The following is a 57,671-nucleotide window of genomic DNA, read 5'->3' on the forward strand; positions in this document are numbered from 1 at the left end:
GTAATAACTTCGTATAGCATACATTATACGAAGTTATACGAGCAGCGGGTGGTGGAGGGGAGAAAACCCCTCCGTCAGCCCTGCGGGCTGCCACCTCCCCATCGCTGCGCGACAGGGAGGAATGCCCCGCCGTACCATCGGTCCTGGAAAGTCTCGAAAAAGCAAAACGCCCGGTCGTGAGACCGGGCGTTTTTCGTGCGACCGTCGGATGATTCCGATCAGTTGAGAACCGGAAACTCCATGTCCGGCAGTTCGGTGCAGTTGATCTCCTCGGTGATCGCTGCCGCCGTCGCCTTGAGTTCCGCGAGGTGGCGTTCCACCGCCTCGCCCTGCTTCATGGCGGCGGCGAAGTAGATCATCGTCAGCGCCGCTTCGAACTGGCCGTCGCGGAAGATCGGCACCGCCACCGACGAGGTCTTGCCCGGCGTCAGGTTGTGCTGGCCCCAACCGATCGCCGCGTAGCCTTCTTCGCGGATCTTGTTGAGCGTGTTGACCGAGACGTAGGCAGTCAGGTCCTGCTCCGACGGCGAGCCGACGAGCGAAACCCAGTCCATGACGCGGTCGAGCTGTTCCGGCGTCATATGCGCAAGGCACACCCGGCCCGAAGCGCAGTCCATCAATGGCAGACGGAAGCCCGGATAATACCGCTCGAAAGTCAGCGAGGTGTCCGCGTGGGTCGAATCGCGCACGACCATGTGCGTGCCGATGCGAACCGTCAGCGAGACCGGCCAGCCGATCTTGTGCGTCAGCGCCCGAAGATGCCGGCGGCTGTGTTCCACCAGGAAGCTGTCCGCCTGAAAGCCCTGCGACAGCGACTGGACGAGCGCGGTAGGCCGGTAGAACTTGCGCGCCGGCTCCTGCTCGATGAGGCCCTCATGCATCAGCGTCTGCACGATGCGGCAGGCGGTGGGATAAGGGATGCGCCCACGCTTCGAGATCTGCATCATCGAAAGCGAGCCCATCTGATTTATTTCCTGAAGTATCGAAATAGCCCGGCAAACCGCCCGGATCGGTACACCTCGTTCCATAGCTTCACCCTAAACCCGTGTTCTTGATCGGACCCCTCCTCCGATGTTTGTGAAGCTATCGTTACGGCCCCGATTACCGCCTGGCGAATGCTTTTTTATCCGCAGGGTGAGCACAAAATCCGCACACCGACCAAAAAACGGCGGATGTGCGCGTTTATCCGCGCAGCGGATCGCGGTGAAATGCGCCTGTCATATGGTTGATCACGATCAATCCTTTGCTCGCGTCCGGAAGCAAGGCCCGGATTGGCTCCTTCACCAACGGCGAATCCGAATCACTCGGGGCTCGGACGCGAAGAAGTCCACGCTCTCAACTCCGCTCAGGCTGAGCTTGTCGAAGCCCCGGCGGCGAGGCGCTGGCCGCACGCGATGCAGCAGATGGCCCGGCGTTGCGGGCGGGCTTCGACAAGCTCAGCCTGAGCGGGGGATGGTTTTGGGATCAGAGGTACGGACCGCGACAGATTCGCTTCGCAATGACGATTCCAAGAAAGCGAGCCGGGCTGGCGCGCATCACCGGGCGCGACTATCCGTAGAACGGACATGCCGCGCCGATCGCTCGACGGCGCCTCTTGCCCATTCCAATGCGTGACGTGATGACCAGCCAATCTGCTCCGAGAACGCTCTACGACCGCCTCTGGGACGCGCACACGGTCGTGCGCGGGGAGGCTGGCAAGGACCTGATCTATATCGACCGCCACCTCCTGCACGAGGTGAGCACCCCGCAGTCCTTCGAGCTGCTGCGCGACAATGCCCTTACGGTGCGCCGCCCGGTGACGCAGCTGGCGGTGCCAGACCATGCCGTGCCGACCTCGGAGCGCGGCGGCGCGATCAAGGGCGAACTCGCGCGCAAGCAGGTCGCGCTGCTGGAGGCGAACTGCGCCGAGTTCGGCATCGAATACCTCGCGCTGGAAGGCGAGCGGCAGGGCATCGTCCATGTCATCTCGCCCGAGCAAGGCTTCACGATGCCCGGCATCTCGCTAGTCTGCGGCGACAGTCATACCGCCACACACGGCGCCTTCGGGGCCTTGGCCTTCGGCATCGGCGCCAGCGAGTGCGGCACGGTGATGGCCACGCAGACGCTCTGGCAGGCGCGCAACCGGAACCTGCGCGTCCACTACGCCGGGCAGCTGCAGCCGCATGTCACCACCAAGGACATGATCCTCGCCCTGATCGGCACGATCGGCGCGGGCGGCGGCATCGGCCATGCGATCGAGTTCACCGGCGAGGCGGTGCGCGCCGCGTCGATGGAAGCGCGCATGACGCTGTGCAACATGGGCATCGAGGCCGGGTCGCGGGTCGCCCTCGTGGCGCCGGACGAAACCACCTTCGCCTGGCTCAAGGGCCGCCCGCGCGCGCCGCAGGGCGCGATGTGGGATCAGGCCGTCGCCTGGTGGCGCACCCTGCGCTCCGACGACGACGCCGTGTTCGACCGCACCGTCGAGATCGACGCCGCCGCCATCGCCCCGCAGGTGACCTTCGGCACCTCGCCCGATCAGGTCATGGCTGTGGACGGCACCGTGCCCGCCGGCCCTGCCCGCGCGCTGGACTACATGGGCCTTGAAGCGGGCAAGCCGATCGCCGGGATCGGCATCGACTATGCCTTCATCGGCAGCTGCACCAACAGCCGCATCGAGGACTTGCGCGCCGCCGCGGGCGTGATCCGCGGCCGCCATGTCGCCGAGGGTGTCACCGCGATGGTCGTCCCCGGCTCCACCGTCACCAAGCACCAGGCCGAAGCCGAAGGGCTCGACAAGCTGTTCGAGGCGGCGGGATTTGCGTGGCATCACGCGGGCTGCTCGCTCTGCGTGGCGATGAACGGAGACTTCGTGCCCGAAGGCAAGCGCTCCATCTCCACTTCCAACCGCAACTTCGAGGGCCGTCAGGGCGCGGGTGCGCGCACGCACCTCGCCAGCCCGGCGATGGTCGCCGCCGCCGCGATTGCCGGCCACATCGTCGATGTCCGGAAGGAGTTCGCCTGATGCCCGGCTTCACCCCCTTCACCGCCCCCGCCTTCGTGCTGGCGGAGGATGACGTCGACACCGACATCATCTTCCCCGCGCGCTTCCTGCTGCACACCGAGCGCAAGGGCCTCGGCCGCTTCGCCTTTCATGACCGGCCGGCCCTGCTCGAAGCCTACGAGGCTGCGGGCAAGCCGCCGGTCCTGCTGGCGGGCGCCAACTTCGGCTGCGGATCGAGCCGCGAGCATGCCGTCTGGTCGCTCGACGGCATGGGCCTGACCGCCGTGTTCGCGCCCAGCTTCGGCGAGATCTTCCGCGGCAACTGCGCCAACAACGGCATGGTGGCAGGGATGATGGAGCCCGCGACGCTCGCCGCGCTGCAGGCGCTGGCGAAAACGGGCAACGACCTTGCCATCGACCTCGCCGCGCAGACCGTGACCTGCGCCGGGCAGGAATTCGCCTTCACCGTTCCCGACAGCGACCGCGAAATGCTGCTCGCCGGCTGGAACAACACCACCCGTATCCTCGCCCTGCACGGGCAGGACATCACCGCATTCGAAAAGGCCCAGCGCTCAGCCGCGCCGTGGCTCTGGACAGAGGAAACTGAAGCATGAGCGCAAACATCCTGAAGGCCAAGCTGGCCAAGGGCGAGTTCTTCCCGGTCCCCGGCGTGCACGACATGATAGCCGCGCTGATGGCGGAGCGCGCGGGCTTCGACGTCGTCTACGGCAGCGGCTACTGGACGACCGCCTCGGGCTACGGCCTGCCGGATGCGGGTATCGTCAGCTACACCCAGATGCTGGACCGCATGGCGACGATCAAGCGCACCATCGGCTCGGCCCTGATCGCGGACGCCGACACCGGCTTCGGCGGTCTTCTCAACGTCCACCATACCGTGAAGGGCTACGAGCAGGCGGGCATCGCCGCGATCCAGATCGAGGATCAGGAATTCCCCAAGAAGTGCGGCCACACCCCGGGCAAGCGCGTCGTCACCACCGAAGAGATGGTCGACAAGATCAAGGTCGCCGCCGAAGCGCGCGAGGACATGCTGATCATCGCCCGCACCGACGCCTACCAGAGCTTCGGCCTCGACGAGACGATGCGCCGCCTCGAAGCCTACGACAAGGCCGGCGCCGACATCCTCTTCCCCGAGGCCGTGACCACGGAGGAAGAGATGCGCAAGGTCTGCGAGACCTTCGGCAAGCCGGTCATGGTCAACATCGCCAACGGCGGCGTGACCCCGCCCTACCCGACCGACGTGCTGGCCGAACTCGGTTTCGCCTTCGCGATCTACCCCGCGCTCACCAGCCTCGTGTCGGCCCGCGCGATGGAGCTGGCGCTGAACCAGCTGCGTGACCACGGCACCGGCGAGCCGACCGAGCCCGGCCTGTTCGATTTCAAGGAATTCTGCTCGCTCGTCGGCTTCGAGGAGGTCTGGGCGTTCGACAAGAAGTGGGCGCGCTGATGGGCACCACGACGCGCGCGGCGGTGCTCGCCCAGTCGGGCGGGAATGCCAAGCCTTACGCCGAGAACGCACCGCTGCGCTTCGCGGAACTGGACCTCGACGCACCCGGACAGGGCGAAGTGCGCGTCGCCATCGACGCGGCGGGCCTGTGCCACTCCGACCTATCGGTGGTGAACGGCGACCGCGTGCGCCCGATGCCGATGGCACTGGGCCACGAAGGCACCGGCATCGTCGAGGCACTCGGCCCCGGCGTAACCGGCCTCGAGGTCGGCGACCGCGTGGTGCTGGTGTTCCTGCCTTCGTGCGGCCGCTGCACCCCGTGCCTCTCGGGCGAGGGCTACTTGTGCGAGACGGGCGCGGCGGCGAACGGGCGCGGCGAGCTGATCGGCGGCGGCTTCCGTCTGCACGACTGCGGCAGCGACGTGCACCACCACCTCGGAGTCTCGTGCTTCGCGACGCATGTGGTGGTCGATCAGCGCTCGACCGTGAAGGTGGACCGTGACATTCCCGCCGAAGTCGCCGCCGTGTTCGGCTGCGCGGTGCTGACGGGCGTGGGCGCGGCGATCAACAGCGCCGCGATCCGCGCCGGCGAGACAGTGGTGGTCTTCGGCCTCGGCGGCGTCGGCCTTGCGGCGCTGATGGGCGCCGTGGCGAGCGGGGCGGCGACGGTCATCGGCGTGGACCTTGCACCGAACAAGATCGCGCTGGCCGATGATCTCGGTGCGATCGGCACCACCCCGGACCAGCTTGAGGCCGTGATGGCCGAGCATCTGGGCGGGAAGGCCGACGTCGTGATCGAGACCGTGGGCAACGCCAAGGTGCTGGCCTCGGCCTATACCGCAGCGCGTCGCGGCGGCCGTGTCGTCACCGTGGGCCTGCCCTCCCCCGAGCAGCGGCTCGACCTGCAGGCCGTCTCGCTGGTGGCCGAGGGCAAGTCGCTGATCGGCTCCTACATGGGCTCGTCGATCCCGGCGCGCGACATTCCGCGCTACGTGGCGATGTGGAAAGCCGGCCGCCTGCCGGTGGACCGCCTCATCAGCTCCACGCACAAGCTGGACGACCTGAACGAAATGCTCGACGCGATGGATCGCGGCGAGGCGATCCGCCAGATCATCCGGTTCTGAGGCATGGCCTCACCTCCGTCATTGCGAGCGTAGCGAAGCAATGACGAGCGGGGGAAGTGGGGCAGGTGAACATGCACGTCGAAATCCAACAGGCGGGCAAGGCACTGCAGCCTCCTTGCCCGCAGCCGGCAGCTGGGATCGACTGATGCTTGCAGCGATAAGCTGCATCTATCAGGGATTCCTGCATGTCATTCAGGCTCGCTTTTCTGGCCGCGCTGAGCGCCGCCACCGCCATGCCGCTTGCGCCAGCCACCGCGCAGCAGCCGGTACAGCTTGATCCGTCCACTTGCGTCACACCGCCGTTCTATTCCGGCCCAGCCCCGTTCAAGTCGGTCGAACAGCTTCCCGACCAGCGCGTCACCTTCCGCATCTGCGCGCCTGATGCGAAAGAGGTGCTGCTCACCAGCACCGACATCGCGAAGATCATCCCGATGGGCTTCCCGCCAGGTACGCCGCAGGGCCTGACGATGGCGAAGGACAAGACCGGCCTGTGGACCGTCACCACGCCCCAGCCCGTCCCCGCCGACACCTCCCGCTTCGCCTTCCGCGTCGATGGCGTGAAGACGCCCGATCCGCTCGGCAAGACTTTCTCCGAGGAACTGAAGGGCATCAATTCCACCTTCGAGGTCATCGGCCCCGAAGGCGCGTTCCAGACGTGGGATGCCAAAGTCGCCCACGGCACCGTCTCGACCGTCGAGTATTGGTCCAATTCGCTCGGCATCAAGCGCCGCGCCCATGTCTACACGCCGCCCGGCTACACGAAGGACGCGCGCAAGTACCCGGTGCTCTATCTGGTCCACGGCGCGGGTGACAGCGACGACAGCTGGACCAGCGTCGGCCACGCCAACCTGATCCTCGACAACTTGATCGCCAGCGGCAAGGCCGTGCCGATGATCGTCGTCATGCCGGACGGCCATACACCGCTGCGCGAAGGCGTCATGACGCTCGACAACCCGGACTTCGGCAACGAACTGATCAAGGACCTGATCCCTTACGTCGACGCCAACTACCGCACCGACGCGCGCCCGGCAACGCGGGCGATGGCGGGACTGTCGATGGGCGGATCGCACACGCTGCGCAACGGGTTGACGCATCCCGACCTGTTCCGCTGGATCGGCGTGTTCTCGATGTCCCGACAAGGGCCGCGTGGACGAATACGCGAAGACTTATGATGCCGCGCTCAAGCAATCGGCGCGCGATCTCAGGCTGCTCTACTTCGCGATGGGCAAGGACGACTTCCTCTACGGCACCGTCGCGCCGACCCGCGCGCTGTTCGATCGCTACCACATCGCGTATCATTACAACGAGACCGGCGGCGGGCATGAATGGCCCAACTGGCGCCGCTACCTCGCGGACTTCGCGCCGAGGCTGTTCCGCTAGGCCGAGGGGCTTCGACAAGCTCAGCCTGAGCGGGGTGGAGAGGGCCGTGACTACTGGTCCCTGCACCACCCCCGCTCACCCTGAGCCTGTCGAAGGGTCGCAGCACCGCCCTCTCCATCTGGCGATCAATTTACTGTTGCACCCTAATAGATTTCCGATTCTCGATCATTCTCGCCTCGCCAGAAAGGCAGAGGGAAGACAGGGATGACACAGGACAGCCGGGCCACCGGCGAATTGACGGTAATCCAGCTCGAAGTCGAACCGGCTAGCGCCGAGGCGCTGGCGCCGTTCGGCGCGATCGTCGGCCGCGAGGCGCCGGTCACGCCGGTCTCGGTCGACTTCTACAAGGGCGCGGTGAAGATGAGCTACCCGGCGCGCTTTCTATGCGAGCATCCGGTGGAGATCACCCTCGCGCAGATGGACCGCCGCCAGGGCGAAGTGCGCTACATGGAGCGCCATTTCCAGCACACGCAGGCATTCCTGCCATTGGGCGGCAAGCCCTTCGTCGCAGTCATGGCCCCTCCCGGCGAGGACGACCTGCCCGACTTGTCGAAAGTCCGCGCTTTCCGCTTCGACGGCAGCGCCGGCTTCGCCATGCACATCGGCACCTGGCACGAATTTCCCTTCGCGGTGGAGGACGGCACTGACCTCGTCGTGATCCTCTCCAGCCAGACCGGCTACGACCTCAAGGCCAAGGACGCGCAGACCGAGGAAGCCCACGGGCCGGACCTCGACAAGAAGGACATCGTGGCGCGCACCGGCCACGTCTTCCGTTTCGATCTGGGAGTGAACTGACAGTGGCGGACCGCATCAACCTCGACCGCAAGGCGCACTCCAAGGGCAGCCAGCCGGTCATCTTCGAAAGCGAGACGACCGACGCCCTCGCCGGCATGGTGCTGGCGCTGCTGGGCGAAGTCGTGGTCCTCAAGGACCGCCTCGACGCGAACGAACGCCTGCTCGCGGCGGCGGGCTTGCACGGTCCGGCGGACATCGACATGTTCGCACCCGACGCGCAGACGAAGACGGAGCGCAGCGCCTATCGCCAGGCGATCTACGACCGCGTGCTCGGCTCCGCCCGCGACAAGCTGATGCCCGAGGCACTCGCACAGCAGAACGACTACGAAGGCGTCCTCGACGCCGTGACCCGCGACTGAGGCAGGAGGATCACCCATGGAACAGTACCGCCAGGAACACTTCGGCCACGCGGTCATGCCGCAGGCCACTCATGACGAGCAGGCGATGGAGGACCATTTCCTCGCGATGCGGGCGTGGACCAACCGCAACATGGACCCGCTCGACCGCCGCCTGCTGGACGAAGTGATCGTCCCCGGGATCGAGAAGAAGACCGGCACGAAGCCCACCTCCAGCGCGCAGGTCCGTCAGGCGCTGGAAGCGCATCCGCTGCACCAGTACTGGCTGACGCTCTCGCTCACCTACCAGGACCGCATCTGGCAGGCGCTGGACGGCGCGATCGACCGCCAGTACGACGAACTCGCAGGCAAGGTGAAGGCGCAGGTGGCCGAGCCCAAGGGCTCGCTGCGGCTGAACCCGGAGCTTGAGATCCCGCGTTACATCGCCGCCTTCGACCATCACCGGATGCCGGGCAGCTACGTGGTCGATACCGCGCAGGACGATTTTCGCGCCGGGGCGCTCTACGACCGCTTCGCCTCGACCTACCTGCGCAACCTCAACGGTGGATGGAAGAACGACGGGCGCGGGCACAGCCTCGCCAGCCACGTTCAGGACTTCTACCCGGACTTCAAGCCGAAGCGCATCCTCGACCTCGGCTGCTCGGTGGGCCATTCGACCGTCGCCATCGCGCAGGCTTTCCCGGACGCGGAGATCTTCGCGCTCGACGTCGGCGCGCCGATGCTGCGCTATGGCCATGCCCGCGCGGAATCGATGGGCGTGCCGATCCACTTCAGCCAGCAGGACGCCGAGCATACCGACTTCGCGGACGGCAGCTTCGATCTCGTCTGCTCGTCTGCCGTGATGCACGAGACTTCGGCCAAGGGAATGCGGCAGATCTTCAAGGAATGCCATCGCCTGCTGCGGGACGGCGGCGTGATGTGCCACGTGGACGTACCGCCGCGCCACGAGCACCTGTCGCTCTGGGACCAGATGCGCTGCGACTTCGAGAGCCACTACAACAACGAACCGTTCATGACCTCGCTGGCGCGGATCGACTGGCACAAGGTCGCCGTCGATGCCGGTTTTGCGGGTGACACGGTGCTGGTGGGCTACCGCAAGGGCACGTCTTACCTGAAGCCCGATCGCGAGGACTTCTTCACCGAAGGCCACCCGCAGGGCCAGGCGATGATCGGCAGCTGGTACGCCTGTTCGGCGATGAAGTGAGGCCTTAGCGTCGTCCCGGACTCGATCCGGGACGACGTCATTTCCCCGCCACGCGCTTCAGGAACGGCATCGCCGTGTCCACCGAGCGCGCGGGGCAGTCCATCGGCATCATGTGCCCGCACTGCGCCACCACCTCGAGGCGCTTGTCCTTCGCCCCGAGCAGGTCGAGCGCCTGCCGCCCGTCCTTCTCCAGCGGCACTTCATGGTCGTCAGAGGACCACAGCAACAGGCTCGGCACGGTGATCGCGCGCAAGTCATCCGGGGTGCGCGCGAACGCCAGCGAGCCCGTCGCCGCCTTCATCGCGCCCGCCGTGGTCGCCGGATCGCGCATCGCGCGGTTGTTGAGGTCGGTCCACTGATCCACCAGTCCGGGCGTGACCGCCTTCGCGTCCAGCATGTTCGCCAGCATGATCTGGCGCCAGAATTCAGGCTCGTGCCAGCCGGGATGCTTCGCATCCTGCGCCACCGCATCCTTGAGCGCCTGCGGCATCGCCGCGTAGTCGATCTTGAGCGGCCCGGCGGCTATGTTCGAGAGGATCACGCCCGAGACCCGCTCGGGCCGCGCGACGGCGTAGGCAGCGGTTTGCACACCCGCACTGGAGGTGCCGACGATGACGAAGCGGCGGACGCCGAGCTTGTCCATCAGCGCGTCGATCACGGCAATGCGCTGGCTCAGTTCATAATCGTTGCGCGGGTTCGGACCGGACAGGCCGAGCGGCGACTGGTCGAAGCGGATTACCCGGTAATGGCGCTTCAGCTTCGCCGCCCAGCCGTCCCACTGCCGCAAGTTCGCATAGGAGCCATGCAGCAGCAGGATCGCCGGACCGCGCCCTTCGTCGACGTAGTGCAACGGCTCCCCGGCAATGGTGTCGAAGTGCGAAGCCGGGAGGGCGTAGCGTTCGCGAAGCTGCGCGTCGGAGGGCACCTCGGGCGGCTGAGCGCCGGCCATGGAGGTAATCGCCAGCATGGCGGCTCCGAATACCCAGCGCATCGTCATCTCCTTAAAGGGCTTCCCCTGCGAGCAGGCGCGCACATTCACTGTCGCCGCGCAGCCGTGCCTTGCGGATGGCGCGAAGGGCCACGGCGTAGAGCCCGGTGCCCAGCAGCAGGAACGGCACGCAGACCAGCGCGATCGACCAGCCGACGCTTGCCGGATCGCCGAACACGCGCTCGGTCACGCTGGCGACCATGAGCGGGCCAAGGCTCGCCCCGAGGATGGTGTTGAGCACCAGCGTCAGCGCGATGGAGCTGCCCCGCATGCGCGGCGGCACCACCGACTGCAGCGTCGCGAACATCACCGTGCCGACGACCGAGAACACCGCATTGGCCGAGGCGACCAGCACGGTCGCGAAATGCAGCTCGTGCGCCAGCACCGAAAGCGTGAAGGGCAGCGCGAAAAGCGGCGCGACCGACAGGATGCGGAACCGCGCCAGCGTGTCGCCCGAACGCATCGAGCGATCCAGCAGCGTACCGCCGACCAACGGCCCGATCGCCGAAAACAGAATCGACAGCGGACCAAGCCACGCACCGAGATAGGCAGGCGTGGCGCCATAGGCGCGCAGCAGCATCGAAGGCGCCCACGACGCGCCGCCGTAAGCGACCGTGAAGCAGGTCGCGAAACCGAAGTAGAGTGGCAGCAGCACAGCGCGGTTGCGCCACAGGTAAGCCGCCTCGGCCGCGCCGGGTACTTGCGCCGCGCCCTTGGGGGCATCGCCCTGCCGGGGCGGCTCGCGCGTCAGCAGCAGCATGGCGAGCGCAATGACGAGCCCGCAGGCGCCGAAGATCACGAACACCGTACGCCACGCCGCCAGCCCGCCCAGCACCGGGAAGCCAAGGAATGCCCCCGCTCCCGCCGCCGCGAGGATAAGGCTGGTCAGCGAGATGGCGATGCCGTTCGCCAGCCCCTGCCCCATCATATAGACCGAGATCGGCCGCCCGCGCCGTGCGGGCGCGAAGAGGTCCGCGATCAGCGAGATCGCGGCGGGACCGAGCGCCGCCTCGCCCAGTCCGACCAGCAGGCGCGCCGCGAAGAGCGAGCCGAACGACTGCGCCAGGCCGCTCCCGATCGTCGCGAGGCTCCACAGGCCGATGCCTGCGACGATCAGGTTGCGCCGCGAAATGCGGTCGGCAGCAAGGCCCATGGGAATGCCCATGAAGGCATAGAACAGCCCGAAGGCGAGGCCCTGCAGCAGCCCGATCTGCTCGTCGCTGATGCCCAGCGTGCCGCGTACCGGGTCGACCAGGATGTTCAGCGCGGCCCGGTCGATCACCGACAGGATACCCGCAAGGAACAGCATGATCACCATGGTCCAGGCACCGCGCGTGTTCGGCCGCACGGCGTCGGTCGCGGAGACCTCAGGCATATCGAGAGCGATCGGGCCGGCCATCGTCAGAGCAGTCCGGCGGCGCGGGCGCGCGTCTTGATGTAGTCGCCCAGCCAGTCGAGATTGCGGAAGCGCAGCGTGCCGCGTCCCACCGCCGTCGAGCTATGCGCCATCCCTGCGACAAGGCGCAGACACTTGGCCATCAGGAACACTTCAATCGCATCCCTCTCTTCGGGCGTGAAGGGGCGCACAGATTCGTAGCCCGCCTCGAAAGCCTCGCCGATCTTGGGATCGAAGCCGTAGAAGAGGTTGCCCCACACGAAGTTCTGCACGTCCTGCATGAGGAAATCCTCACCCGCCGCGTCGAAATCCAGAAGCGTGATCTGGCCGTCTTCCGCCACGTGGACATTGCTCGGGTGGAAGTCGCGGTGGCACACACCGAGCGGAACCTTGCCCGAAGCGGCGTATTCGTCCAGCCGCTTGTCGAGATTGGCGGCGATGATCGGGTAATCGCGCAGGTCGTCCGGGCGATCGTAGACGAAGTCTATCAACGCGGGCATGCAGATGTTGTAGTCCTTGGCCGTCTCGGTCGAGAACGTGTGGTCCTTGCCTGCCTGCTCCTTGGCCCATGCGTCGCCATGAAGGTGCATTTCGGCCATCGCCGCGCCGATGCGGAAGGCGGTTTCCTCGGACAGCCGATCGCCGAACTTCACGCCCGGCGCCCAGTCGTAGAGCGCGAGCGCACGCTCGCCCTCGGGCGACAGAACCTTGAAGTAGAGCTTGCCGTCATGCTGCGGCACACCGACCGAGGCGGGGAAGCCCGCGCGGCGCAGGTAGTCGAGGAAATCCAGTTCATAGGACACGTCGTCGACATCGCGGTAGGTCTTGCGCCACACGCGCAGGGCGTACTTCGCCTCGGCGTCCTGCACGAGGTAGACGTCATTCATGCCGCGATAGAGCAGGAAGCAGGTGAGGTCGCCCTTCAGCGCGTAGCGGCGTGCCACTTCGCGAACGATGAAGTCCGGGTGGAGGACCGAGTGCGATACTTCGGCAACCGGAAGGTCAGAGGTGGTCAAGGAAGTCTCGCAATTCATCAGCTAGTCGCTCCGGTGCAATATCGAAAATGTCGCGGTCGAGGTCGGTAAGCTCGACCACTCGGCAGGAAGGCAGCCGCGCGGCCGCCTTGAGTGAAAGGTGCATGAGGTCTTCGGCGGGCTGCAGCAGCAGCGCGGGCTGGGAGACCTGTTCGAGACGGGCGAAGTCCCACGACCACACGCCCCGATAGGCCCAGGTGAAGCGGTCCATCGCACGCGCCTTGTCGGCGAAGTTCAGCGCCGCCTTTTCGAGCGGGACGCGGGCGTCGCGCTTACCCACGACATAGGCCCAGAGGCCCGCCGTCAGGTCGCGCACCACGGTGCCCTCCTCGTCGAGCGGGGGGTAATTCTCGGCATCGGCAAGGCGTTTGGCGAGGGCCTCGGCGTCATACATCGGGATGCCGGTAAGGCCCATCGCGCGCACCCGGTCGGGCCGGGCGATTGCAAGCTCGCAGGCCAGCAGCGAGCCGGTGTGGAAGCCGTAAAGATCGACCTTGCCCGCCAGCACGCCTTCCTCCGTCAGCGCATCGAGGGCATCGGAGAAGCCGGCCGCATAGCCCGCCATGCCCGGGGGCGCGGACGGCGAATCCGACATGCCGTAGCCCGGCGTATCGAAGGCCACGACCAGACGGTCAGCGGCGAGCGCGGCGATCAGCGGCTCGTACTCGAAGGACGATGACGGGTTCTGGTGGAGCAGCACGACGGGCGCGCGCTCCCCTGCCGTTCCGGCGATGCGGTAATGCATCTGGCCGTAGCGGCAGGTCGTATAGGCTCTTCTGATCACAGGGCGGTGTTCCCGAAGCCCTCTTCGCTGCGCAGGCGCGCGGCGGCGAACTTGTCTTCGTCGAGGTCGTAGGCCCACAGGAACAGCCCGTTGATCGTGAACATGATCGAGGGGATCACCGCGAAGCCGACCTTCAGCGCCAGCATCGCGCTCTCGGGCTGCTTGACGATCGCGCCGCCCGTCGTCGGCACGTAACCGAGCGCATGGAGAAACACGCCGAGCACCGCAACGCCGAGCGCGAAGCTGACCTTCTCGACCACGGCGATGGCGCTGGAGAGCAGGCCCTCGCGCGCCTCGCCGGTCAGCACGCGGTCATAGGCCTGCGTGTCGCCCAGCATCGAGATCGACATGAGGATGATCGCGCCCGAACCGAGGCCGCCGCCCACCGCACGCACCATGATGCCGACGGTGGTGATGGTGTTGTCGGCCAGCAGCCAGCTTAGCGTGGTCAGGCAGAAGATCACCACGCCGCAAAGGTACGTGCGGCGCTTGCCGATGGTCTTGCCGCTCCACACCCACAGCGGCATGGCGAGCGCGGTGACGACGTTCTGCGTCACGGCCATGATGATCTGGCCGGTATAGCCCACGCCCACGACGTTGAGCATGTAGAGCAGCATCGTCGATGCGACCGAGGCGAACGAAAGGAACTGGAAGACTTTCGCGCCCAGCAGCATCATGAACGGCCGGTTGCGGGCGATGGCGCGCATTTGCGCGAAGCCCGGCAAGTGCTTGCCCGTCGCGGGCTGCGTACCGTGCTGGACCGGCACCGAAAGCGCCGTCGCAGTCATGGCGCCGCCGATGATGAGCGCCATGACGAGGCCCATCGTCGCGAAGCCCGCGCGGCCCGCGCCGCCGCTCTGGATCAGCCACGCAGTGCCCGCCATCGCCAGCAGCTGGCCGATGGAGACGAACACGGTGCGGAAACCGATCAGGCGGGTGCGTTCGTGGAAGCCGTCGGTCAGCTCGGCGGGCAGCGCCATGTACGGCACGTTGAACAGCGAATAGGCAGTCGAATAGATCACCAGCGCGGCGATCATCCAGACCATCAGCGCGCCCTGCCCCATGACCGGCGGCGCGAACAGCATCACGAACGACACCGCCGAAAGCAGCGCCCCTGCGGCAAGGAACGGCTTGCGGCGGCCCCAGCGGGTGCGGGCCCGGTCGGACAGGCTGCCGATCACGACGTCGATCACCGCGTCGGCCAGCTTGGAGACCATCAGCAGGTAGCCCGCGATCTCCGGCGACTGCCCGAGCACGGTGGACATCAGCGCCGGGAAATAGGTGGTCACGGTATTGAGCATGATCGACACACCGACCGTGCCCACCCCGAAACCGAGGCAGATGCCGATGTCGAGGCGCTTGTGCGCACCCGCTGCGGTGGTAGCGTCCATCTTCATGCTCCGGCTGCGAGGAATTGCGCGATCACGTCCGCCTTGGCCTGCGCCGAGCCGCCAGTGGATGCCTCGTGCCCATCGGCCAGCAGGCCGAGCGCGGTCTTCACCGAGGCGTTGAGCAGGGCCAGTTCGGTTTCCGGCTTGAGCAGCAGCGTCGGCGCGGCGATCCGCGCCATGCGCTCGAACGCGCGGTAGCGGAACGCGGCGATATAGGGCTTGGGGTAGGTATCCAGCGCCTTGAGCACGTCGAGCGTGATCCGATGCAGGATCTGCGGCGGCGGCATCGGCACGGCGAGGCGGTGCTCGGCATCCTTCATGAAGTGCGGGAAGAACAACGCCTGGTCGCGGCAGAAGTTGAAGGCCCAGATCAGATGGCGGCCGTACTCGTCGGGCTCCACCACGGGCGCGTAATTGGCGACGACGGCGTCCCGCAGTTCGTCCTCATACTCGGTGATGCCGTCGAGGACGAGGCGGCGTACGCGGCCTTCATGGCCCGCCGCCAGCTCGCAGGCGATACGCGCGCCGGTGTGGGTGCCATAGGCATCCACCGCATCGAAGCCGAGCACCGTGCAAAGCCGGTCCATCGAATCGGCGAAGTAGGCAATGTCGGGCTCGGCCGGAGCGGGCGGCGGCGAATCGCCGTTGCCCAGCGTGTCGGGCGCGACGATCTCGCCCAGACGGCCTGCTGCGCGCAGGGCGAGCATGAAGTCCTGCAGGAACCAAGAAGAGGCAGGCGAGGCGTGGAACAGCAGCAGCGGCGTGTGCCCCGGCTCTGCGGCCGGAAGGCGCCGCAAGTGAAGCTGGCCCTCGTCGAGCCGCACGAAAGTGCGCTCGATCTGCGCAAATGGGTTCTTGTCAGTCGGGTTCATGAGAGGCAGGCTATCGCAGTCGCTCGCCAAGCCACGACATGAAGAGAAAGTTTATCGGCTAGCGAATAAAACTTTAGCACTGAGCGCGAACCGCGCCCGGTCGTGTTCATATTGCAGCATGGACACGACACTCCTCCCCGACGATGGCGCGTTACTCGCGGCGCTCGAGCGCGAAGGGCCGATGAACCTCGCCCGCGCTCTCGCCGTCATGGAGCGGCACGATCTGGCCGGGCTGGTGCTGGGCGATCCGATCAACGTGTTCCACGCGCTGGGCCACTGGCCGCAGATCGGGCGCACCCGCGCCGGGCAGCCGCCGGGGACTTTCGCCCTGATCGCGCGCGAAAGGCTGGAGATTCCGGGCCTCGTGACCAGTCGCTTCCTGCATCACTACAGCTGGGCGGACGGCCGCAGCCGCAGCGACGTGGCGGTCTGGCTCTATACGCACATGGGCGACGAGGGCGACGAGACCGCGCTCGAAGTGCCCTTCTCTCCTGTCCTTCCGGAACGGCACTCAGCGGCACTCAGCGGCACCGAACGGCACCGGGCGGCCGTCAGCACGACCCTCAGCGGCGCCATGACCGCACGCAGCGACGCGGGCGGCGCGATCGTCGCGGCCATGAAGGGCCTGGGACTCTGGCAGGGCCGGGTCGGCTTCGACCACACCGTCATCGCCGAAGTCGCCGAGCGTCACGACCACCCCGGCGCGATGGTCCAGGCCGACAACATCCTGCGCGAGATCCGCCTCGTGAAGTCGCCGCTGGAACATGCGCTGATGGCGCGCGCGGCGCGATCCAACGTCGATGCCCTCAATGCGGTCGGCCATGCGATCCGCGCTGGCGCCACGCACGTTGAGCTTCAGGCGCTCTATCGCATGGAGTGCGCGGCGCGGGGCAACACCGCGCTGTTCCTCAACGTCGACCGCGTCTCCTCCGACCTCTCGCGCCTTCAGGTCGAGGACGGGCAGACGCTGATGCTCGACGGGGTGAGCCAGTTCCTCGGCTACCATGGCGACTTCGCGCGCACCGTGTTCGTCGGCGAGCCCACGCGCGAGGCGCGCCGCGCCGCCGAGGCTGCCGCCTTCGGCTGGCAGGCGGTGCGCGAACAGTTGCGCCCGGGCCTGCGCTATTCCGAGATCGCCGCGATCGGCGAGGCCGCGATCCGCGCTGCCGGGTACGAGGCCGCGATCGGCTTCGGCCCGCACAGCGTCGGCCTTGCCCACACCGACGAGCCCGGCGAAGTCCACGGCGGTTTCTGGCGCAAGCCCGACATCGTCCTCGAGCCGGGCATGATCCTCTCGGTCGACTGCCCGACGCTGGACACCGGCATCGGCGGCTCGGCGCACTGCGAAGACCTCGTCCGCATTACCGAGACCGGCTGCGAACCCATCCATCCTCTCCACGACCCGGTGATCATCGTATGACCAGACCTTTCATCCTTTCCGCCTCCGTGGCCGAACCGGCCTTCGCCGTGCCCGGCCATGCCCGCGCCGTGCTGCAGGCCGCCGAAGCGGCCGGGTTCGACCTCCTCATGCTCGGCCGTTCGGGCGAGCGTCCGTTCGACGCGCAAGTGCTCGTCGCCTGGGCCGCACCGATGACCTCGACGCTGGGCGTGGTCGCCACCGTGCCCGCATCGAAGGCGCACCCCTTCCACGTCGCCCGCGCGCTGTCGGCAGTGGACTTTCTCGCCGCCGGGCGCACCGGCTGGTCGGTCGTCCCCGAAGGCGCGCCCGAGGGCATGGCCGAAGACATGGTCGGCGCCGCCCGCGCGTTGTGGGACGGCTGGGGCAGCGACACGCTGATCCTCGACAAGACAAGCGGCCGCTACCTCGACGCATCGAAGGTCAAGGCATCGAACTACAAGGGCGCGTTCTTCAAGGTCGCAGGTCCCGTCAACGCGATGCGCCCGCCGCTCGGCCATCCGCTGCTGGTGGTGGACGGCGACGATCCGATCGCCATCGACGATGCCGACATCGCACTCGTGTCCGACGGCACCGCCGCCCCGCAGGCGACCAAGCGGCTGATCAAGGTCGGCGCCGATGCCGACGCCGCCATGCTGGCCGAACGCTTCGAGGCGCGCGAGATCGACGGCGCGCACTTCACCTTGAGCGATGCCCTGACGCAGCTGCCGCAGATCGGCGCGCGTCTCGCCTCCCTGCTCGCGCCTCGCCCGGCTGGCGACCTGCGCGCACGGCTTGGCCTGCCCATCCCTTCCACCGCCTCCAACCAGCCCGGCGGCGCCGTGATCCCGGAGATCGCATGATGCAAAACCAGATTCATCTTTGGGCCTTCCTGCAAGGCATCGGCTTCTTCCCGACCGGCTGGAAGCATGAGCGCGCGCGCCCCGAGGGCGTGTTCCACATGGACTACTACACCCGCGTCGCGCAGTTGGCCGAACAGGGCCGCTTCGACGCGATCGTCTTCGGCGACCAGCTGCAGTCGCGCGGGGCTGGCGGCCGCGCGCCCGAGCGTCTGGCGATGCCGACGCTCGATCCCGTCACGCTGCTGACGGCGATGGCGGCGGTGACCAAGCATATCGGCCTCGTCGCCACCGTCTCCACCACGTACAACACGCCCGAGATGCTGGCCGAGCGCTTCGGCACGATGGAGCGCATCACCGGCGGCCGTTCGGGCTGGAACATCGTCACCACCGCGCACCCCGACACCGCGCCCAACTTCGGCGAGACCGAACTGCCGCCCAAGGACGCGCGCTATCGCAACGCCGTCGAAGTCGTCGCCCGCGCCTGCGAACTATGGGCCGAGATGGACCGCGAAGGGCCGCAGCTGCCGCAGGGCCGCCCGGTGCTGGTGCAGGCAGGCCAGTCGCCCGACGGCCGCGACTTCGCCGCGCGCACGGCCGAAGCGATCTTCTGCCCCGCCGCCACGATCCAGGCGGGTGTCGATTTCCGCACCGACCTGCGCAGCCGCGTGGCGGGCGTCGGCCGGAGCCCTGACGGCGTGCGCATCATGCCCGGCCTCTCCTGCGTGCTCGGCGGCACCGAGGAAGAGGCCCGCGCCGAGCATACCGCGATCCTCGACCTTGCCGACGATGCGCTGGCGATCGAGTATCTGTCGGAATCGCTGTGCTGCGACCTGACCGGCTTCGATCCGCTCGGCCAGATCCCGGTCGACGAGATTCTCGCGAAGACCCTGCTGCCGCAGGGCGACGTCGCCCGCTCGATCGTGCCGGGCGCCGAGAAGGGCACGCCGCTGGGCGAGTTCGCCGCCAACTTCATGCGCCACCCGCGCGGCCACAACGTCTTCATCGGCACGCCCGAGCAGATGGCCGACATGATGATCGAGTGGCGCGACGCGGGCGCCTGCGACGGCTTCACCCTGCAGCCCAGCTACATGCCGGGGGGCCTTGAAGACTTCGTCGGTCAGGTCGTGCCGATCCTGCAGGCGCGCGGCCGCCTGCGTACCGACTATCCGGGCGCCACCCTGCGCGAGACGCTGGGCCTGCCCGCGCGCGAAGCGGTGACGGCATGAAGATCGGCCGCATCGCACTCGCCACGCTGGGCGCAGTCGTCCTCGTCGGCGGCGGCACCGTTCTGGCCTTGCGCGCCGGAGCGGGCGAGTCCGACCGTGCGCAGCTGGAAAAGCGCTGGGCCGACGGCCCCTCGCGCTTCGTCACCATCGACGGCGTGCGCCTGCACGTGCGCGAGGAAGGCCCGGTCGGCGCCCCGGTGATCGTCCTGCTCCACGGCTCGATCGTCAACCTGCACGAGTGGGACGACGTCGCCGCGATCCTCAAGGACAAGTACCGCGTCGTGCGCTTCGACTGGTCGCCTTACGGCCTGACCGCGCCCGATCCTTCCGGGGTCTATTCGACGCCGCGCTCGGCACAGCTGATGAACGGCCTGCTGACGAAACTCGGCTACGACAAGTTCGCGCTCGTCGCGACGTCGAACGGCTCCAACGTCGGGCTGGAATACAACCGCGCCTATCCCGGCCACGTGACGGCGATGGCGTTCTCGATGCTGCCGCTGGAGCGCCCCAGCCAGACCCGCAAGGTCAACTGGCGCCTGAGCTGGAGCCTGCCGGTATTCAAGGCGGTGCTGCCGAACTGGCGCCCGCACTGGTTCTGGCGCGCGATGCTGGAAGATACCACCCCGCCCGGCTTCCAGCCGACCGACCGCATGGTCGACCAGATCACCGAGATGAACAACCTGCCCGGCGCGCTCGACCGGCAGGCGCAATACATCCAGGCGAACGTCAAGGCGTTCAAGACATCGGACGTCGGCGCCGTGGCCGAAACCGTCCACGTGCCCGTGCTGCTGCAATGGTGCAGCTACGATGACGTGATCTCGCAAAGCGCCGGTGCCTCGGTCAAGCGCTTCACCAACGCGCCGGTGACGCTGATCGAATACCCCGACCTCGGCCATTTCCCGATGTGGGAGAAGCCGCAGAAGTTCGCCCGCGACCTCGAAGCCTGGCTCACGAAAGTCGCTGTGCGGTGATGAATGCGCCTGTCGGACGCCGTTGCATCCGACAGGCGAACAAAGGGCACGAGCCTCTTCAATAGAGCGCGAGTTAAGGGAATTCTTACGGCGATAAAAATTTCTTGATTCACCGAAAATCGTAAATTGAAATTTTATCACGATCGGGCCGACAGGACGGCCAATGGCTTACTCGCTTCCGGTTCTGCACGTCAGTGCAGAACGTGCATAGTATCATTACAAAAACCAATGGCAGTGAAATTCGCAGATACGCAGGGAACGTGACAACAATTGGCGCCGCAAGTGCGCCTTTAACATTGAGGGACGAAATGACCGGCAAATATAAACTCCAGTTCGCCTCCACCTTGTCAGGCATTGCTATTGCAGCAAGCCTGACCGCGGCTCCCGCGATGGCGCAGGACACCGGCGGCGACATCATCGTCACCGCACGCAAGACCGGGGAAGACATCCTCAAGGTTCCGGTCACCGTTACCGCGATCACCTCCGAAACGCTCGACGCCAAGGGCATCGTCTCGGTCACCGACATGGCCGCCTCGACCCCGGGCATCAACATCAACAACAGCTCGTCAGGCCACGCCGACCGCTCGTTCCAGCAGGTCGTCATGCGCGGCATGACGCCGTCGACCACGCTCGCCACCACGACCTCGATGTTCATCGACGGCGTCGCGGTGTCCTCGCCCTCGCAGGTCAGCGCGATCAGCAACCCGGAGCGCGTCGAGATCATCAAGGGCCCGCAAAGCGCCTACTTCGGCCGCAACACGTTCGCGGGCGCGATCAACGTCGTGACCAAGATGCCCGGCAACGACTGGGGCGGCGAAGTGCTCGGCATGCTCGGCACGCGCAACAACTGGCGCCTGCGCGGATCGATCGAAGGTCCGATCATCCCCGATCTCCTCTCGTTCCGCATCAACGGCGAGCAGTATTCCCGGGACGGTTCGTGGAAGAACCAAGACGGCGTGACGCTGGGCGACCAGCAGACCAAGAGCGCTTCGCTGCTGCTTGCCATCACCCCGGCCTCGAACGTCACCATCAAGCTGTTCGGCATGCTGAGCGAGGACAAGGACGGTCCTTCCGCTCAGACCCGCCTCTATTCCTACGACGTCAAGGCGCCGAACGGCAGCACTGTCGTCCAGGGTCAGGCGAACTGCATCCTCACCGGCGATACCCGCGGCGTGCTCAACCCGGTCACCGGCCTGCCCGCCGGCGCTGCGGTGCAGAACCCCTACTTCTGCGGCACCATCCCGACGATGGCGAACCCGGTCACCGCGAACGTCACCAACACGGACTTCGTGCGCCAGTTCCTCAACATCGGCACCAATCGCATCGTCGATCCCTCGGAAGGCGTGCAGGGCTACGGCCTGCTGCGCCGTACCAAGCACGCTCATGCGACGTTCGACTGGGAAGCCACCGACAAACTGACCATCTCGGCGCTCGCAGGGTACAACCGTGAGGTCTGGACGACCTTCATCGACCTCGACAGCTACGACGGCAGCGCCCTGCCCAGCGGCTACGACTACAACGGCAACGGCAGGATCGACGCCACCGAGATCTTCGGCGAAGGGTACTTCAACTATCCGTACCTGATCGAACGCAAGATCGACGACTTCTCGCTCGAAGGTCGCCTGTCCTACGTCTCCGGCCGGTTCCACGGCGTAGCGGGCATCAGCTACCTCAGCGCCGACCAGCTCCAGGGCCTGGGTGGCGGCACCGGCGCGCTGACCGCGTCCAGCCTCTCGCCCGGCGGCCTCAGCCGGAACAAGACCACTGGCCTGTTCTTCGGCCTGACCTACGACGTGACCGACACGATCTCGGCCAGCTTCGAAGGCCGCTACCAGATCGACCAGTTGCAGGCATTCGCCCGCCCCTCCGGCGTGAGCGTCGCATCGAGCGCGTTCATCCCGGCTGGCTTCTACACCGGCGGCACCGTGCTCGCGAGCGCGAAGTACAAGAACTTCACCCCGCGCGCGATCGTCAACTGGCAGATCACGCCCGACACCATGGTCTATGTGTCGTGGGCCAAGGGCGTGAACCCGGCGCAGTTCAACACCAACATCCTGTCGCAGGTCGGATCCGTGCAGCAGGCGGCCTTCGATGCCGGCGGTGAACTGGCGATCAAGCCCGAGAAGATCACCAACTACGAGATCGGTCTGAAGGGTCGCATCGGATCGACCCTGCGCTACACCTTCGCGGCCTACTACGCCCAGTGGCGCAACCAGATCAACTCGACCATCATCGTCGCGCCCGACGCCACGCAGCCCACCGGCTACAGCTTCGTCACCGCATCGATGAACGCGGGTTCGGTAAACCTGCGCGGTATCGAGGGTGAAGCGTCCTGGCGCCCGACCGAGTTCCTGACCATCGACGCCGCCGGTGCGATCAACGACTCGGACATCAAGGCCTTCGCCAGTTCCACGGTCAGCGCCCTGACCGGGATCTACGACTATTCCGGCAAGGAGATGAAGAACACCTCGAAGTACTCGGCCAACGTCGGCGTCCAGGTCGGCACCGAGATTTCGGGCTGGGACAAGGGCAGTTGGTTCGTGCGCGGCGACTGGAACTTCAAGTCGGGCGTATGGTCGAACGAGGCGAACCTGGCACGCACGCCGGACCTGCACCTGTTCAACGCACGCGCGGGCATCACGCGGGGCAACCTCTCGCTCGAGGCGTTCGTGAACAACATCTTCAACAACAAGACGCCGCTGACGATCTCGGACAATTACACGCTGTCGCCGGGCTTCGTTTATGCGGCGCGGACCTCGGCGCTGATGCTGGGGCTTGGCGATCTGCGCACCGCAGGCGTGCAGGCGAAGATCAAGTTCTGATCCGGCGCTGCTGCGAGACAAGGAAAGGCCGGGGGAAACCCCGGCCTTTTTTATTCCTCCCCGAGCTTGTCTCGGGGAGGGGGCGCCGACGCAGTCGGTGACGGAGGGGGAATTGCCCGGCCTCTCCCCCTCCACCACCGCTTCGCGGCGGTCCCCCTCCCCGAGACAAGCTCGGGGAGGAACAAAAAAAAGGGAGGCACAGCCTGCGCCGTGCCTCCCCTTCATCTCGCTTGTGGGAGCGACCTCATCCCATCAGGGCGATGGCCTGCTCCTCGCTGAGCACTTCGGCGTACTTCTTCGACAGGTCGAACAGGTTCGCCTCGTGCGGGCGCTCGTCGCGGTCGCCGCAGGCGTCCGCCACGACCAGCGGAACGAAGCCGTTCTGCAGCGCATCGAGCGCCGAAGCGCGCACGCAGCCCGAGGTGGAGAAGCCGGTGATGAACAGGCTGTCCACGCCCATGCTGGTCAGCGTCGCCGCCAGCGAGGTGCCGAAGAACGACGAGGCGTACTGCTTCGTCACCACAACTTCGTCGGCACGCGGCTGCAGCGTATCCGGGAAGGCGCCGAGCGGCGAGCCCTCCAGGAAAGCCTCCAGCGCGGGCACCTTCCTGTAGAACAGCCCGCCGTCCTTGCCGCCCGCGCGGTAGACGACGTTGGTGAAGATCACCGGCACCCCCGCCTTGCGCGCCGCTTCCGTCAGGCGCTCGCACGAGGCGAGAGCCGTCTCGAAGCGCGGCGAGTAGAGCGGCTGGCCGGGCGTGAGATACGCCACGACCACGTCCACCAGCAACAGCGCCGGCTTCTTGCCGGGCTGCAGAGCCCCGCCGAAGCCGCCACGGTTGTAGTCGTCGAGAAGGTCGCTCACTCGGCGGCCTCCGCGAATTCGACGGTAGCCCACTTGGGCGCGGTCGGCGCAGGCAGGCCGGTTTCGGCGAGGCAGTTCGCGCGCAGCGTCTCGATGTCGGGGCCGAAGTCGAACACGCCGATTGCACCGCGCTCGGTACGCAGCTTCTCGCGCAGCGCCGAGGTGGCGGCTTCATCGACCGCGCCGTCCGTGATGACGACGCCGTAGTCCTTCGCGCCCTCGGCGGTGACGAGGCCCTGGCCGATTTCCTTCAGCACCAGCGCGGGGTCACGGTCGAGCGGGTCGCCCCAGCCGCCGCCGCCCCAGGTGATGAAGTGCAGCACGTCACCGGCCTCGACCGGGTAGTCCTCCAGCTTGTTGCCGACGACGATCTCGGTGCCGTCGGCCTTCACCAGCAGCTTGCGCGCGCGCTTGCCCGGGTGGCCGCCGTTGACGCCCCAGGGCGGCACGAACCAGCGGTCGTCGTGGATGGCGATCACGCCCGGCTCAAGGAAGCGGTAGACCATGTTGATGCCGTTGCCGCCGCGATGCAGGCCCGCGCCGCCCGAATCCGGCACCGTCTCGTACTTCTCAATGACGAGCGGGAAGTAGCGCTCCAGGAACTCGTTGGGCACGTTGGTGAATCCGGGGAACAGCGAGTGCCCGTCCGGCCCGTCGCCCAGCGGACGGCCGGGAATGCCGCCGAAGCCGATCTGGAACAGCTGGAACCACTTTCCGGCCTTGTCGGTGCCTGCGTAGAACAGGTGCGGGCTGGACGAGAAGCCGGCGGCGTTGAGGAATTCCGGGGTCTTCTGGCCCAGCAGGCCGCCCAGGATGTCGAACAGGCGGCCCAGCACGTGGGTGCGGCCCGAAAGCGCGGCCGGGAACTTCGGCTTGAGCAGCGAGCCTTCCGGAATGCGCACGTCGATCAGCGGATAGTAGCCGTCGTTGAACAGGATCTGCGGATCGAAGACCATGATCATGTAGATTCCGAAGAACATGCGCATCATGTTCTCGTTCAGGAACATGTTGATCGAGGCCTGGCTCTGCGGATCGGTGCCGTCGAAGTCGAGGACGACGCGGCCGTTCTCGCGCCACATCGTGCACTTGATCTTGTACGGGCCGAAACCCATGCCGTCGTCGCAAATGTAGTCCTCGAACGAGACCTTCTCCTCGCCGATCGAGCTGGCGATCAGCTGCTGCATCGCGCGGAAGTTGCGGTCAAGCAGCAGGTCGGTCGCCGAGACGAAGACGTCGTCGCCGAAGCGCTCGGCCATTTCCACCACGCGGTGGGCGGCGACGCGGCACGAGGCGATCAGCGCGTTGAGGTCCGCCTTGCACCACGCCGGGGTGCGCGACTGGTGCATGACCAGCTTGATCAGGTCCTCGTTGTATTCACCCTTCTTCCAGATCTTGACGGGCGGGATGCGCACGCCTTCCTGGAAGATCTCGGTGGCGTGGATCGGCATCGATCCGGGCACCATGCCGCCAATGTCGCTCTGGTGGCCGAACATCGAGGTATAGGCGATCAGGCGCCCGTCCTTGAACACGGGCAGCAGCACGAGCCAGTCGTTGCAGTGGCTGATCGCGCCGCCGACCGAGTAGGGGTCGGACAGGAAGATCATGTCGCCGTCTTCCACGGTGCCGTCGAAGCCGTCGAGGAATGGGCCGATGTAGGAGCCGAACTGGCCCACGATCATGCGGCCCTGATGGTCGGCGATCAGCGGGAAGGCGTCGCCCTGTTCGCGGATGCCGGGCGACATGGCGGTGCGCACCAGCGTCGCGTCCATCTCGACGCGGGCATTGCGCAGCGCGTTCTCGATGACTTCGAGGGTGACGGGGTCGATATCGACCTTGTTGAAGGGCGTTTCGTTAGCCTGGATGATACGTGCGGGCATTGGTTCTCTCCCCTCAGGCCAGGTTGATCAGGATGTTGCCGACGGCATCGACGGTGCCGACGCAGTCGCCTTCGATGAGCGTGGTCGAGTCCATCTCGGTGACGATCGCCGGGCCCTTGATCACGTCTCCGGCGCGCAGCTTGGCGCGGTCGTAGATCGCGGCCGGGGCCATGGCGCCGTTGAACCACAGTTCGTGATCGCGCACCTTGGCGTCGATCGGGTCGCCGTTGCCTTCGGGCAGGCGCAGCGCCTCCAGTTCGAGCAGCGGCCCGAGCGCCACGGCGCGCAGGTTCACCAGCTCGTGCTCGGTGTCCATGTTGAACGTGAACAGGCGCTCGTGCTCGGCATCGAAGCGCGCCTTGACGCCTGCGAGACCATCGGCCTTGAGCACGTCGGGGCTGATCGAGAGCGGCACTTCGAAGGCCTGCCCTTCATAACGCACGTCGAGTTCGAACTGCACGGTGACGTCGGCGTCGGCGATGCCTTCGGCGGTCAGTTCCTTCGTGGTCTGCGCGGCCATCTCTTCCAGCAGCGTGATCACCTCGGCTTCCTCGGTTTCCGAGAAGCGCTTGGAGAACGAGCGCGCCGTCTCGGTGCGCATGCGCGTGGTGGCATCGCCCAGCGCGCAGAGCACGCCCGGCGAGACCGGCGAGACTGCGGGCCACGAACCCATCAGCTTGGCCACGGCGTTGACGTGGAGCGGACCGGCGCCGCCGAAGCCCATCACCGCGAAGTGGCGCGGATCGTAGCCCTGCTGCACCGAGATCATGCGCAGCGCGCCGAACATGTTCTCGTTGACGATGTCGATGATGCCGCGCGCGGCTTCCATCAGGCCGATGCCCAGCTTGTCGGCGATGGTCTGCACCGCCGCCTTGGCGCCTTCGCGGTCGAGCTTGAAGGTGCCGCCCAGCAGGTTCTCGGGCAAGTAGCCGAGCACCACGTTGGCGTCGGTCACGGTCGGCAGCTTGCCCCCCTTGCCGTAGGCCACCGGGCCCGGCACCGCGCCCGCCGACTGCGGGCCGACGCGCAGCGCGCCGGTCAGTTCGGGCACGTAGGCGATCGAACCGCCGCCCGCGCCCACCGTCTTCACGTCCAGCGCCGAGGCGCGGACCGAGAGGTGGCCGACTTCGGTGGTGCGAACGCGGCGCGCCTCGAGGTTCTCGATCAGCGCCACGTCGGTGGAAGTACCCCCGACGTCGAGCGTCAGGATGTTGCGGATGCCGGAGTTCTTGCCGACCCACAGCGCGCCCGTGACGCCGCCTGCGGGACCGGACATCAGCAGCGCGACCGGATGCTCCTCCGACTTCTCGGAGGACATGAGCCCGCCATCGGAGCGCAGCAGCGAGAGCGAGCCCGCCATGCCGCCGGAGCGCAGGTTGTCGCGCAGGTTGCGCACGTACTTGCCCACGACCGGGCGCACCGCCGCGTTGGCGACGGTGGTGAGGGTGCGCTCGTATTCCTGCATCTCGGGCAGGACAAGGTGGCTGAGCGAGATCGGCACGTCGGGCATGATCTCGGCCGCCAGCTGCGCCACGCGCTTCTCGTGCGCGCCGTTGAGGTAGCCGTTCATCAGGCTGACCGTCAGCGCCTCGACGCCCTGCGCCTTCAGCTTCTCCAACGCGGCGCGGATACCGGCTTCGTCGATCGGGCGGATCTCGCGCCCTTGCGCATCCATGCGCCCGGCGATCTCCACGGTGTCCTCAAGCGCGGCGAGCGGTTCGGGCTTGGGCCACACGATCCAGCCGGCGAGGCCGCCGGGCACGAACGAGCGTGCGATCTGCATGACCTGGCCATAGCCCTCGGTGACGACGAGGCCGACGCGCGAACCCTTGCCTTCGAGCACCGCGTTGGTCGCAACGGTCGTGCCGTGGAGGAAGTACTCGATGTCCGCAGGCGTGATTCCTGCCTTCTCGCAGATCGCGCCGAGACCGTTGAGGATGCCTTCCGAGCTGTCATGCGGGGTGGAAGGCGTCTTGTGGCGCCAGAACGAGCCGTTCTTCTGATCGAGCAGCAAAAGGTCGGTAAACGTCCCACCGACGTCCACCCCCAGGCGATAAGTCATGAACCCAATCTCCGTTAGATTGGTATCTAGCAAGCATCGCGGGGGCTGCAATGACAGGGTTGTGCCCCCAACTGACCGGCAGGTGGAGAAGCCTGATCACGCTGCGGAACGATTGCAGCGCCATGCCGATCCGCGCGACTCCAAAGTCTTGTTGAGATTACCGCTCAATACACTTTCGGACAGCTTGATGCAGGCGCGGCAAAGTCCTGCGACACCGCCCCGTCATACCGGCCCAATCGAAACCCGACGATGGACGCCGCCAGATGACCCGCCTGCTCCCCGCCTTCGCAGCCCTTGCCGTATCCTCGGCCATCCTGACGAGCGTGGCCGCCGTCGCAACGCCGCCGAGCGTGCCGATCATCGGCGCCGAAAAGCCGGTGTTCCTGGGCCGCATGGTGGTGACCGCGACGCCGCTCTGACACGGCAACATCCAATACCGCAATTCCCCACCAGTCGATAAATCCTCGATTGGTGACCAGAGGCACCAGCCTCGATTTGCCGCGCGCCCGGTGTGAGGCAGCCTCGACGTCGAACCCCGCAAATGGACCCGGCCCCAACAATTCGGGCCGTCCATCCGGATCGACAGAGAGGTAGACCGAATGCCGCTTACCCGTACCACCGGCAGCTACGTGATGGGCCCCAGCGACGACCGCTCCAAGTGGGTCGAGTGGGAGAACTTCATCGTCTCCACCAACCCCGACGGCACCCATACCGCGCAGTCGATGACGCGCTTCCCCGGCACTTCGCTGGTGCGCCACGTCACCCAGACCGTGAACACCGAATTCATGCCGATGGACGGGCACCTCCGCCTGTTCGTCGGCAGCGAGTTCCAGGGCGTTCTGGTGCGCCGCGTGGTCGGTGACGAGGTGACGTCGCTCCTCATCGCGCCCGACGGCAGCCCGATCGAGCAGGCCCAGCTTCCCGGCGGCGCCGACCTCGTCCTCGGCTACCACCCCACCGTCGTCGAGGGCTGGAAATTCACCCAGTGCGACCGCGCGGTCGAAGGCACGCAGCACGTGCGCATCCTCACCACCTCGGCCACCTGGAACGGCGGCCAGATGACGCACGGCAAGGAAGTGACGCTGGCCATCGAGTACATCGGCGAGGAGGAGATCGAAGTCCCCGCCGGCAAGTTCGTCTGCGACCACTACCTCTGGCACACCGGCGCGATCGACGCCGACATCGAGGTCTGGACCACCGGGCAGGACCGCATCTGCGCCCGCGTGATCGGCCATGCCAAGGGCGTGACCTACGAACTGGCCGAATTCGACCAGAAGAGCTTCGGCGACACCCTCGAATTCGACTTCTGATCCGAAAGGCGCGCACGATGCTACGGGTAGCTACAGCACAGTTCGAAACCGGCAAGGACACCGACCGCGTTCTTGCCGACATCCTTCGCCTTGCCGACGAGGCGGCGGCGGGCGGGGCCAGGCTGGTGCACTTCCAGGAGTGCTGCAACTACCCCACCTCCTACACCGACCGCGAACACGCATGGCGCGAGGCCGTTACCCTCGAAGGTCCGCTGGTCTCGGCGATCCGTGCCAAGGCGCGCGAGCATGGCCTGTTCATCGGCTTCAACGCCGCCGTGCGCGGGCCATTCCCCAAGGCATGGATGGTCAACCACCTGATCGGCCCAGACGGGGAATACATCGGCTCCAACAAGAAGCAGGTGCTGATGTGGATCGAGCGCGACGCGTTCTTCCCCTCGGACGAGGACGGGCGCGTCTACGACACCGAAATCGGGCGCATCGGCATGATATCCTGCATGGACGGGCTGGTGCCGGAAACCTCGCGCACGATGGCGTGCCTGGGGGCGGACATCGTGCTCAACTCGCTGTGCTCGAACGGGGTGGATGAGGCGAACCTGCACATCCCGGCGCGCGCGGCCGAAAACGGCTATTTCATGATCTCCGCCAACCGGGTGGGGGACATGGTCAAGGGGCAGGACCTGCAGGACCTGATCGACGCCGCAGGCATGACCCGCGACTTCGTGAAGGGCGCAGGGGAAAGCCAGGTGGTCGGCCCGGACGGCATGCCGCTGGCCCGCGCGACGCATGACGACATCGGGCTGGTGTTCGCCGACATCGACCTGTCGACGCTGGAACGCGAAGACCGCATGGCGCGGCGGCGGCCCGAACTCTACACGCTGATGGGCGAGGACAACGCCGCGCTGGCGGCGCTCGCCGAAGACCGCGCGCCAGCGGGGAAAGTCGCGCTGACGACCATCGTGCCCGGCGGCGCGACGTTCGACGAACGGCTGGCGCAAGCCCGCGAAATGATCGCCTCGGCCCCGGCCGGACTAGCGGTGCTCCCCGAATTCTTCGCGTGGGATCTCGGGGACGACACCCGCCTGGACGAAGCAACCGCAGCCCTCATCAAAGCCGCCGCCGAAGCCCGGACCTACCTCGTCGCCGGTCTGCCGGGGCGCGAGCATGGCAAGCGCGTCAACCGCGCCGTCCTCTTCGGCCCCGAAGGCGTGATCGGCGAATACGGCCAGATCCACGCCGATCCCGGCTCGAACGACATGGCGCTGGGTGACGATCTGCCGGTCTTCGACCTCCCGTTCGGCCGCCTCGGCCTGCTGCTGGGCGAGGACCTGCTGTTCCCCGAGGCTGCCCGCGTGCTCGCCCGCAAGGGCACGGACCTCATCGCCTGTCCGACGGCATGGCGCGAGGACTGGCATCACGAACTCATGCTTACCGCGCGTTCGGCGGAGAACCACGTCACCATCGTCAGCGCAGGGCGCTCCGACAGCCTTTGCGCGAAGCCCGGCACCGTCTGCACGACCCCGCCGGAATACCGCTTCCCGCAGACCAAGGAAGTCAACGCGCCGGACCGCCACATGGCGCCCTCGCTCACCGGCGCGTTCACCGTGGAGGTCGACCTCGCCCCCAACCGCGACAAGCGGCTGATGGGCGCGACCGACCTCATCATGGACACGCGCCCGGAACTCTACGGCGCGATCCTGGCGCTGCGCGAAAGCGTCCCGGCGTGAGCCGCCCGTCCATCGGCACCCTGCGCGGCGCGGCCAGCCTCGACGATGAGAGCTACGTCGATTTCGTCGAGGGAATGCGCGCCTTCAACCTTTCGCGCATGGTCCCGCGCCTCGTCCAGTCGGGCGATGCGATCGGCGCCGGGATGGCCGCGCAGTCGCCCCGGCCGCGCGTGCAGGACCTGTTCACCGCGCTCGACCACGTGCCCGCCGCACAGATGGCGCGGCGGATGATGCGCTCGACCCAGATGATGATGTGGCGCGGCACCGGCGACACCTATCGCCGCATCGCGGGCGAACTGGAGGACTGGCTGAAGCAGGCCGAGGCCGCCGCCCCCCACCTGCTGCGCATCGACCCGGCCTTCGCCTATCCCGACTACTTCCGGGCGCAGGACATCCACCTGCAGCCGGGCAACTACCACGACGACGCGCTCGCCGGGTTCGTGTTCCACTACGGCTCCAAGGTGTTCTTCACCGGCGGCAACGACGACGACCGCCTGCACAACGTCATGGCCGCATGGTGCCCGATCGACGGCTCTCCGCAGCGCATCGTCGATCTTGGCTGCGGCGTCGGCCAGTCCACCACCGCCTTCAAGCTGCGCTTCCCCGAAGCCGAGGTCCACGGCATCGACCTTGCTGCGCCGATGCTGCGCTACGGCCATGCCCGGGCGCGGGAACTGGGGATCGAGGTCCACTTCACGCAGGGCGACGCCGCCGCGCTCGATTTCGCCGACAACAGCGTCGACGCGGCGCTGGCGATGATCCTGTTCCACGAACTGCCGCCCGAAGTGGCCGAAGGCGTCGTGAAAGAGGCCGCGCGCATCCTGAAGCCGGGCGGCACCTTCACCATCATCGACTTCCCGCACATCGCGGCCGAAGAACTCAGCGGCCGCCACTGCATGCGCCTGTTCGACAGCTGGTACAACGGCGAGCCCTACGCCCCCGCCTTCGTCCATTCCGACTTCACCGCGCTGCTGAAAGCGCACTTCGGCGACGTCGATCCCGACTACCGCCCTGCCGCCACCTCCACCGGAGCGCTGCAGATCCGCGTCTGCAGGAAAACCGCATGACACCCGACGAAGTCACCGACCTGCGCCGCTGGCTGGACAAGAGCGAGGGCCTTGCCGACGGCCGCCCCTTCCTCGGCGACCGCCGCCTCGACGCGATGATGGACGTCATGCTCGAAATGGCGGCGCAAGTCTGGGTGCTCAAGCGCCGCAACGCCGTTCTGGAAGGCGTCCTCGCCGCACAGGGCGCGCTCGATCCCGAGGCGATCGAGAGCTTCACCTTCACCCCCGACGAAACCGCCGCGATGCGCGAAAGCCGCGCCGCCTTCGTCTCCACCATCTTCCGAAGCCTCGCCGAGCTGCCGCTCGCGCCCGAGGCCAGCCAACAGGAGCCGTCATGATCCCGACCATCGATACCGCGCCCGTCAACTTCAAGCGCGGCTATTCCAGCTGCTTCCTCGGCCAGCTCCACTACCGCGAGCATGGCGAGGGCGAGCCGGTCCTGTGTCTCCACCAGGCCCCGCAGTCGAGCGGCATGTTCGACACCGTGCTGCCGATGCTGGGCGAGCACTTCCGCGCGATCTGCATGGACACCATCGGCTACGGCATGTCCGACCTGCCCGGCCGCCTCGTCGAGCCCGAGGAATATGCCCGCACCATCGTCGAATTCCTCGACGACTTGGGACTGACCGATCCGATCTCGGTAATCGGCGTCCACACCGGCGCCTACTTCGCCACCCAGCTGGCGGCGCAGTATCCGGAGCGCGTCAAGAAGTTCGTCCTCTCCGGCCCGGTGCTGCTCCACCCGGACGAGGGCGTGGTGCCGATGCGCGCGCCCGCGACCATCGCCGAGGAGGACGGCAGCCACCTGACCCGCCTGTGGCAGCTGCGCTGGAAGAACGTTTCGCCGGTGAACAACCTCAAGGCGTTCGAGAAGCTCTACGTCGCCGCCCTCACCGCCGGGGAGAACGCGCAGGCATCGTATTACGCGGCCAGCAAGCTCGACACGCTCAAGCAGTTGCGCTTCGACGTGACGGTGCCGGGCTTCATCGTCTGGGGCGACAAGGACCTCTCCGCGCCGGGCATCATGAAGTGCCTGCATTTCCTGGAAGGCAAGGTGCCCGACTACCGGATCGAGGGCGGCACGCTCGACACCATAGAGGAGTTCCCGGAGGAGTGGACCGAAGCCTGCGTCCGCTTCCTCAAGGAAGGCTGACGGAGTTGGCCCCGCATTCGCAGACCGGCCATCCGAAGCTGGGGGACTTCGCCGCGTCGAGCATGGCGGACGCGCAGGGCAAGTGGCTGCTGCGCGAGAACCCCGCCCGGCCTGACGAACTGGCCGGGCGCATCCGCCGCGACAGTCCCGCCGACGTCCTCGCCGCCGCCTCTGCCGCAGCGGCCGCACAGAGGGAATGGGCCGCGCTCGACTTCGAGACGCGCGCGGATACGCTGCGCATGGCCTTCGGCGCGGTGGAGGGCATGGACGCCCTCGCCCGCACGATGGCGAGCGAGATGGGGAAGCCGGTGGGCGAATGCGCCGGGGAAATCCGCTTCGCGCTAGCCTTCGCCGCCGACATGGAGGGCCGCGCCCGCCGTCTCCTTGCCGACGACGTTCGCGGCGAAGGACCGGGGCGGCGCGTGGTGCGGCGCGCGCCATATGGCGTCATCGCGGCGATCGTGCCGTGGAACGCGCCGATCATCCTCGCCATGACCAAGATCGCGCCCGCCCTGCTATCGGGCAACGCGGTGCTGGTGAAGCCCTCCCCCTTCGCGCCGCTGACCTTGAGCGCCATCGTCGCCATGATCGCCGCGCACCTGCCGCCCGGCCTGCTGCGCGCCGTCAACGGCGGCGCCGAGACCGGCGAGGCACTGATCGGCGCTCCCGAAGTGGCGAAAGTCGCCTTCACCGGCGGCGGCACGGTGGGCCGCGCAGTGCTGGAACAGGCCAGCCGCCGCTTCATCCCCAGCGTGATGGAACTGGGCGGCAACGACCCGCTGATCGTGCTGGAAGACTTCGAGCCGACCACCGCGCGCATGGAAGCGCTCGTCTGGGCCAGCTTCCTCAACGCCGGGCAGGTCTGCATGGCGGCCAAGCGCCTCTACGTCCACGAAGCCGTGGCCGACCGCTTCGTGGACGCCTACGTCGAGACGGCGCGGCGCCTGCTCCACATGGGCGACCCGCTCGACCCGCGCACCAACATCGGCCCGGTCATCAGCGCGCAGGCGCAAGGCCGCATCAGCCGCGTCGCGGCGCAGGCGCGCTGCGACGGGGGCATGGTCGTGCCGCTCCTGAACGACTTCTCCGACTACCCGGAGCAGGGCTATTTCGTGGCCCCCCAGCTCGTCACCGGCCTGACTGACGATGCGGAACTGGTCCGCGACGAACAGTTCGGGCCGATCGTGCCCGTGGTCACCTGGCGCGACGAAGCCGATGTGCACCGCTGGGCCGCCACCGGGGACTGCCTCAGCGCCTCGGTCTGGTCATCCGACGCCGAGCGGGCATGGGACCTCGCGGCCTCGCTGCCGGCCGGACTGTGCCTCGTCAACGCACACAACCGCAGCGGCTTCTCGTTCGACCTGCCGTTCGGCGGCTCGGGACCGAGCGGCTTCGGGCGCGAGTACGGCGATGAGGGGCTGCTCGAATACTCCATGCCCAAGGCCCTGCACCAGCCCGCGACCGGCTCGGTGGCAAGCGCCTATCCGGGGAAAAGCTGATGCTCGAAGCGACCTACGACGCCGCCATGACCTCACCCCCGGCACGCACCCCGCGCGTCAGCCTTGCCACCCGGCTCGGCTATGGGAGCGGGGCAGTGGGGGCGCAGATCTTCCGCGACACCCCTGCGCTGATCCTGCCGATCTACATGATCACCGTGCTCGGCATCCCGGCGTGGATGGCGGGCATCGCGATCCTGATCCCCAAGGCGTGGATCGTGTTCTGCGACCCCCTCGTCGGCGGCTGGTCGGACCGGCGTGCCACCAGCTGGGGCCGCGCCCCCTTCCTCGGCGCGGGCGCGCTGCTTTCGGGCCTCGCCTTCGTGCTGATGTTCAGCGCGCCGGACTTCTCTTCCCCGCTGGCCAGCGCAGCCTACATGTCGCTCGCCTTCGCGCTCGCCTCGACCGCCTACAGCCTGTTCTCGGTGCCCTACCTCTCGGTCGCGTCCGAGATGAGCGAGAGCCCGCGCGAGCGCACGACGATCCTCGCCTATCGCCTTGTCTTCCTGGCCGTCGGCGTCGCCATCGGCGCGGGCTATGCGCTGCCGGTGGCGCAGTGGCTGGGCGACGGCTGGCACGGCTTCAACCGCATGGGGATGCTCTACGGCCTCGTCTGCCTAGTGAGCATGGGCGTCACCTGGGCGACCGTGCGCCGCACCCGCCTCATCACCCTGCCCCGCCCCGAAGGCGCGACCGGCAAGGCCGACATCCTCGCCTTGTGGCGCAACCGCGGCTTCGTGAGCCTGGCCACCACCTATTTCTTCGCGCTGACCGCGCAGGGCATGACTTATACCGTCTTCGGCCTGTTCTTCCTCTACGTCCTGCACGATGCGGGCGCGCTGGCGATCGTCAACGTCTTCGCCGCCGCTTCGGTGCTGGTAGCCCAGCCGCTGACGGTCTGGCTGAGCCGCCGCTTCTCCAAGCGCGCGCTGTTCGTCACCGGAGTGCTCGGCTGGTCGCTGCTGTGCCTTTCGTGGATCACCGCCGGGCCGACCGAGAACGGCTGGATCGCCGCCCACCTCGGCATCCCCGCGCCGGGAATCGTGCTGATGGCGCTGCGCGGGTTCCTGTGGGGCCTGTTCAACTCGATGTACCTGCTGATGGCGCTGTCGATGCTGACCGACACCATCCAGCACGACCGCGAGACCACCGGCGCATCACGAGCGGGCGTCTATTCCGGCGTGTTCAGCGCGCTGGAGAAAGTCGCCTTCGCGCTTGGCCCCGCGATCACCGGCGTGCTGCTCAGCCTCGGCGGTTTCGTCGGCGCCAAGGGCAGCGGCGCGGTGCCGCAGACGCCCGGCGCCCTCACTACGCTGGTGCTCTGCTTCGCGGTCTATCCGGCCGTACTCAAGGCGCTGAGCCTCCTCGCCTTCATCCGTTACCGGGGACACTGATCCGATGACCGCCGATCCCTCTCTCGCCCCCTCTGCAGCCCGGCGGGACTCCCACAATTCCCTGCGCCGCGCCCTCGTCGAGCGCCTGCGCGACGGCCGTACGGACCTGGCCGAGACCGTCATGGAGATCGACGCCCACGCCTACGTCGATCCTGACCGCCATGCCCGGGAGCGCGAGGCGTTCCGCAAGCTGCCGATCATGGCCTGCCTTTCGCTCGACGTGGCGGAGCCGGGCGACAAGCTGCTGTTCGATGCCCTCGGCCCCGAGATCGTGATCCTGCGCGACGGCGAAGGGCAGGTACGCGCTTTCCTCAATATGTGCCCGCACCGCGCCGCGCGCCTCGTGACCGAATGCGACAGCCGCAAGCGCATGACCTGCCGCTTCCACGGCTGGACCTTCGACCTCAAGGGCAAGCTGATCGGCCTGCCCGGCGCGGAGGGCTTCGCGGGCATGGAGCGCGAGGCGCGCGGGCTGGTCGAGCTGCCGGTGGCCGAATGGGCGGGCATGGTCTTCGTGCGCGCCGATCCGGAGGGCGGCCTGATCGACGTGGCGGAATGGCTCGGCCCTTTCGCGGCGGAACTGGAGCACCTCGAACTCGGCCGCGCCCGGCCGATGCGCCGCAGCCGGCTGGAAACGCGCACCAACTGGAAATGCGCCTGGGACACCTACTGCGAAAGCTACCATTTCGCGACCCTGCACGCGACCACGGTAGCGCCGCGCCTCGTCTCCAACGTCATGGCGCTGACCCCGTTCGACCGCCACGCCCGCATGGGCTTCCCGCGCAAGGACTGGTATGCGCTCGCCGACGCGCCGGAGACGGAGTGGCCGGACGAGAACTTCGGCGGCAACTACTTCATCTTTCCCAACATCAACCTCAACGTCTCCTCGGGTCCGAACGGGGAGATGTTCTACGGATTCTACCACCTCTACCCCGGTGAGACGTCCGGCAGCACGGTGACGCGCATGGCCACCTATCGCCCCGGCCACGCCGACGGCCCGCAGCCGGACGAGGACTGGCAGGTGCTCCACGGCTTCATCGAGGATGTCGTGCGGACGGAGGACTACAGTGTCTCGGAGGAAGCCTACCGCAACCTGTCGGACGCGCCGGAGGGGTTCAGCGCCGTGTTCGGGGCGAACGAGATTCTCGTGCAGAAATGGCACCGCGACTGGGCGGATCAACTGGAAGAACTGGGGTTGGGTGAGGCCTGAGAGGCCCACCCCGCTGCGACTAGGCGATAAATCGCCAAGTCTCGCGCCCCTCCCGCGAGCGGGAGGGGGAACCTAGCGCCACCCTATCATCCCCCTCCCGCTTGCGGGAGGGACAGGGGTGGGCCTCCCTACGCCAGCCCTCACCCCCGTCGTTCCAGATAACGCCCATACCCCCCCGCGCCCGTGACCCGGCCATCCTGCATGATCGTCTCCCCGCGCAGGATCGCCCGTACCGGCCAGCCCCGCAGGGTCCAGCCTTCGTAAAGGCTATAGTCCGAATACGAAGCCAGCGCCGCAGGATCGACCACGCGGCTCTGCTCGAGGTCCACCAGCGTCACGTCCCCATCTGCACCGGGAGCCAGGCTGCCCTTGCCCTTCATGGAAAATATCTCCGCCGGACGGCTGGTGAGCAACTGCGCGATCCGCTCCAGCGACAAGCGCCCCTTGTGATACCCCTGGTCGAGCAGCACCGGCAGGATCGTCGCCGTGCCGGGGAAGCCCTGCGATGCCTGCCAGACCGGCTTCTCCTTGGTGGCGCGCTTGCGGGGTACGTGGTCCGAAGCGACGACGTCGATGGCGCCGTCGGCCAGCCCTTCCCATAGCGCCGCGACGTCGTCCGGGCTGCGAAACGGCGGGTTCGCCTTGCCGATGGGGCCGATGTCCGCATCCCAGTCGTGCGTCAGGTAGTGCGGGCAGGTCTCCACCGTCACCCGGTCGTAGCGGCCCCGCCAGCGGCGCACTTCGTCCAGCGCCATGCGCGTGGAAATGTGCGGGATATAGATGCGCGCGCCCAGCTTTTCCGCCAGATAGAGCGCGCGGATGGTGCTTTCCGCCTCGGTGATCGCGGGCTTGGAGAGGTTCCAGTCCTTCAGCGTCATGCCGCCCCCGGCGATGCTGGCGCGGCGGAAGCGGTTGACCAGTTCGATGTTCTCGGTGTGGACGACGATGGTGACTTCGCCAAGGCTCGCGGCCTTTTCCAGCAGCGCGTAGAAGTACCCGTCGTCGGTCCCGTCAAGGCCGAGGTAGCGGCCTTCCTCGCCCTTGAAGTTCATGAAATACTTGAACGACGTGACGCCGTAGTCGGCGACGTAGCGCTCCATTTCCTCGACGTGCCGCTCGCTGGCGACGGAGAAGTGGAAGCCGAAATCGACGTGCGACCGCTCGCGGGCATGGGCATGTTCGGCGTCGAAGATGTCGCCGTAGCCTTCGCTCGACAGAAAATAGCCAAGGATCGACGTGAAGCCGCCGATGGCCGCATGCTGCGTCTCGGTGGTGTATTCGGTAATCGGTTCCCCGAACCCGAAATGGACATGTGTGTCGATGAGGCCGGGGAAGACGTGCAGTCCCGTGGCATCGATCGTTTCGCGCGCCGTAACTCCGCTGCCGGAGGCGAGGCGCGCGGCGATGCGGCCATCGGTGATGGCGATGTCGCCCTGAGCGATACCGCCGACGGGATCGACGATGGTGCCGTTGGCGATCAGGAGGTCGAAGCCGCTCATTGCAGGTCCTCTTTGGATGGGGGCATCGTGCCCTCGGGTACGTGGAGCCACGGAAGCAACGCGGCGATCTCGCCTGCCTCGCGCCGCTGGACGATGACGGTGAGGTGCGGCGCGGCACCGTCGGCGGACGGCGGGGCGTCGGTCACCGAGAACCGCGCGCCGACGCCCTGCACCAGCAACAGGCGGCCGCGCGTCCGGGCCAGCCCCTTGCAGCGCAGCAGGTCCGCGCCCAGCCGGTGATCCAGCGCCGCCGCGAAAGCCGCGAGGCCGGAGCGGGTGACCGGCTCGCCCAGGGGAAAGCTCCAGGCCCGCACGCCATGGCTATGCGCCGCGTGATCGTCCGTCACGGCAGGCCGCGCCCCGCGCGAAGGGGCCAGCAGCAGCGCCGGATCAGCGAGGACGTCCGATGCGGTGACCACGTCCGCCAGCGGATTGGCCCCAGCGATCCAGACGCATTCCTCGGGCGCGAGGGGATCGCGCAAGTCCAGCTTGGTCAGCACCAGCCGGTCGGCCAGCACCAGTTGGCGCAGCGCTTCCGGGTGACGCTCCACCTGCGTGCGGCCGCCGAGCATGTCGAGCGCGGTGACGACCACGCCCAGCGACAGGAAATGCGACAGCAGCGGGCTGCGGCGGACCACTTCCATGATCGGACCGGGATCGGCGAGCCCGGTCGTCTCGATGACGATGCGCCCGAACCTCGGCAGTTCTCCGCCAGCGCGGCGGCGCACGAGATCCAGCAGCGTTTCGGGAAGCGAGTCGACCACGGCGCAGCACAGGCAGCCGCCCTCCAGCAAGGCCACCTGCCCAGGCGCGGTTTCGACGAGAAGGTGGTCGAGCCCGATCTCGCCCAGCTCGTTCACCACCACGGCGGTGTCGCGAAAGGCGCCTTCCGACAGCATCCGGTTGAGCAGCGTCGTCTTGCCGCTGCCGAGGAAGCCGGTCAGTATCTCCACAGGGATGCGCTCGTCTGGCGTCATCCGGGCAGACTAGGCCGGCACGCGCACAGGCCAGCCCCGATGCGCCGCTTTACCCGCCAGCCGAACAAACTCCGCCTGCCGGATAGCGCCCGCGCGCCGCCTCCCGCGTGGCCACGGCAGCGATAGTCTCCGGCCTCATGACCAGACACGAATTCAAGCTGCGCCTATCTTCACCAAACGGGGCAGACAAGCGCGCCGTCCTGCTGCCGGGCGTCGCCAATCCGCTGGCCGCCCGCGTGGCGCAGGATCTTGGCTACGAGGCGCTTTACGTCACCGGCGCGGGCGTGGCGAATACCGAGCTGGGCCTGCCCGACATCGGCATCCTCGGCCTGTCCGACATGGCGCAGGCGGTGGAGCGGATCGCCGCCGTAGTGGACCTGCCGCTGGTGGTCGATGCCGACACCGGATACGGCAATTCGGTCAGCTGCTATCACGCGGTGCGCCGCCTCGAGGCGGCCGGCGCGGCGGTGATCCAGATCGAGGATCAGGTCTTCCCCAAGCGCTGCGGCCACTTCGAGGGCAAGGACGTGGCCCCCGCCGCCGAGATGATCGGCAAGATCAAGGCGGCGGTGGACGCCCGGCGCGACGAGAACACGCTGATCATGGCCCGCACCGACGCCAAGGCGGTGGAAGGCTACGAAGCCGCCATCGAGCGCGCCAGCCGCTATGCTGAGGCGGGCGCCGACATCCTCTTCGTCGAGGCGCTGACCACCGAAACCGAACTGCGCGACGCGCCCGGCCGCAATCCCGGCCTGCCGCACCTCGTCAACGTGGTCCACGGCGGCAAGACCCCGCCCTTCCCCGCAAGCGAGTTCGAGGCGATGGGCTACGGCCTCGTCCTCTACGCCAATGCCGCGCTGCAGGCTTCGGTGCTGGCGATGCAGCAGGTGCTGGGCGCACTGAGGGACGACGGTTCGCTGCAGAACGTGGGCGATCGCCTCGCCGACTTCGTCCAGCGCCAGAAAGTTGTGCGCACCGCAGAGTGGGACGCGATGCGCCTTCACTACGAAGGCGACGTGAAGCCATGACAAGCCCCCCGGATCGACCATGGACCGGAATCGTCTCCGAGGAGGAGGAGCGCCGCTACCGCGCCGCCGGTTTCGGTCGCCCGGGCGGTCTCGGCAAGCGCCCGGCGCTGCTCATCATCGACGTGCAGTACCGCACCATCGGCACGCGCGAGGCGCCGTTCTGGGACTCCATCGAGGAATTCAAGACCAGCTGCGGCGATGCCGGGTGGGAGGCGGTGCGCCACATCGCCCCGCTGCTGGCGAAGTTCCGCACACTCGCCCTGCCGGTGCTCTACCCCCATGTCGCGCCCAAGGAGGCGTTCGATCAGGGGCGCCTTGCCGCCAAAGTCCCCGAACTGATGACCATCGGCGCCGAGGGCTATCGCTTCGTCGAGGACGTCGCGCCGCTCCCCGGCGACGTGCTGCTGCCCAAGAAGCACCCTAGCGCCTTCTTCGGCACCCCGCTCGCCAGCTACCTGATCGACCTGGGCTGCGACAGCGTGGTCGTCACAGGTTGCACCACCAGCGGCTGCGTGCGCGGCAGCGTGGTGGACGCCTTCGCCTACAACTTCCGCGTCACCGTGCCCGAGGAATGCGTTTACGACCGCAGCCCCACGGCCCACGCGGTGAACCTGTTCGACATGGCCTACAAGTACGCGGACGTGGAACCGCTGGCGCAGGTGCTGGCAGCGCTGGACGGATTGAACGCATGAGCGACACGCCTGAACTCCCCCGCCCCGAACTGGCCCGTACCGTGCGCGGCAAGCGTCCCGAGTTCTTCGCGACCGAGGGCGTCGACGAAGTGCTCTCGATGGTGCTGGTGCTCGCGCAGGAACTGCACGTCGTGCGCGAAAGGCTCGACACCGCCGAGCGGGTGATGAGCCGCCACGGGATCGACCTCGCCGCCGAGATCGAGGCGCTCCAGCCCGACGATGCCCTGCTGCGGACGCGCGAGCAGGCGCTTCAGGACTTCTACGGCAGGCTCTTCCAATTCTCGCGCCAGCGGCGCAGCGAACTCGAACACAAGTACAGCGACCGGACCTACCGCGAGACGCTCGACAAGGTCGCGACAGGAGACATTTGATGCAGCATAATTGGCCCCGCCGTCATTACGCCGACGGTCCGTTCGGGCAGGTCCATTTCCAGGAGACGGGTGAAGGCCCCGCGCTGCTGATGTTCCATCAGGCGCCGATGACCTCGGGCCAGTTCGACAACGTCTACGCCCCGCTTGCGGCACGCGGGTATCGCGCGATCGGCATCGACATGCCCGGCTTCGGCATGTCCGACCCGACGCCGGACACTCCGACTGTCACCGATTATGCGCAGGTCATCCCCGCCGTGCTGGGCGCGCTGGGGATCGAGCGCGCGGCCCTGCTCGGCCACCATACCGGCGCGCTGGCGGCAACCGAGGGCGCACTGCTGTTCCCCGACCGCATCGCCGCGCTGATCGTCAACGGCCCGCTTCTGGTCAGCGCCGCGGACCGCCAGAACTTCCTCGACAACCTGCATCAGTGGGAACTGGGCTACCGCGCGCGCGAGCATGCCGGGCACATGGCGGAACTGTTCGACATTCGTAACAACCTTGCCAGCGGCACCATCCCGCACGCGCGCCTCAGCGACTACGTGGTGCAGGCGCTGATCGGGCGCGGCGCCTTCTGGTACGGCCACAACGCCGCCTATATGTACGATCAGGAACCGCAGCTGGCGCAAGTGAAACAGCCGACGCTGATCCTGTCGAACACCGGCGACATGATCTTCGACCACGCGCAGCGCGCATCCGAACTCTTCCCTCATTTCGGCTTCGCCGCGCTGGAGGGCGGCGGCGTCGATATCGTCGACCAGCAGCCCGAGGCATGGGCCGATGAAGTCGCGAAGTTCCTGCGCGGAGCGGGTTGGCAGTGATCCCGCGCCGGGTCCTGCTCGTCGGCGCGACGCAGGGCCTCGGCCTTGCGCTTGCGCAGCGATACCGCGCCGAAGGGTGGGACGTAGTGGCGACCACCGTGGTCCCCTCCCCGGCGCTGGAGGCGCTGGACGGCATCACCGTCCTGCCGCTCGACATCACCGACGAGGGGCAGGCGCTCGCCCTTCGCGACAGCCTAGCCGGGCAGCGGATCGACGTGCTGCACATCGTCGCGGGCATCCTGCCTCAGGGCGACGCGCCGATCTGGGAGCGCGCCGACGAGGAGGTCCTGCGCGTCCTCAAGACCAACGCCATCGGCAGCGTACGCCTCGCCACCCTGCTGGAACTGCTGGTGCCCGAAGGCGGCACATTCGCCTTCACCAGTTCGGGCATGGGCTCGATGGTGCGCAACACCCTGGCGGGCGCGGACCTCTACCGCGTCAGCAAGGCGGCGCTCAACATGCTGGTGCGCAGCTTCGCCGTTACCCACGGCGGGAAGCGCGCGGTCCTCATCATCTGCCCCGGCTGGGCGAAGACCGAGATGGGCGGCGCCGACGCCACCGTCGAAGTCGCCGACAGCGTGGACGGCATCTACCGCCTCGTCAGCACTGCCCACCCCTCGGCCGATGGCGCCCCGTTCCTCGAATACACCGGGGACACCGTTCCCTGGTGAGCTTTTCCAAAGGACCGACCATGACCTACCAGATTCCGAAGCATCTCTCCGGCCGTGTCGTCCACCTCAAGGAAAGCGACGAGGAATGGGGCCGCGAGGCCTTCACCATGTCGGTCTGGGACAAGGGCCGGCTGATGAACGCCACCATCGAGTTCGACGACCGCAAGGTCCTGCGCAACGCGACCTGGTCGGTGGACGGCGACTGGAACCCGATCGAGGCGCAGACCCGCGAATTCGTCGACGGCGACCTCAAGGCGCACTGCTGGTTCCGCGTCGACGGCACCGCGGTGGAGGCGGAAGTCTTCTCGCAGGAGGCCGGGCGGTTCTCGCAGCGGCTGGAGACGGGCAAGCGGATCGACTACCTGGGCATGCACACGATCCTTGCCGACGTGCTGGTTGCCGCAGCCTGCGGCACCGCCGATCCGGGCGTCGAGAAGCCGGTGACCTGCGTGACCAACTCGATCTCCGAATGGGGCATGGGCAATTACCGCGCGCACTGCGTGACGCCGCTGGTCACTTACGTCGGCCGCGAGGAGATCACCGTGCGCGCAGGCAGCTTCGAGGCCGAGCACTTCAAGGTGCGCTGGAGCGAATTCGTGCCCGAATACGCCGACTTCTGGGTGACCCCGGGCGATTACCTGCCGCTGCGTCTGAAAGGCTCGTTCGGGCCGGTGCGCTATGAATTGGCAGGACTGGACTGATGCTCAACGTTTTCCAGCAGGGCGACCACCCGGTCCTCCCGCGCGCCAGCCACGACGAGGCGAGCCGCCAGAACTTCGCCAAGGGCCTGCGCGGCTTCATCCAGCGCGAGGTCCTGCCCGGCCTGACCCCGCTGTTCGCCAAGACGGCGGCGGAATCGCAGTCGCTCGGCGTCGATCTCGCCAGCCGTCACGACGTGCGAAAAGCGATGAAGAAGGAGCCGTTCTTCCAGTCCTACGCCGCGCTCAACCGGACGGCGCAGGAGCTGCTGTGGCTCTCGGTGGTGGACACCATCGAACGCGACTGGCCCCGCCTCGCCGCCGAGGTGAAGGCACGCGAGGGACAGGGCGGCGAACTGCGCATTCCCGAAGCGTTCGACGTGCCCCGCTACGTCACCGCGCTAGACATCCACTGCATGCCGGGCGGCTATGCCTCCCGCCATGATGCCGAGCAATTCGCGGCTGGCGCCCTCTACGAACGCGGCGTCTACCTCTACGGCATGGGCTACGGCGGGCCGTTCAACGACGGCAAGGGCCGATCGGTGGTGAACTATATCCGCCGCACCATGCCCGATTTCGCGCCGACACGCGTGCTCGACATGGGCTGCACGGTCGGCCACTCGACCCTGCCCTACAAGGAGTTCTTCCCCGAGGCGGAAGTCTGGGGCATCGACGTCGCCGAGCCGCTGGTGCGCTATGCCCACGCCCGCTCGGTGGCGCTGGGCGAGACGGTGAACTTCGCGCAGATGAACGCGGAGAAGACCGAGTTCGAGGACGCCTCCTTCGACCTCGTCGTCAGCCATATCCTGCTGCACGAGACCAGCGGCAAGGCGATGCCCAGGATCTTCGACGAGTGCTTCCGCCTGCTGCGTCCCGGCGGCCTGATGATCCACTGCGACCTGCCGCCGTTCGACCTGATGGACCCGTTCACCCAGTTCATCCTCGACAACGAGACCTACTACAACAACGAGCCGTTCTGGGGCGCCATGCGCGAGATGGACCAGGTGGGGCTGGCCAAGAACGCGGGCTTCGATCCGGAAACGATCCGCTTCGACACCGCGCCGATGGTCATCCGTGAATACGCCGGGGCCGACGCGAAGGGTTACGATGCCGCCAAGGCCGACGAACTGGCCGACCGCGAATTCAAGGCGGGCGAATATGCCCCCGGCGGCGGCTGGGAAGTGCTGATCGCACGCAAGCCCTGAAACGTACGAGAGAAGACGCCCATGACCCTGCCCGACGCCCTTGCCCTTTCCCCGTCGCGCCTGCCTGACGGCGAGGCGGCGTTCTTCGGTTCCGACGTCTATCGCCGCCACGCAACCCCGGCGGGCGTGTTCCGCCCGACCAGCGTGGAGGACTTGCGCGCGATCGTGCTCGCGGCGGCGGAGGCGGGCCTTGCCATCCACACGCGGGGCGGCGGCGTCTCCTATACCGACGCGCATTTGCCCAGGCGCGCGGACAGTGTGGTCATCGACAGCTCCGGCCTCGACCGCATCGTCTCGCTCAACGAAACCGACATGACCGTCACCGTCGAGCCCGGCATCAGCTGGAAGGCGCTCGACGATGCGCTGGCGCCGCGCGGTCTCAAGGTGCCTTTTGTCGGCACCTTCAGCGGGCTTGCCGCCAGCGTCGGCGGCACCATGAGCCAGAACGCCAACGGCCATGGTTCCAACGCCAACGGCATTTCGGCGGACAGCGTCGTGGCGCTCGAAGTGCTGCTGCCGGACGGGACGTTCGTGCGCACGGGCACGACCGGATCGCAGGCGAGCCGGGGCCGCTTTCGCAACTACGGCCCGGACCTTGCCGGGCTGTTCCTCGGCGATTCCGGGGCGCTGGGGATCAAGACCGCGATCACCCTCAAGCTATTGCGCCGCAAGCCCGCGCACGAGACCGCGTCCTTCACCTTCCCCGACTTCGCCGCGCTGCACGGCTGCATGTCCGCCATCGCCGGCATGAAGATCGAGGAGAAGTCCTTCGGCCTCGACCTCGCGCTGTCGCAAGGGCAGATCGCCAAGCAGGACACCGGCACGATGCTCTCGGTGGCCAGGGGCGTGTGGCAGTCCTCGCCCAGCGCGCTGGCGGGCGCGCGCAGTCTGCTGCGCATGGCGGCAGCGGGACGGCGGGTGCTGGCCTCCGCGCCTTACGCCGCGCACTACATCGCCGACGGCTACTCCGCCATCGAGGCGCGCGCCAAGATCGATGCTATCCGCAAGGTCGCGCTCGGCTTCGGGCGCGAGATCGCCAACTCGGTGCCGACGGTCGTGCGCGCCATGCCGTTCCAGCCGCTGCACAACATGCTCGGCCCCGCAGGCGAGCGCTGGGTGCCGCTGCACGGCCTGCTGCCGCACTCGCGCGTCGCGGCGTTCCATGCCGCCTTCACGTCCTACGTCGACGGCAAGCGCGCGGAGATGGATCGCAAAGGCGCCTATATCGGGGCGATGTTCTCGTCGATCGGGGCGGGGACGTTCCTTTACGAACCGGCACTGTACTGGAAGGACGCACTGACGCCCTATCACGAACGGATGATGGAGCCGGGTTACCTTGCCGGGCTGCCCCGCTATGCCGAAAACCCCGACGGTGCCGCGCTCGTCGAGGAAATCCGCACCGAGATCATCGGTCTGATGCATGCCCACGGAGCGGGCCATTTCCAGGTGGGCAAGCTCTATCCCTACACGCGCGAGCGTGACGAGGGCGCGTTGACGCTGCTGCGTGCGGTGAAGGCGCAGGTCGATCCAAAGGGCCTGCTCAACCCGGGTGCGCTGGGGATTTGACCCCTGCCTCGTCATTGCGAGCGAAGCAATCCAAGGCAGTATAACGCCGCCCTGGATTGCTTCGCTTCGCTCGCAATGACGAGGGATGCGGCTATTTCCTGCTGATCCGCACCGGCAGCTCATCCAGCCCTCGGAAGGTGAAGCTGTTGATCCACGGCCGCTCGGCGGAGAGGATCGCCACGTCGTAGCTGCCGAAAAGCTCAGTAAAGAACTCCGCCAGTTCCATCTTCGCCAGCAGGTGACCGAGGCAGAAGTGCATGCCCGGCCCGAACGCCATCGAGCGGTTGTTGTCGCGGTCCGGGTCGATCTCGTCAGGCCGCTGCCACATGCGGGGGTCGCGGTTGGCCGATATGTTCATGCCGTAGACGAAGTCGCCCTTGCGGATCGTGTGACCATGCCACTCGAAATCCTCGCGCGCGATGCGCAGCATGCCCTTGGCCATGCCGATGTAGCGCAGCAGCTCGTCCACCACTTTCGCCGCATCGGCCGGCCCGGAGAACAGGCGCGCCTGCAGCGCGGGCCGCTCGTGCAGTTCCAGCATGCCCAGCGTCAGCATGTGCATCGTCGTCTCGAACCCGGCGATGATCGTGGCGTGGCAGGCGCCCAGCAGCTCGTCGTCGGAAAGCTGGTCGTTGGCATCGCGCGCCTGGACGAACTGGCTGAGCAGGTCTTCCTTCGGGCTCTCGCGCCGCTCGGCGATCAGCTTGAGCAGTTCGACGTTCATGTCGGCGAGGGTCTGGTGATAGAGGTCCACCATCTCGCGCGTCAGCACGGCCGCGCCGGTGGCCTGCTGGATCGCGCCCGCCCAGTCGGCGAACTGGTCGCGCAAGTGGTCCGGAATGCCGAACATCGCGGTGATCACGCGCGCCGGCAGTTCACGCGCGACGGCGTGCACGTAGTCCACCTCTCGCCCGTTGACTTCACGCAGGATGTCCTCGCTGATCTTGCGCGAGGCGGGGCGCAGGGCATCCACCACCTTGCGCGAGAAGGCGTTCGCCATCAGCCGCCGCAGCCGCGAGTGGACGGGCTGGTCGACGTTGGAGATCCACTTCTCCTCGAAATGCGCGACGAGCGGATACTCGGCGCGCACATCGGCCACCAGCGTGGAAAGAAACGGCACAATGCGCGAGGCGGACAGGCGCTGGTCGCGGAACGTCGCCATGACATCTTCGTAGCGGGTGACGATCCACGCCTGCTGCTTCTCGCTCCAGAACACCGGGTCCTGATCCTGGAGCGCACGCAGCGGGCTCCAGGGATCTTCGAGGAAGGCCGGGGAGCCGAAGTCGACATCCTGCACCGGTTCTGCGATTCCGGTCTCTCCGGCCATATCCGTCACTCCTTCAGGTCACATCTTGTAGCGGAAGCCGACGCGCCACACGCGCGGCTCCAGCGGGATCTTGTAGCCGAACAGGCCGGGCACGAACTCGGCCGAGGCGAACCAGTCCTTCGAATTGAACAGGTTGCTCGCCTGCGCGTAGAACTGGATATGGTCACCCGGCAGCTTGTACGTCACCGAGGCGTTGGCGCGCCCGATCGCCGGGTTTTCCGAAGCCTGCGAAAGCGAGACGAGCGAGTTGTACGACGTTCGGTAGCTGTAATCCGCCGCCAGCGTCACCGTGCTGTCGCCGATCGGAAGGTCGGCGGTGCCGCCCACCTGATACTGCCAGCGCGAGATCAGCGGCAGATGCTCCGCCCCTGCCTGCGCCGCCTGCGAACCCGGGTCCAGCTCCTGATATTTGTCGTAAGTATAGGTGAGGTTGCCGAAGAAGCTTATGCCCTGAACGGGTCGCAGCGTGGTTTCCAGTTCGATGCCCTGCACCTTCGCCTTCGCCGCGTTCTGGGTCAGGTAGCTGCCCGCGACATTGCCCAGCGCCAGCGTCTGCAGGTCGGTAAGGCTCTCATGGTAGGCGGCGAGGTTGAGCTGGAGCGCGCGGTCGAGCAGGTCGACCTTGGCACCGATCTCGTAGGACCATGCGAACTCCGGCGCATAGGGCCTTCCGAAGCCGGCCGGTTCGCCCGAGTTGAGGGAGTTGAACCCGGCCGCGCGATAACCGCGCGCAGCGGTGGCATAGACCATGCCGGTGTCCGACCACTTCCATTGCAGGTTGAACTTGGGCGTCCAGACATTCGCCTTGATGCCATAGTTCAGGGCGTAGATCGTGCCTGCGGAATCAGGCGTCGTGCCGAAGAACGACTTGATGTCATGGGTATAGCGAATGCCCGCCGAAGCCGTCAGCCCGGGAATGATCTCGTAATCGGCCTGACCGTAACCGGCATAGCTCCTGGACTTCGTCTCGATGCTGGAGGGAGGAAGCGGGAAGCCGGTGAAGATGTCGTTGGTGTCCTGCCTTGCATGCTCGCGGAAGTAGAAGAAGCCCGCGATCACATGGAGGCGATCGTCGGCGCTGTTGGCAAGGACCTGCAGTTCCTGCGTAAACTGGTTCTGCTTGCCGAGACTGTCGCGATAGAATCCCGGGATCGGATCGGCATTACTGCCCGGCGCGACGTAGCCGCCCGCGAAGTCGAGCGCCCAGTGTTCATCGAGATGCTGATAAGCGGTGATCGAACGCACCGTGATGGTGTCGGTGAGATCATAGCCGAAGCGGCCGGAGAACGAATACTGCTCATTATTGCCGATCGCCGGCAGAGGCGTGCGCGTCTGATAGAAGCCCAGCGCGGGATTGTAGGGCGGCGTATCGTTGATCGGCAGGAAGTGCTGTCCGTCGCTGGTGCTCTTGGCATAGCGTGCCGTGACGACCGCCTCGACCCGGTCCACGTTGGTCAGGCCGAGCGCCACCTGGCCGCCATAGCGTCGGAACTTGGTGACGTCCTCCCGGGTGAAGACGTTGTACTGCCAGCCCTTGTCACGGTTGTCGTAGAAGCCCGAGGCCGCAAGCGCGAGGTTCCCGGTGAGCGCCGCGCCGACGCTGGCCTTGGCCTTCACTTCATCGAAGCGGGCGTAGCTGATGTCGAAGTTGGCCCAGTTATCGCCGTTGGGCTGCCGGGTGACCAGCTTCATAGCGCCGGTCATCGAGTTGCGGCCGTAGAGCGTACCCTGCGGCCCGCGCAGCACTTCGACCCGCTCGATATCCGCCAGGTCATAGTCGGCTGCCGAGAGGCGGGACTGGTAGACGTCGTCGATGTAGATCGCGACCGGGGATTCCGAAGTCACCGACCCACCGCTCTGCTCCAGCGCGCCGCGCATGGCGATCTGCAGCGTGCTGGGCGACGCCGTGCCCTGGCTCAGATAGAGACCCGGCGTGTTCGATGCGAGAGCGATCACGCTGTTGACCGCGCGGTCCTCCAGCATGGCGGAATTGAACGCGCTGACGGCGATCGGCGTGTCCTGCAGCGATTGTTCACGGCGCTGCGCGGTGACGACGATATCGTTCCCGCCAACGGCGTCGGAAGAGGCCTGCGGAGCCTCCTGCGCCATGGCGGGCACCGTAGAAAGAGTGGTGACGAGAGCAGTGCCGAAAAGGAAAGCGAACCGACTGGACATGACGATTTTCCCCGAACCTTTGTTGTCCGGTGAAGGTGCCTCACGTGCGATTTTGAACAATTTGAATCGAGTTTGTTGATCACCAGCCGATGATTTATCACTAGGCGGAGAGCCCCCAGAATCCGTGCTTGCCCGCGAACGACGAAGGTTAACCGCGAGACAGGCTCACGGCTGCGACTGAGCGGACGATGGGCCGAAAGCGCACTTTTTCGGGATATCAAGTCACGATGATTCAAGACAATTTTGCCGGACTGAACGTCGTGGTGACCGGTGGCGCAGGCGGTCTGGGCCAAGCCATAGTCTCGGCCTTCGCCGCACGCGGAACCACCGTCATCAGCGCCGATCTCGCCGCCTCGGGCGACACCTCGACTGATGGCAAGATCATCGAGCGCACGCTCGACGTGACCAGCGAGGATTCCTGGATCGCTTTGATGGACTACATCGACCGCGAACTGGGCGGCATCGACGTGCTCGTCAACAACGCCGGCATCTACCGCCCCAACATCGCGTTCGAGGACATGCCGCTGGAGATGTGGCAGAAGCACTTCGCGATCAATTCCGACGGCGTGTTCCTCGGCTGCAAGCACGCGATCCGGCGAATGAAGGTGAAGGGCAACGGCGGCGCCATCGTCAACATGGGTTCGGGCATGTCGATCACCGCCAACCCCACCGGCGCGGCCTATTGCGGCTCCAAGGCGGCGGTGCTGATGACCACGCGCACCGCGGCGCGCGCGGCGGGCCGCTACGGAGTGCGCGTCAACGCGGTGCTGCCGGGCGCAGTGCCCACCGAAATGCTCATGGGCAACAAGCTCGACGGCGAGAGCGACGGCGATTTCCTCGCCAAGATGGAAACTTACAGTCCTCTCGGCCGCCTCGCCACGCCGGAAGACATAGCGAACAGCGTGTTGTTCCTTGCCGATCCGGCCAACAAGGCGGTGTCGGGCGTGTTCATCCCGGTCGATGGCGGCAATATCCCGGGCGCCTGACCGGGACTTCCCATAGGGCATGGAAAAGCCCGCCTCGCACAGTGCGAGGCGGGCTTTTTTGTTTTTACCGCATTGACCCGATCAGCGTTCCAGACCAGGCGACGGCTCGAGCCGCGCGGCGTCCTGCCAGTTCTCCGGCCCGGTCGTGATCTCGGCCGGGTCGAGACGGTATCGGGAGAACACCAGCAGGCTCAGGAACTGCGTGACCACCGGCACCGCCGAATAGAGCAGGATCACGCCGAGCACCGCGTGCTGGCTCTGCTGCACCACGCCGTGCGTGGATGACACGAAGCCGAAGCCGCTCATGATGATGCCTGCCACAAGCGGGCCGAGCGCGAAGGCCAGCTTCTCCGCCGCGCTGAAGATGCCCGAGAATACGCCTTCGTTGGCCGATCCGTGACGGCGACGATGGAGGTCCACGGTGTCCGTCAGCATCGAGAACGAGAGCAGCAGGAAGCCGGTGTTGACCACGCCGATGAACACGCCGCGCGCCAGCACCAGCAGACCTTCGCGCGTAAGATCGCCGATCAGCGGCAGCGATACCACGACCGGGCTTTCCGGCTCGACGAAGAACCACGTCACGGTGACCAGCATCCACAGCACCGAGCCCACGACGTAGACCTTCTCCTTGCCGAAGCGGCGCGAGAGATAGAGGAACGTCGGCTGGCTCAACAGGCTGCCGCAGGCCATCGCGATCACGAAGGTCGGGATGATGTGCACCAGGTTCAGCGCATAGACGTAGTAGAACCCGATGACGGTATAGCTGGACGCCATGCCGATGCCCTGGATGAACGTCGTCGCCAGCAGCACCATGAACGGCTTGTTCGACGCCACCGAGCCAAGCTGGTCAAGCAGCTTGCCGGGCGCCTGCGCGCTCTTGAGCAGCGGAACTCCGCGCAGCCCGATCGCGGGCACCAGCATCGACACGATGCAGACCACGGCGAACGAGTAGGCCATGACGTGCCAGCCGTGCGCGCCGCCGCCGAGTGCGAAGACCAGCGGCTGCGCCACGCCGACGCCGATCACCACGCCGCCGATCGTCGCGGCCATGCGGAAGGTCAGGATGCGCGTGCGCTCGTGCGCGTCGTTCGACAGTTCGGAGGCGACCGCGAGGTACGGCACGGAGAAGATGCTGAACGCGGTCGAGGCAACCAGGAACAGCACGCAGACCGCTCCGGCCGCGACATAAGGGCTGGGATACTCGACGATCGTGAAGAGACTGGCGAAGCCGATGCTCGTCAGGATCGCGCCGACGGTCAGGAACCGGGTTCGTCCCCAGGTCTCCTTCTTGCGATCGGAAAAGACGCCCACCAGCGGGTCGCAGACGATCACCCACAGCTTCGGGATCAGGATGACGAAGCCCGACAGCCAGGGCGGGATGCCCAGGATGGTGGTCATGAAGATCGGCAGCAGGACGGCCGGCGTGTCGCGGAAGATCTGCGCGCCGAGCTGACCGGCGCCGTAGGCGATGGCCGTGCGGGTCGGAACCCGGTTCGAGTCATGTGTCATGACGATGTCGCTAGCGTCCTTGAGGGAGAGAGGAGGACCAAGAACAGGACGCTAGCTTACACGTGGGTATCGATGGAAGGGCGAGATCGCCTTGTCCGCACAGCGAGAACCATGCGGCGGCTTTCGAACCTTACGCGGCCTCCCGCTGCGTGGCCGGGGTGAAGCCCAAGGGCAGGCCCGCATCGGTGACGAAGCCATAGAGCGGCTCGCCCGGCAGTGCGTCGGCTACGATCGAACGGACCTTGAAGAGACTGTCGAGGTCGATGCCGGTGTCGATGCCCATCGCCTCGAGCATGAAGGCCAGATCCTCGGTAACGATATTGCCGCTCGCGCCCGGCGCGAAGGGACAGCCGCCCAGGCCGCCAAGCGAAGCATCGATCGTGTCGAGCCCGCATTCCAGTGCCGCCAGCACGTTGGCAAGGCCGAGGCCGCGGGTGTTGTGAAGGTGGATGCCGGTCAGCGCCTTGTCACCGACAACGCCGCGCACCAGCTTGACGAGATGGCGCACGGCCGAAGGATCGGCATAGCCGGTGGTGTCGGAGAGGCCGACTTCGTCGCAGCCGGCTTCCATCAGCCGCTCCGCCAGCCGCGCGATCTGCGCGTCGGGAACGGTGCCCTCCAGCGTACAGCCGAACACGGTGGACAGGCTGCCCTCGAAGTGCGGGCGGTCGCCCTCGGGCAGTTCGCGGATCATCGCGGCGATGCGGGCGGCTTCCTCGATCACCTGGTCGTGCGTGCGGCGCAGGTTCTTGAGCGAGTGCGTTTCCGAGACCGACAGCGGCAGGGTCAGCTTGTGCGCCCCGGCGGCGATCGCATCGGCCGCGCCGCGCGCATTAGGCACCAGAACCGCCACGGTCAGGCCGGGCAGCGTGCGCGCAAATGCGACGATCTCGGCAGTGTCCGCCAGTTGCGGCAGGAGCTTGGCGGGAACGAAGCTGCCCACCTCGATTTCGCGCATGCCGGTGGCGGCCTCTGCGGCGATCCACGCCTTCTTGGCCTCGGTCGGCATCACTGCCTTGACGTTCTGGAGGCCGTCGCGGGGGCCAACTTCGCTGATCAGAACCGACACGTCGCGCACGCTCTTTCATTGCCTATATTGTTATATCTATATATCATTTGTTCACAGCCTGTCCACCGGCGTTTTCATCGCCCGGGCTGATCACTCGGGAGACGCGAAATGACCAGGACCGCCGTGTGCATCTATGCCGAAGCCGATGGCGGATCGCGCCTCGTCAATCTCGCGATTCCGCTGACCCGCAAGGTCATCGCCGAGGATGGAACCGCGCATTGGGAAGGCATCGCCCCGGCCTCGATCTGGGGTATCGCAAGCGGCGATCCCAATCACGCCACTGACTGGCACCCCTGCGGCATGGCCGGTCTTTCGATCACACTGGAGGGCGAGTGGGAGATCGAGGCGACCGACGGGACGCGGCGCCGCCTTGGCCCCGGCGACGTGCTGGTGATGCTCGACACCACCGGCACCGGCCACCGTTCATGGCCCGGCGGGGAAAGCCGCTGCCTGACGATGGGCGTCGGTTTCGGCGAGGGCGTGGAGGACCAGATGCGCGCACTGCTGGCCGAGACCCTCGCCGCCCGCTGAGACCTGCGAACCGCTCAGTTTTCTACCAAGTCCCGCACCCGCGCGGCCAGTGTCTCGACGACGAAGGGCTTCGTGAGCACCTGCATTCCCGGCTCGAGGTGCCCGTTGCCGATCACCGAGTTCTCGGCGTATCCGGTGATGAACAGCACTTTCAGGTCCGGCCGCACCTGCCGTCCCGCATCGGCCATCTGGCGTCCGTTCATCCCACCCGGCAAGCCGACATCGCTGACCAGCAGGTCGATCCGCACGTCGGACTGCAGGACCCGCAGCCCCGAGGCGCTGTCTGCCGCCTCGATCACCGTGTAGCCGAGGTCCTCAAGAATGTCGGTGATCAGCATGCGCACGCTCGGCTCGTCATCGACAACGAGCACGGTCTCGCCCGAACCGGCGCCCGAAACCTTCACCTCTACGCCCTGCGAAGCATCCTCGCCGGCGTCTCCATAGTGGCGCGGCAGGTAGATGCAAACCGTGGTGCCCTGCCCCACCTCCGAGTAGATCCGCACTTGCCCGCCGGACTGCTTGGCAAAGCCGTAGATCATCGACAGGCCGAGTCCGGTTCCCTGCCCGATCGGCTTGGTGGTGAAGAACGGGTCGAAGGCCTTGACGATGACGTCGGGCGTCATGCCGGTGCCCGTATCGGTGACGCACAGCGACAGATACTGCCCTTCCGGAACGTCATGGGTCCGCGCGCCGGCACGGTCGAGCCACTTGTTCGCAGTCTCGATCGTGATCCGCCCACCTTCCGGCATGGCGTCGCGCGCATTGATGCACAAATTGAGCAGCGCGTTTTCCAGCTGGCTCGCATCCACCAGCGTCGGCCAGAGCCCGGCCGCGCCCACGGTCTCCACCCGGATCGCCGGGCCGACGGTGCGCTGGATGAGATCGGTCATGCCGTTCACCAGCATGTTGACGTTGGTGGGGCGCGGATCGAGCGTCTGCCGCCGCGAGAACGCCAGCAGGCGATGGGTGAGCGCGGCCGCCCGCCGCGTCGCGCCCTGTGCGGCGACGAGGTATTTGTCGACGTCGGCTATGCGCCCTTGCTTGAGCCGCGTGCCGACCATCTCGATGGCGCCGGAGATGCCCGCCAGCAGGTTGTTGAAGTCGTGAGCAAGGCCGCCGGTCAACTGGCCGACCGCCTCCATCTTCTGCGCCTGGCGCAGTTGCTCCTCGGCCTTCATCAGTTCCTCGGTGCGCTCGGCCACGCGCTGTTCCAGCGTCTCGTTGAGGGCCCGCAAGGCGGCAGCGGCGCGGTCGCGCTCCTGCTCGATCGCGCGGCGCTGTTCGATGTCGAGCAGCACGCCGGGGAAGCTCAGGGGTGTGCCATCAGGCCCATGCTCGACGCTGCCATTGGCCTCGATCCAGTAGTAGCGCCCGTCCGCGCGCATGACGCGGTACTGATGCGCATAGGACCCTCCGCGCCGGATCGCTTCCTGCATAGCGGCCGCCAGTCCGGCCTGGTCGTCAGGGTGTACGGTCGCGACGATCTGGTTGAGCGACAGTCCTTCCCGTCCCAGGCTGGGGTCGAGGCCGAAGGATTGCGCGAAAGCCTCGTCCACCGTGAAGCGATCCTGCGGAATGTCCCAGAACCAGGTTCCGATTATCGCGCCCGCAGACAGCGCCAGTTGCACCCGCTTGATGTTCTCGCGCGCCAGCGCCTCGCTGGCGCGCAAGGCATCCTGCGCCCGGCGGCGCGCTTCGATGTCGCGGAACAGCACGGAAACCTGCCTGCGGCTCGCAGGCTCGACGCGGGCCGCGGAAACCTCGATATGTCGCCCCGCGGCGAGGAAGTAGCGCTCGAACCGGATCGGCTCACCGGTCCGCAGCACAATGCCGTAGAGGTCCGCCCAGCCCTCGGCGTCGTCGGGTTCGAGTTCGCGCAGCGTCATGCCCACGACGTTGGAGATGCCCGACTGCCGCTCGTATCCCGAGTTCGCCTCGACATGGACATAGTCGCTGAGCGGGCCGTGCGGACCATCGAAGAATTCGATGATGCAAAACCCGTCCTCGAGCGCTTCGAACAGGGCGCGCAGTCGCTCCTCGCTGCGTTTCAGCGCAGTGATATGCTCGGCATCGAAATCGGCGGGCTGTGTCATGCGGGCGGTTGATCATCCTATTGGCAGCCCGTCCCTTGGCATGGCAGGGCTGCGACAAAAGCGCATCGCACACCTTCACGTTCCCGGCAATTTTGCGATTGCGCCAAAATCTGCCGGGACCGGCGACGCAGTTGCATTTGCGGGATTTGCGATTGACGAAACCCCCGGCCTCACCCCAGACGACAGGAAAAAGCCGCAACGCTAAGGACATCCATGACCAAGCCCGAAGCCCCCAGTCCGGGTTCGCTCACCCCCGATCGCCGCCAGTTCCTGGAAGGACTGGCCGCCCTCGGCGCCGCTGCCACTGCGGGTGCGCCGGCCGTCGAGGCTCGCACTGCGAAGGCCGCTGCGCGCTCCCCGGTCAGCGATGCGCGGCTGCGTGAGGCGATCGATACGGTCGTGGTGATCTATGCGGAGAACCGCAGCTTCAACAACCTCTTCGCAGACTTCCCCGGCCTGCAGCAACCGCTGTCGAAAGTCCCGGCCGACCGCTCCATCCAGCGCGACCGCGACGGCAAGCCGTTCGAGACCCTGCCGAAGATCTGGGAGGGCCTTGTCCCCGACCGGCAGGTGGTCGAGCATACCGAGTACCTGATCGGCCCCGATGACCTTGCGCCCCTGCCCAACGCGCCTTTCGCGCTGAAGACCAAGGAAGGCGATCCGCTGCCTCACGGCGTCGTGACCCGCGACCTTGTCCATGCCTTCTACCAGAACCAGTGGCAGATCAACGGCGGGCGCAACGACGGCTTCGTCGCCTGGGGAGACAGCGGCGCGCTCGTCATGGGCCACTACGCCGACACCCGCGCCCAGCTTCGCCTGTGGCAGGTCGCGCGTGAATTCACCTTGTGCGACAACTTCTTCATGGGTGCATTCGGCGGCTCGTTCCTGAACCACCAGTACCTGATCGCCGCGCAGCCCTCGTTTTACCCCGATGCGGACAAGAGCCCCGCCGCGCGGCGTATCGCAAAGGTCGAGGGCGACGATCCCAAAGGCACCCGCCTCAAGCTGGAGCCGAAGACCGCGCCAAGCGCGATGGACGGCCCCGCCAGCTTCGTGACCAGCACCCTCTCGCCTGACTTCTGGGCGGTGAACACGATGCTGCCGCCTTATACGCCCACGTACCTGCCCGATCCCGACAAGCCCGGTTACGCGGACTGGACGAACGGGCAGACGCTGGTGCCTCAGGATCACCGGACCATCGGCGACATGCTCTCCGCGCGCGACATCGGCTGGGCCTGGTATGCTGGTGGGTGGAATTCAGCGCTCGGCAAGGACGCTTCGTTCCCC

General features: G+C 66.9%; 51 protein-coding genes (1 of these 51 running past the window's edge). 34 read left to right on the top strand and 17 right to left on the bottom strand.

What is annotated here, in order from left to right; all coding sequences use genetic code 11:
- Positions 1–218: 218 nt before the first annotated feature.
- On the bottom strand, positions 219–1,028 hold the full coding sequence (locus HWN72_RS18410; RefSeq protein ID WP_036529004.1) for an IclR family transcriptional regulator C-terminal domain-containing protein: 810 nt from the start codon (positions 1,026–1,028) through the stop codon (positions 219–221).
- 578 nt (positions 1,029–1,606) lie between these two features.
- Here HWN72_RS18410 and leuC point away from each other — a divergent pair.
- The 9 genes from leuC (at position 1,607) to HWN72_RS18450 (ending at position 9,307) form a co-directional block, all read left to right on the top strand.
- On the top strand, positions 1,607–3,004 hold the full coding sequence (gene leuC, locus HWN72_RS18415; RefSeq protein ID WP_375154527.1) for a 3-isopropylmalate dehydratase large subunit: 1,398 nt from the start codon (positions 1,607–1,609) through the stop codon (positions 3,002–3,004).
- Positions 3,004–3,597, top strand: a complete 594-nt coding sequence (locus HWN72_RS18420) for a 3-isopropylmalate dehydratase small subunit 2 (RefSeq protein WP_036529003.1) — start codon at positions 3,004–3,006, stop codon at positions 3,595–3,597. The genes leuC and HWN72_RS18420 overlap by 1 nt, the downstream gene beginning before the upstream one ends.
- Positions 3,594–4,448 carry an oxaloacetate decarboxylase gene (locus tag HWN72_RS18425; protein ID WP_036529001.1) on the top strand — a complete coding sequence of 285 codons (855 nt, stop codon included), beginning with the start codon at positions 3,594–3,596 and terminating at the stop codon, positions 4,446–4,448. The genes HWN72_RS18420 and HWN72_RS18425 overlap by 4 nt, the downstream gene beginning before the upstream one ends.
- Entirely contained in the window at positions 4,448–5,572 is a 1,125-nt protein-coding gene (locus HWN72_RS18430) for a zinc-binding dehydrogenase (RefSeq protein WP_069709589.1), read from the top strand. The genes HWN72_RS18425 and HWN72_RS18430 overlap by 1 nt, the downstream gene beginning before the upstream one ends.
- Before the next feature lie 185 nt (positions 5,573–5,757).
- On the top strand, positions 5,758–6,744 hold the full coding sequence (locus HWN72_RS18435; RefSeq protein WP_248006111.1) for an alpha/beta hydrolase-fold protein: 987 nt from the start codon (positions 5,758–5,760) through the stop codon (positions 6,742–6,744).
- Positions 6,719–6,952, top strand: a complete 234-nt coding sequence (locus tag HWN72_RS31155) for a hypothetical protein (RefSeq protein ID WP_248006112.1) — start codon at positions 6,719–6,721, stop codon at positions 6,950–6,952. Before HWN72_RS18435 ends, HWN72_RS31155 begins: the two co-directional genes overlap by 26 nt.
- Positions 6,953–7,156: 204 nt before the next feature.
- Positions 7,157–7,747 carry an ureidoglycolate lyase gene (locus HWN72_RS18440; RefSeq protein ID WP_036528998.1) on the top strand — a complete coding sequence of 197 codons (591 nt, stop codon included), beginning with the start codon at positions 7,157–7,159 and terminating at the stop codon, positions 7,745–7,747.
- 2 nt (positions 7,748–7,749) lie between these two features.
- Entirely contained in the window at positions 7,750–8,106 is a 357-nt protein-coding gene (locus HWN72_RS18445; RefSeq protein ID WP_036528996.1) for a hypothetical protein, read from the top strand.
- A gap of 16 nt (positions 8,107–8,122) precedes the next feature.
- Positions 8,123–9,307: a class I SAM-dependent methyltransferase gene (locus HWN72_RS18450; protein WP_036528995.1), complete on the top strand. Its 1,185-nt coding sequence runs from the start codon at positions 8,123–8,125 to the stop codon at positions 9,305–9,307.
- Positions 9,308–9,344: 37 nt separating this feature from the next.
- Here HWN72_RS18450 and HWN72_RS18455 read toward each other — a convergent pair whose 3' ends face one another.
- From HWN72_RS18455 to HWN72_RS18480, 6 genes are read right to left on the bottom strand one after another with little or no spacing between them, the layout of a single operon-like run.
- Positions 9,345–10,298, bottom strand: a complete 954-nt coding sequence (locus HWN72_RS18455; protein ID WP_036529044.1) for an alpha/beta fold hydrolase — start codon at positions 10,296–10,298, stop codon at positions 9,345–9,347.
- A gap of 10 nt (positions 10,299–10,308) precedes the next feature.
- Entirely contained in the window at positions 10,309–11,694 is a 1,386-nt protein-coding gene (locus tag HWN72_RS18460) for an MFS transporter (protein WP_036528994.1), read from the bottom strand.
- A 2-nt stretch (positions 11,695–11,696) separates the two neighbouring features.
- Positions 11,697–12,707, bottom strand: coding sequence for a phosphotransferase enzyme family protein (locus tag HWN72_RS18465; RefSeq protein WP_248006113.1), 1,011 nt, complete (start codon positions 12,705–12,707; stop codon positions 11,697–11,699).
- The gene (locus tag HWN72_RS18470; protein ID WP_036528992.1) at positions 12,694–13,509 is read right to left on the bottom strand and encodes an alpha/beta fold hydrolase; all 816 of its coding nucleotides are present in this window, start codon (positions 13,507–13,509) and stop codon (positions 12,694–12,696) included. Before HWN72_RS18470 ends, HWN72_RS18465 begins: the two co-directional genes overlap by 14 nt.
- Positions 13,506–14,900, bottom strand: a complete 1,395-nt coding sequence (locus tag HWN72_RS18475; RefSeq protein ID WP_231958328.1) for an MFS transporter — start codon at positions 14,898–14,900, stop codon at positions 13,506–13,508. Before HWN72_RS18475 ends, HWN72_RS18470 begins: the two co-directional genes overlap by 4 nt.
- Before the next feature lie 2 nt (positions 14,901–14,902).
- Entirely contained in the window at positions 14,903–15,772 is an 870-nt protein-coding gene (locus tag HWN72_RS18480; protein WP_036528988.1) for an alpha/beta fold hydrolase, read from the bottom strand.
- Between the two features lie 118 nt (positions 15,773–15,890).
- Here HWN72_RS18480 and HWN72_RS18485 point away from each other — a divergent pair, with 118 nt between their 5' ends.
- The 5 genes from HWN72_RS18485 (at position 15,891) to HWN72_RS18505 (ending at position 23,050) form a co-directional block, all read left to right on the top strand.
- Positions 15,891–17,192, top strand: coding sequence for a Xaa-Pro peptidase family protein (locus HWN72_RS18485; RefSeq protein ID WP_036528986.1), 1,302 nt, complete (start codon positions 15,891–15,893; stop codon positions 17,190–17,192).
- Positions 17,189–18,031 carry an LLM class flavin-dependent oxidoreductase gene (locus tag HWN72_RS18490; protein ID WP_036528985.1) on the top strand — a complete coding sequence of 281 codons (843 nt, stop codon included), beginning with the start codon at positions 17,189–17,191 and terminating at the stop codon, positions 18,029–18,031. Before HWN72_RS18485 ends, HWN72_RS18490 begins: the two co-directional genes overlap by 4 nt.
- Entirely contained in the window at positions 18,031–19,257 is a 1,227-nt protein-coding gene (locus HWN72_RS18495; RefSeq protein ID WP_231958327.1) for an LLM class flavin-dependent oxidoreductase, read from the top strand. Before HWN72_RS18490 ends, HWN72_RS18495 begins: the two co-directional genes overlap by 1 nt.
- A complete protein-coding gene (locus HWN72_RS18500; RefSeq protein ID WP_036528982.1) occupies positions 19,254–20,228 on the top strand; it encodes an alpha/beta fold hydrolase in 975 nt (324 codons plus the stop codon). Before HWN72_RS18495 ends, HWN72_RS18500 begins: the two co-directional genes overlap by 4 nt.
- A 308-nt stretch (positions 20,229–20,536) precedes the next feature.
- A complete protein-coding gene (locus HWN72_RS18505) occupies positions 20,537–23,050 on the top strand; it encodes a TonB-dependent receptor (RefSeq protein WP_036528979.1) in 2,514 nt (837 codons plus the stop codon).
- A 244-nt stretch (positions 23,051–23,294) separates the two neighbouring features.
- Here the strand turns inward: HWN72_RS18505 and HWN72_RS18510 are convergent, their stop codons facing one another.
- Genes HWN72_RS18510 through HWN72_RS18520 form a run of 3 tightly spaced genes read right to left on the bottom strand, consistent with a single transcriptional unit; the run spans position 23,295 to position 27,854 of the window.
- The gene (locus tag HWN72_RS18510; protein WP_036526979.1) at positions 23,295–23,915 is read right to left on the bottom strand and encodes an isochorismatase family protein; all 621 of its coding nucleotides are present in this window, start codon (positions 23,913–23,915) and stop codon (positions 23,295–23,297) included.
- Positions 23,912–25,792 carry a hydantoinase B/oxoprolinase family protein gene (locus tag HWN72_RS18515; RefSeq protein WP_036526980.1) on the bottom strand — a complete coding sequence of 627 codons (1,881 nt, stop codon included), beginning with the start codon at positions 25,790–25,792 and terminating at the stop codon, positions 23,912–23,914. The genes HWN72_RS18510 and HWN72_RS18515 overlap by 4 nt, the downstream gene beginning before the upstream one ends.
- Before the next feature lie 13 nt (positions 25,793–25,805).
- Positions 25,806–27,854 carry a hydantoinase/oxoprolinase family protein gene (locus tag HWN72_RS18520; protein ID WP_036526982.1) on the bottom strand — a complete coding sequence of 683 codons (2,049 nt, stop codon included), beginning with the start codon at positions 27,852–27,854 and terminating at the stop codon, positions 25,806–25,808.
- Positions 27,855–28,117: 263 nt separating this feature from the next.
- Between HWN72_RS18520 and HWN72_RS18525 the strand changes: the two genes are divergently transcribed.
- From HWN72_RS18525 to HWN72_RS18565, 9 genes are all read left to right on the top strand, one after another.
- Entirely contained in the window at positions 28,118–28,273 is a 156-nt protein-coding gene (locus HWN72_RS18525; RefSeq protein ID WP_155986305.1) for a hypothetical protein, read from the top strand.
- 180 nt (positions 28,274–28,453) lie between these two features.
- The gene (locus tag HWN72_RS18530; RefSeq protein ID WP_036526983.1) at positions 28,454–29,164 is read left to right on the top strand and encodes a hypothetical protein; all 711 of its coding nucleotides are present in this window, start codon (positions 28,454–28,456) and stop codon (positions 29,162–29,164) included.
- Between the two features lie 17 nt (positions 29,165–29,181).
- Positions 29,182–30,849, top strand: coding sequence for a nitrilase-related carbon-nitrogen hydrolase (locus HWN72_RS18535; protein ID WP_036526985.1), 1,668 nt, complete (start codon positions 29,182–29,184; stop codon positions 30,847–30,849).
- On the top strand, positions 30,846–31,916 hold the full coding sequence (locus HWN72_RS31830; RefSeq protein ID WP_051586929.1) for a class I SAM-dependent methyltransferase: 1,071 nt from the start codon (positions 30,846–30,848) through the stop codon (positions 31,914–31,916). The genes HWN72_RS18535 and HWN72_RS31830 overlap by 4 nt, the downstream gene beginning before the upstream one ends.
- On the top strand, positions 31,913–32,254 hold the full coding sequence (locus HWN72_RS18545) for a hypothetical protein (RefSeq protein WP_036526986.1): 342 nt from the start codon (positions 31,913–31,915) through the stop codon (positions 32,252–32,254). The genes HWN72_RS31830 and HWN72_RS18545 overlap by 4 nt, the downstream gene beginning before the upstream one ends.
- Positions 32,251–33,069, top strand: a complete 819-nt coding sequence (locus HWN72_RS18550) for an alpha/beta fold hydrolase (RefSeq protein WP_051586930.1) — start codon at positions 32,251–32,253, stop codon at positions 33,067–33,069. Before HWN72_RS18545 ends, HWN72_RS18550 begins: the two co-directional genes overlap by 4 nt.
- A 5-nt stretch (positions 33,070–33,074) precedes the next feature.
- Positions 33,075–34,568: an aldehyde dehydrogenase family protein gene (locus HWN72_RS18555; protein WP_051586931.1), complete on the top strand. Its 1,494-nt coding sequence runs from the start codon at positions 33,075–33,077 to the stop codon at positions 34,566–34,568.
- Positions 34,568–35,959: an MFS transporter gene (locus HWN72_RS18560; protein WP_051586932.1), complete on the top strand. Its 1,392-nt coding sequence runs from the start codon at positions 34,568–34,570 to the stop codon at positions 35,957–35,959. Before HWN72_RS18555 ends, HWN72_RS18560 begins: the two co-directional genes overlap by 1 nt.
- Before the next feature lie 4 nt (positions 35,960–35,963).
- Positions 35,964–37,169 carry an aromatic ring-hydroxylating dioxygenase subunit alpha gene (locus tag HWN72_RS18565; RefSeq protein ID WP_036526988.1) on the top strand — a complete coding sequence of 402 codons (1,206 nt, stop codon included), beginning with the start codon at positions 35,964–35,966 and terminating at the stop codon, positions 37,167–37,169.
- Between the two features lie 140 nt (positions 37,170–37,309).
- Here HWN72_RS18565 and HWN72_RS18570 read toward each other — a convergent pair whose 3' ends face one another.
- Together HWN72_RS18570 and HWN72_RS18575 are read right to left on the bottom strand one after the other, a co-directional pair.
- The gene (locus HWN72_RS18570) at positions 37,310–38,668 is read right to left on the bottom strand and encodes a dihydroorotase family protein (RefSeq protein WP_036526989.1); all 1,359 of its coding nucleotides are present in this window, start codon (positions 38,666–38,668) and stop codon (positions 37,310–37,312) included.
- Entirely contained in the window at positions 38,665–39,645 is a 981-nt protein-coding gene (locus HWN72_RS18575) for a GTP-binding protein (RefSeq protein ID WP_081799068.1), read from the bottom strand. The genes HWN72_RS18570 and HWN72_RS18575 overlap by 4 nt, the downstream gene beginning before the upstream one ends.
- A gap of 137 nt (positions 39,646–39,782) precedes the next feature.
- Between HWN72_RS18575 and HWN72_RS18580 the strand changes: the two genes are divergently transcribed.
- Genes HWN72_RS18580 through HWN72_RS18615 form a run of 8 tightly spaced genes read left to right on the top strand, consistent with a single transcriptional unit; the run spans position 39,783 to position 46,694 of the window.
- Positions 39,783–40,673 carry an oxaloacetate decarboxylase gene (locus HWN72_RS18580; protein ID WP_051586934.1) on the top strand — a complete coding sequence of 297 codons (891 nt, stop codon included), beginning with the start codon at positions 39,783–39,785 and terminating at the stop codon, positions 40,671–40,673.
- A complete protein-coding gene (locus HWN72_RS18585; protein WP_036526991.1) occupies positions 40,670–41,365 on the top strand; it encodes an isochorismatase family protein in 696 nt (231 codons plus the stop codon). The genes HWN72_RS18580 and HWN72_RS18585 overlap by 4 nt, the downstream gene beginning before the upstream one ends.
- Positions 41,362–41,736: a hypothetical protein gene (locus HWN72_RS18590; protein ID WP_036526992.1), complete on the top strand. Its 375-nt coding sequence runs from the start codon at positions 41,362–41,364 to the stop codon at positions 41,734–41,736. The genes HWN72_RS18585 and HWN72_RS18590 overlap by 4 nt, the downstream gene beginning before the upstream one ends.
- A complete protein-coding gene (locus tag HWN72_RS18595; protein ID WP_211150944.1) occupies positions 41,736–42,554 on the top strand; it encodes an alpha/beta fold hydrolase in 819 nt (272 codons plus the stop codon). Before HWN72_RS18590 ends, HWN72_RS18595 begins: the two co-directional genes overlap by 1 nt.
- Positions 42,551–43,225 (top strand): SDR family oxidoreductase, encoded by a 675-nt coding sequence (locus HWN72_RS18600; RefSeq protein WP_051586935.1) that lies wholly within the window; start codon positions 42,551–42,553, stop codon positions 43,223–43,225. The genes HWN72_RS18595 and HWN72_RS18600 overlap by 4 nt, the downstream gene beginning before the upstream one ends.
- 20 nt (positions 43,226–43,245) lie before the next feature.
- Complete coding sequence (locus HWN72_RS18605; protein ID WP_036526996.1) at positions 43,246–43,926, top strand: hypothetical protein; 681 nt, start codon at positions 43,246–43,248, stop codon at positions 43,924–43,926.
- Positions 43,926–45,128, top strand: a complete 1,203-nt coding sequence (locus HWN72_RS18610) for a class I SAM-dependent methyltransferase (RefSeq protein ID WP_036526997.1) — start codon at positions 43,926–43,928, stop codon at positions 45,126–45,128. The genes HWN72_RS18605 and HWN72_RS18610 overlap by 1 nt, the downstream gene beginning before the upstream one ends.
- Before the next feature lie 21 nt (positions 45,129–45,149).
- Positions 45,150–46,694 carry an FAD-binding oxidoreductase gene (locus tag HWN72_RS18615; RefSeq protein ID WP_036526998.1) on the top strand — a complete coding sequence of 515 codons (1,545 nt, stop codon included), beginning with the start codon at positions 45,150–45,152 and terminating at the stop codon, positions 46,692–46,694.
- Between the two features lie 91 nt (positions 46,695–46,785).
- Here HWN72_RS18615 and HWN72_RS18620 read toward each other — a convergent pair whose 3' ends face one another.
- Both HWN72_RS18620 and HWN72_RS18625 read right to left on the bottom strand, forming a co-directional pair.
- The gene (locus tag HWN72_RS18620) at positions 46,786–48,021 is read right to left on the bottom strand and encodes a cytochrome P450 (protein ID WP_069709460.1); all 1,236 of its coding nucleotides are present in this window, start codon (positions 48,019–48,021) and stop codon (positions 46,786–46,788) included.
- 18 nt (positions 48,022–48,039) lie between these two features.
- Positions 48,040–50,196, bottom strand: coding sequence for a TonB-dependent receptor (locus HWN72_RS18625; RefSeq protein WP_081799069.1), 2,157 nt, complete (start codon positions 50,194–50,196; stop codon positions 48,040–48,042).
- 227 nt (positions 50,197–50,423) lie between these two features.
- On the opposite strand from HWN72_RS18625, the gene HWN72_RS18630 reads away from it, so the two are divergent.
- The gene (locus tag HWN72_RS18630; protein ID WP_211150945.1) at positions 50,424–51,182 is read left to right on the top strand and encodes an SDR family NAD(P)-dependent oxidoreductase; all 759 of its coding nucleotides are present in this window, start codon (positions 50,424–50,426) and stop codon (positions 51,180–51,182) included.
- A gap of 81 nt (positions 51,183–51,263) precedes the next feature.
- Here the strand turns inward: HWN72_RS18630 and HWN72_RS18635 are convergent, their stop codons facing one another.
- Together HWN72_RS18635 and HWN72_RS18640 are read right to left on the bottom strand one after the other, a co-directional pair.
- On the bottom strand, positions 51,264–52,691 hold the full coding sequence (locus tag HWN72_RS18635) for an MFS transporter (RefSeq protein WP_081799071.1): 1,428 nt from the start codon (positions 52,689–52,691) through the stop codon (positions 51,264–51,266).
- A gap of 130 nt (positions 52,692–52,821) precedes the next feature.
- Positions 52,822–53,760, bottom strand: coding sequence for a hydroxymethylglutaryl-CoA lyase (locus HWN72_RS18640; protein ID WP_036527148.1), 939 nt, complete (start codon positions 53,758–53,760; stop codon positions 52,822–52,824).
- A 108-nt stretch (positions 53,761–53,868) separates the two neighbouring features.
- Between HWN72_RS18640 and HWN72_RS18645 the strand changes: the two genes are divergently transcribed.
- A complete protein-coding gene (locus tag HWN72_RS18645; protein WP_051586936.1) occupies positions 53,869–54,291 on the top strand; it encodes an AraC family ligand binding domain-containing protein in 423 nt (140 codons plus the stop codon).
- Between the two features lie 14 nt (positions 54,292–54,305).
- Here the strand turns inward: HWN72_RS18645 and HWN72_RS18650 are convergent, their stop codons facing one another.
- Entirely contained in the window at positions 54,306–56,384 is a 2,079-nt protein-coding gene (locus HWN72_RS18650) for an ATP-binding protein (RefSeq protein ID WP_051586937.1), read from the bottom strand.
- Positions 56,385–56,597: 213 nt separating this feature from the next.
- Here HWN72_RS18650 and acpA point away from each other — a divergent pair, with 213 nt between their 5' ends.
- Positions 56,598–57,671, top strand: partial view of an acid phosphatase gene (gene acpA / locus HWN72_RS18655; RefSeq protein ID WP_211150946.1) — the 5' portion only. It continues 573 nt past the right edge of the window; the window shows 1,074 of its 1,647 coding nt (coding positions 1–1,074); it begins with the start codon at positions 56,598–56,600; its stop codon lies beyond the right edge, outside the window.

The organism is Novosphingobium sp. HR1a, from assembly GCF_015594425.1.
GTDB lineage: Bacteria > Pseudomonadota > Alphaproteobacteria > Sphingomonadales > Sphingomonadaceae > Novosphingobium > Novosphingobium resinovorum_A.

Bases quoted from the DNA above. Each gene is read 5' to 3' on its own strand.
- HWN72_RS18410 (WP_036529004.1), bottom strand. From the start codon at position 1,028: ATGGAACGAGGTGTACCGATCCGGGCGGTTTGCCGGGCTATTTCGATA.
- leuC (WP_375154527.1), top strand. From the start codon at position 1,607: ATGCGTGACGTGATGACCAGCCAATCTGCTCCGAGAACGCTCTACGAC.
- HWN72_RS18420 (WP_036529003.1), top strand. From the start codon at position 3,004: ATGCCCGGCTTCACCCCCTTCACCGCCCCCGCCTTCGTGCTGGCGGAG.
- HWN72_RS18425 (WP_036529001.1), top strand. From the start codon at position 3,594: ATGAGCGCAAACATCCTGAAGGCCAAGCTGGCCAAGGGCGAGTTCTTC.
- HWN72_RS18430 (WP_069709589.1), top strand. From the start codon at position 4,448: ATGGGCACCACGACGCGCGCGGCGGTGCTCGCCCAGTCGGGCGGGAAT.
- HWN72_RS18435 (WP_248006111.1), top strand. From the start codon at position 5,758: ATGTCATTCAGGCTCGCTTTTCTGGCCGCGCTGAGCGCCGCCACCGCC.
- HWN72_RS18440 (WP_036528998.1), top strand. From the start codon at position 7,157: ATGACACAGGACAGCCGGGCCACCGGCGAATTGACGGTAATCCAGCTC.
- HWN72_RS18450 (WP_036528995.1), top strand. From the start codon at position 8,123: ATGGAACAGTACCGCCAGGAACACTTCGGCCACGCGGTCATGCCGCAG.
- HWN72_RS18455 (WP_036529044.1), bottom strand. From the start codon at position 10,298: ATGCGCTGGGTATTCGGAGCCGCCATGCTGGCGATTACCTCCATGGCC.
- HWN72_RS18460 (WP_036528994.1), bottom strand. From the start codon at position 11,694: ATGGCCGGCCCGATCGCTCTCGATATGCCTGAGGTCTCCGCGACCGAC.
- HWN72_RS18475 (WP_231958328.1), bottom strand. From the start codon at position 14,900: ATGGACGCTACCACCGCAGCGGGTGCGCACAAGCGCCTCGACATCGGC.
- HWN72_RS18480 (WP_036528988.1), bottom strand. From the start codon at position 15,772: ATGAACCCGACTGACAAGAACCCATTTGCGCAGATCGAGCGCACTTTC.
- HWN72_RS18485 (WP_036528986.1), top strand. From the start codon at position 15,891: ATGGACACGACACTCCTCCCCGACGATGGCGCGTTACTCGCGGCGCTC.
- HWN72_RS18490 (WP_036528985.1), top strand. From the start codon at position 17,189: ATGACCAGACCTTTCATCCTTTCCGCCTCCGTGGCCGAACCGGCCTTC.
- HWN72_RS18495 (WP_231958327.1), top strand. From the start codon at position 18,031: ATGCAAAACCAGATTCATCTTTGGGCCTTCCTGCAAGGCATCGGCTTC.
- HWN72_RS18500 (WP_036528982.1), top strand. From the start codon at position 19,254: ATGAAGATCGGCCGCATCGCACTCGCCACGCTGGGCGCAGTCGTCCTC.
- HWN72_RS18505 (WP_036528979.1), top strand. From the start codon at position 20,537: ATGACCGGCAAATATAAACTCCAGTTCGCCTCCACCTTGTCAGGCATT.
- HWN72_RS18515 (WP_036526980.1), bottom strand. From the start codon at position 25,792: ATGCCCGCACGTATCATCCAGGCTAACGAAACGCCCTTCAACAAGGTC.
- HWN72_RS18520 (WP_036526982.1), bottom strand. From the start codon at position 27,854: ATGACTTATCGCCTGGGGGTGGACGTCGGTGGGACGTTTACCGACCTT.
- HWN72_RS18525 (WP_155986305.1), top strand. From the start codon at position 28,118: ATGACCCGCCTGCTCCCCGCCTTCGCAGCCCTTGCCGTATCCTCGGCC.
- HWN72_RS18530 (WP_036526983.1), top strand. From the start codon at position 28,454: ATGCCGCTTACCCGTACCACCGGCAGCTACGTGATGGGCCCCAGCGAC.
- HWN72_RS18535 (WP_036526985.1), top strand. From the start codon at position 29,182: ATGCTACGGGTAGCTACAGCACAGTTCGAAACCGGCAAGGACACCGAC.
- HWN72_RS18545 (WP_036526986.1), top strand. From the start codon at position 31,913: ATGACACCCGACGAAGTCACCGACCTGCGCCGCTGGCTGGACAAGAGC.
- HWN72_RS18550 (WP_051586930.1), top strand. From the start codon at position 32,251: ATGATCCCGACCATCGATACCGCGCCCGTCAACTTCAAGCGCGGCTAT.
- HWN72_RS18560 (WP_051586932.1), top strand. From the start codon at position 34,568: ATGCTCGAAGCGACCTACGACGCCGCCATGACCTCACCCCCGGCACGC.
- HWN72_RS18565 (WP_036526988.1), top strand. From the start codon at position 35,964: ATGACCGCCGATCCCTCTCTCGCCCCCTCTGCAGCCCGGCGGGACTCC.
- HWN72_RS18570 (WP_036526989.1), bottom strand. From the start codon at position 38,668: ATGAGCGGCTTCGACCTCCTGATCGCCAACGGCACCATCGTCGATCCC.
- HWN72_RS18575 (WP_081799068.1), bottom strand. From the start codon at position 39,645: ATGACGCCAGACGAGCGCATCCCTGTGGAGATACTGACCGGCTTCCTC.
- HWN72_RS18580 (WP_051586934.1), top strand. From the start codon at position 39,783: ATGACCAGACACGAATTCAAGCTGCGCCTATCTTCACCAAACGGGGCA.
- HWN72_RS18585 (WP_036526991.1), top strand. From the start codon at position 40,670: ATGACAAGCCCCCCGGATCGACCATGGACCGGAATCGTCTCCGAGGAG.
- HWN72_RS18590 (WP_036526992.1), top strand. From the start codon at position 41,362: ATGAGCGACACGCCTGAACTCCCCCGCCCCGAACTGGCCCGTACCGTG.
- HWN72_RS18595 (WP_211150944.1), top strand. From the start codon at position 41,736: ATGCAGCATAATTGGCCCCGCCGTCATTACGCCGACGGTCCGTTCGGG.
- HWN72_RS18605 (WP_036526996.1), top strand. From the start codon at position 43,246: ATGACCTACCAGATTCCGAAGCATCTCTCCGGCCGTGTCGTCCACCTC.
- HWN72_RS18610 (WP_036526997.1), top strand. From the start codon at position 43,926: ATGCTCAACGTTTTCCAGCAGGGCGACCACCCGGTCCTCCCGCGCGCC.
- HWN72_RS18615 (WP_036526998.1), top strand. From the start codon at position 45,150: ATGACCCTGCCCGACGCCCTTGCCCTTTCCCCGTCGCGCCTGCCTGAC.
- HWN72_RS18620 (WP_069709460.1), bottom strand. From the start codon at position 48,021: ATGGCCGGAGAGACCGGAATCGCAGAACCGGTGCAGGATGTCGACTTC.
- HWN72_RS18625 (WP_081799069.1), bottom strand. From the start codon at position 50,196: ATGTCCAGTCGGTTCGCTTTCCTTTTCGGCACTGCTCTCGTCACCACT.
- HWN72_RS18630 (WP_211150945.1), top strand. From the start codon at position 50,424: ATGATTCAAGACAATTTTGCCGGACTGAACGTCGTGGTGACCGGTGGC.
- HWN72_RS18635 (WP_081799071.1), bottom strand. From the start codon at position 52,691: ATGACACATGACTCGAACCGGGTTCCGACCCGCACGGCCATCGCCTAC.
- HWN72_RS18645 (WP_051586936.1), top strand. From the start codon at position 53,869: ATGACCAGGACCGCCGTGTGCATCTATGCCGAAGCCGATGGCGGATCG.
- HWN72_RS18650 (WP_051586937.1), bottom strand. From the start codon at position 56,384: ATGACACAGCCCGCCGATTTCGATGCCGAGCATATCACTGCGCTGAAA.